This window comes from Agrobacterium sp. LAD9, assembly GCF_003031125.1.
Classification (GTDB): domain Bacteria; phylum Pseudomonadota; class Alphaproteobacteria; order Rhizobiales; family Rhizobiaceae; genus Agrobacterium; species Agrobacterium radiobacter.
Genome location: NZ_PHGS01000016.1, coordinates 230686 through 287336 on the forward strand (window position 1 = coordinate 230686; position 56651 = coordinate 287336).

General features: G+C 61.3%; 54 protein-coding genes (2 of these 54 only partly in view). 39 read left to right on the forward strand and 15 right to left on the reverse strand.

Features of this window, described 5'->3' with window-relative positions; all coding sequences use genetic code 11:
• The 6 genes in view from DA915_RS18365 to DA915_RS18390 are tightly spaced (at most 13 nt apart) and all read left to right on the forward strand, a layout consistent with a single transcriptional unit that may run on beyond the window.
• On the forward strand, positions 1 to 2415 hold the 3' portion of the coding sequence (locus tag DA915_RS18365) for a hypothetical protein (protein ID WP_107676853.1). 108 nt of this gene lie to the left of the window's left edge; only the last 2415 of its 2523 coding nucleotides appear in the window; the start codon falls outside the window, past its left edge; it ends in the stop codon at positions 2413 to 2415.
• A gap of 13 nt (positions 2416 to 2428) precedes the next feature.
• Positions 2429 to 3523 carry a glycoside hydrolase family 88 protein gene (locus DA915_RS18370; RefSeq protein WP_003505535.1) on the forward strand — a complete coding sequence of 365 codons (1095 nt, stop codon included), beginning with the start codon at positions 2429 to 2431 and terminating at the stop codon, positions 3521 to 3523.
• Entirely contained in the window at positions 3520 to 4872 is a 1353-nt protein-coding gene (locus DA915_RS18375) for a glycoside hydrolase family 28 protein (RefSeq protein WP_107676854.1), read from the forward strand. The genes DA915_RS18370 and DA915_RS18375 overlap by 4 nt, the downstream gene beginning before the upstream one ends.
• Positions 4872 to 5975, forward strand: coding sequence for an ABC transporter ATP-binding protein (locus DA915_RS18380; RefSeq protein ID WP_107676855.1), 1104 nt, complete (start codon positions 4872 to 4874; stop codon positions 5973 to 5975). The genes DA915_RS18375 and DA915_RS18380 overlap by 1 nt, the downstream gene beginning before the upstream one ends.
• A gap of 1 nt (position 5976) precedes the next feature.
• Positions 5977 to 6972: a carbohydrate ABC transporter permease gene (locus tag DA915_RS18385; RefSeq protein ID WP_107676856.1), complete on the forward strand. Its 996-nt coding sequence runs from the start codon at positions 5977 to 5979 to the stop codon at positions 6970 to 6972.
• A gap of 2 nt (positions 6973 to 6974) precedes the next feature.
• Positions 6975 to 8024 (forward strand): carbohydrate ABC transporter permease, encoded by a 1050-nt coding sequence (locus tag DA915_RS18390; RefSeq protein ID WP_060727286.1) that lies wholly within the window; start codon positions 6975 to 6977, stop codon positions 8022 to 8024.
• A gap of 9 nt (positions 8025 to 8033) precedes the next feature.
• Here DA915_RS18390 and DA915_RS18395 read toward each other — a convergent pair whose 3' ends face one another.
• The 10 genes from DA915_RS18395 to DA915_RS18445 all read right to left on the reverse strand — a co-directional run bounded on the left by DA915_RS18395 (position 8034) and on the right by DA915_RS18445 (position 18519).
• Positions 8034 to 9080, reverse strand: coding sequence for a LacI family DNA-binding transcriptional regulator (locus tag DA915_RS18395; protein ID WP_192886593.1), 1047 nt, complete (start codon positions 9078 to 9080; stop codon positions 8034 to 8036).
• Between the two features lie 213 nt (positions 9081 to 9293).
• The gene (locus tag DA915_RS18400; RefSeq protein WP_107676858.1) at positions 9294 to 10079 is read right to left on the reverse strand and encodes a TIM barrel protein; all 786 of its coding nucleotides are present in this window, start codon (positions 10077 to 10079) and stop codon (positions 9294 to 9296) included.
• Between the two features lie 8 nt (positions 10080 to 10087).
• The gene (locus tag DA915_RS18405) at positions 10088 to 11098 is read right to left on the reverse strand and encodes a Gfo/Idh/MocA family protein (protein ID WP_107676859.1); all 1011 of its coding nucleotides are present in this window, start codon (positions 11096 to 11098) and stop codon (positions 10088 to 10090) included.
• Positions 11099 to 11108: 10 nt separating this feature from the next.
• Positions 11109 to 12008 (reverse strand): sugar phosphate isomerase/epimerase family protein, encoded by a 900-nt coding sequence (locus DA915_RS18410; RefSeq protein ID WP_060727290.1) that lies wholly within the window; start codon positions 12006 to 12008, stop codon positions 11109 to 11111.
• Between the two features lie 164 nt (positions 12009 to 12172).
• Positions 12173 to 13087 (reverse strand): substrate-binding domain-containing protein, encoded by a 915-nt coding sequence (locus tag DA915_RS18415; protein ID WP_192886605.1) that lies wholly within the window; start codon positions 13085 to 13087, stop codon positions 12173 to 12175.
• Positions 13088 to 13239: 152 nt separating this feature from the next.
• Positions 13240 to 14181, reverse strand: a complete 942-nt coding sequence (locus tag DA915_RS18420) for a sugar ABC transporter substrate-binding protein (RefSeq protein ID WP_107676861.1) — start codon at positions 14179 to 14181, stop codon at positions 13240 to 13242.
• Positions 14182 to 14462: 281 nt separating this feature from the next.
• Entirely contained in the window at positions 14463 to 15491 is a 1029-nt protein-coding gene (locus tag DA915_RS18425; RefSeq protein ID WP_107676862.1) for a LacI family DNA-binding transcriptional regulator, read from the reverse strand.
• 412 nt (positions 15492 to 15903) lie between these two features.
• Positions 15904 to 17109, reverse strand: a complete 1206-nt coding sequence (gene pcaF / locus DA915_RS18435; protein WP_107676864.1) for a 3-oxoadipyl-CoA thiolase — start codon at positions 17107 to 17109, stop codon at positions 15904 to 15906.
• Between the two features lie 10 nt (positions 17110 to 17119).
• On the reverse strand, positions 17120 to 17815 hold the full coding sequence (locus DA915_RS18440) for a CoA transferase subunit B (protein ID WP_003505518.1): 696 nt from the start codon (positions 17813 to 17815) through the stop codon (positions 17120 to 17122).
• Positions 17812 to 18519 (reverse strand): 3-oxoacid CoA-transferase subunit A, encoded by a 708-nt coding sequence (locus DA915_RS18445; RefSeq protein ID WP_003505517.1) that lies wholly within the window; start codon positions 18517 to 18519, stop codon positions 17812 to 17814. Before DA915_RS18445 ends, DA915_RS18440 begins: the two co-directional genes overlap by 4 nt.
• Positions 18520 to 18655: 136 nt before the next feature.
• Between DA915_RS18445 and DA915_RS18450 the strand changes: the two genes are divergently transcribed.
• Positions 18656 to 19417, forward strand: a complete 762-nt coding sequence (locus tag DA915_RS18450) for an IclR family transcriptional regulator (RefSeq protein WP_003505516.1) — start codon at positions 18656 to 18658, stop codon at positions 19415 to 19417.
• On the opposite strand, the gene DA915_RS18455 is transcribed toward DA915_RS18450, so the two are convergent.
• Positions 19387 to 20310, reverse strand: coding sequence for a helix-turn-helix domain-containing protein (locus tag DA915_RS18455; protein ID WP_107676865.1), 924 nt, complete (start codon positions 20308 to 20310; stop codon positions 19387 to 19389). The two genes, DA915_RS18450 and DA915_RS18455, sit on opposite strands and share 31 nt — an antisense overlap.
• Positions 20311 to 20427: 117 nt before the next feature.
• Here DA915_RS18455 and pobA point away from each other — a divergent pair, with 117 nt between their 5' ends.
• Entirely contained in the window at positions 20428 to 21600 is a 1173-nt protein-coding gene (pobA, locus tag DA915_RS18460) for a 4-hydroxybenzoate 3-monooxygenase (protein ID WP_107676866.1), read from the forward strand.
• Positions 21601 to 21728: 128 nt separating this feature from the next.
• On the opposite strand, the gene pcaQ is transcribed toward pobA, so the two are convergent.
• On the reverse strand, positions 21729 to 22670 hold the full coding sequence (gene pcaQ / locus DA915_RS18465; RefSeq protein WP_107676867.1) for a pca operon transcription factor PcaQ: 942 nt from the start codon (positions 22668 to 22670) through the stop codon (positions 21729 to 21731).
• A 94-nt stretch (positions 22671 to 22764) separates the two neighbouring features.
• Here pcaQ and pcaD point away from each other — a divergent pair, with 94 nt between their 5' ends.
• From pcaD to aroQ, 12 genes are all read left to right on the forward strand, one after another.
• Positions 22765 to 23562: a 3-oxoadipate enol-lactonase gene (pcaD, locus tag DA915_RS18470; protein WP_107676868.1), complete on the forward strand. Its 798-nt coding sequence runs from the start codon at positions 22765 to 22767 to the stop codon at positions 23560 to 23562.
• A gap of 3 nt (positions 23563 to 23565) precedes the next feature.
• Positions 23566 to 23985: a 4-carboxymuconolactone decarboxylase gene (pcaC, locus tag DA915_RS18475; RefSeq protein WP_020009036.1), complete on the forward strand. Its 420-nt coding sequence runs from the start codon at positions 23566 to 23568 to the stop codon at positions 23983 to 23985.
• Positions 23982 to 24722 (forward strand): protocatechuate 3,4-dioxygenase subunit beta, encoded by a 741-nt coding sequence (pcaH, locus tag DA915_RS18480; protein ID WP_003505508.1) that lies wholly within the window; start codon positions 23982 to 23984, stop codon positions 24720 to 24722. The genes pcaC and pcaH overlap by 4 nt, the downstream gene beginning before the upstream one ends.
• 2 nt (positions 24723 to 24724) lie before the next feature.
• Positions 24725 to 25345, forward strand: a complete 621-nt coding sequence (gene pcaG / locus DA915_RS18485) for a protocatechuate 3,4-dioxygenase subunit alpha (RefSeq protein WP_107676869.1) — start codon at positions 24725 to 24727, stop codon at positions 25343 to 25345.
• A gap of 12 nt (positions 25346 to 25357) precedes the next feature.
• Complete coding sequence (locus tag DA915_RS18490) at positions 25358 to 26419, forward strand: 3-carboxy-cis,cis-muconate cycloisomerase (RefSeq protein ID WP_107676870.1); 1062 nt, start codon at positions 25358 to 25360, stop codon at positions 26417 to 26419.
• 368 nt (positions 26420 to 26787) lie between these two features.
• Positions 26788 to 27456, forward strand: coding sequence for an amino acid ABC transporter permease (locus DA915_RS18495; RefSeq protein WP_060724457.1), 669 nt, complete (start codon positions 26788 to 26790; stop codon positions 27454 to 27456).
• Between the two features lie 10 nt (positions 27457 to 27466).
• Positions 27467 to 28117, forward strand: a complete 651-nt coding sequence (locus tag DA915_RS18500) for an amino acid ABC transporter permease (protein ID WP_020009039.1) — start codon at positions 27467 to 27469, stop codon at positions 28115 to 28117.
• A gap of 39 nt (positions 28118 to 28156) precedes the next feature.
• Positions 28157 to 28996: a transporter substrate-binding domain-containing protein gene (locus DA915_RS18505; RefSeq protein WP_107676871.1), complete on the forward strand. Its 840-nt coding sequence runs from the start codon at positions 28157 to 28159 to the stop codon at positions 28994 to 28996.
• A 30-nt stretch (positions 28997 to 29026) separates the two neighbouring features.
• A complete protein-coding gene (locus DA915_RS18510) occupies positions 29027 to 29866 on the forward strand; it encodes a transporter substrate-binding domain-containing protein (RefSeq protein ID WP_003505502.1) in 840 nt (279 codons plus the stop codon).
• Between the two features lie 29 nt (positions 29867 to 29895).
• Positions 29896 to 30654 (forward strand): amino acid ABC transporter ATP-binding protein, encoded by a 759-nt coding sequence (locus DA915_RS18515; protein WP_107676872.1) that lies wholly within the window; start codon positions 29896 to 29898, stop codon positions 30652 to 30654.
• Positions 30655 to 30725: 71 nt separating this feature from the next.
• Positions 30726 to 31595 carry a shikimate dehydrogenase gene (locus DA915_RS18520; RefSeq protein WP_107676918.1) on the forward strand — a complete coding sequence of 290 codons (870 nt, stop codon included), beginning with the start codon at positions 30726 to 30728 and terminating at the stop codon, positions 31593 to 31595.
• Entirely contained in the window at positions 31592 to 32035 is a 444-nt protein-coding gene (aroQ, locus tag DA915_RS18525) for a type II 3-dehydroquinate dehydratase (RefSeq protein WP_080864508.1), read from the forward strand. The genes DA915_RS18520 and aroQ overlap by 4 nt, the downstream gene beginning before the upstream one ends.
• On the opposite strand, the gene DA915_RS18530 is transcribed toward aroQ, so the two are convergent.
• Positions 32007 to 32702 carry a TetR/AcrR family transcriptional regulator gene (locus DA915_RS18530; protein ID WP_060724461.1) on the reverse strand — a complete coding sequence of 232 codons (696 nt, stop codon included), beginning with the start codon at positions 32700 to 32702 and terminating at the stop codon, positions 32007 to 32009. The two genes, aroQ and DA915_RS18530, sit on opposite strands and share 29 nt — an antisense overlap.
• A gap of 119 nt (positions 32703 to 32821) precedes the next feature.
• Here DA915_RS18530 and DA915_RS18535 point away from each other — a divergent pair, with 119 nt between their 5' ends.
• Positions 32822 to 34723, forward strand: a complete 1902-nt coding sequence (locus tag DA915_RS18535; protein ID WP_107676919.1) for a bifunctional sugar phosphate isomerase/epimerase/4-hydroxyphenylpyruvate dioxygenase family protein — start codon at positions 32822 to 32824, stop codon at positions 34721 to 34723.
• Positions 34724 to 34785: 62 nt separating this feature from the next.
• Here the strand turns inward: DA915_RS18535 and DA915_RS18540 are convergent, their stop codons facing one another.
• Positions 34786 to 35088 carry a putative quinol monooxygenase gene (locus tag DA915_RS18540; protein ID WP_107676873.1) on the reverse strand — a complete coding sequence of 101 codons (303 nt, stop codon included), beginning with the start codon at positions 35086 to 35088 and terminating at the stop codon, positions 34786 to 34788.
• Positions 35089 to 35416: 328 nt separating this feature from the next.
• Between DA915_RS18540 and DA915_RS28975 the strand changes: the two genes are divergently transcribed.
• The 7 genes from DA915_RS28975 (at position 35417) to DA915_RS18575 (ending at position 43723) form a co-directional block, all read left to right on the forward strand.
• Positions 35417 to 35554 carry a hypothetical protein gene (locus DA915_RS28975; protein ID WP_192886595.1) on the forward strand — a complete coding sequence of 46 codons (138 nt, stop codon included), beginning with the start codon at positions 35417 to 35419 and terminating at the stop codon, positions 35552 to 35554.
• Positions 35555 to 35695: 141 nt separating this feature from the next.
• Positions 35696 to 37516, forward strand: a complete 1821-nt coding sequence (locus DA915_RS18550) for an ABC transporter ATP-binding protein (RefSeq protein WP_107676874.1) — start codon at positions 35696 to 35698, stop codon at positions 37514 to 37516.
• Between the two features lie 44 nt (positions 37517 to 37560).
• Complete coding sequence (locus tag DA915_RS18555; RefSeq protein ID WP_003505488.1) at positions 37561 to 39096, forward strand: ABC transporter substrate-binding protein; 1536 nt, start codon at positions 37561 to 37563, stop codon at positions 39094 to 39096.
• Between the two features lie 89 nt (positions 39097 to 39185).
• Positions 39186 to 40109, forward strand: coding sequence for an ABC transporter permease (locus DA915_RS18560; RefSeq protein WP_192886597.1), 924 nt, complete (start codon positions 39186 to 39188; stop codon positions 40107 to 40109).
• A gap of 6 nt (positions 40110 to 40115) precedes the next feature.
• Positions 40116 to 40964 (forward strand): ABC transporter permease, encoded by an 849-nt coding sequence (locus tag DA915_RS18565; RefSeq protein WP_003505486.1) that lies wholly within the window; start codon positions 40116 to 40118, stop codon positions 40962 to 40964.
• Positions 40965 to 40969: 5 nt separating this feature from the next.
• A complete protein-coding gene (locus DA915_RS18570) occupies positions 40970 to 42703 on the forward strand; it encodes a M14 family metallopeptidase (protein ID WP_107676875.1) in 1734 nt (577 codons plus the stop codon).
• Positions 42704 to 42898: 195 nt separating this feature from the next.
• A complete protein-coding gene (locus DA915_RS18575; protein ID WP_107676876.1) occupies positions 42899 to 43723 on the forward strand; it encodes an AraC family transcriptional regulator in 825 nt (274 codons plus the stop codon).
• Positions 43724 to 43799: 76 nt separating this feature from the next.
• Here the strand turns inward: DA915_RS18575 and DA915_RS18580 are convergent, their stop codons facing one another.
• The gene (locus DA915_RS18580) at positions 43800 to 44174 is read right to left on the reverse strand and encodes a hypothetical protein (RefSeq protein ID WP_080867288.1); all 375 of its coding nucleotides are present in this window, start codon (positions 44172 to 44174) and stop codon (positions 43800 to 43802) included.
• A gap of 396 nt (positions 44175 to 44570) precedes the next feature.
• On the opposite strand from DA915_RS18580, the gene DA915_RS18585 reads away from it, so the two are divergent.
• From DA915_RS18585 to DA915_RS18635, 11 genes are all read left to right on the forward strand, one after another.
• Positions 44571 to 45743, forward strand: coding sequence for an ABC transporter substrate-binding protein (locus DA915_RS18585; RefSeq protein WP_060727298.1), 1173 nt, complete (start codon positions 44571 to 44573; stop codon positions 45741 to 45743).
• 89 nt (positions 45744 to 45832) lie between these two features.
• Positions 45833 to 46696 carry a branched-chain amino acid ABC transporter permease gene (locus DA915_RS18590; RefSeq protein WP_087746786.1) on the forward strand — a complete coding sequence of 288 codons (864 nt, stop codon included), beginning with the start codon at positions 45833 to 45835 and terminating at the stop codon, positions 46694 to 46696.
• Between the two features lies 1 nt (position 46697).
• Complete coding sequence (locus DA915_RS18595) at positions 46698 to 47705, forward strand: branched-chain amino acid ABC transporter permease (protein WP_107676877.1); 1008 nt, start codon at positions 46698 to 46700, stop codon at positions 47703 to 47705.
• The gene (locus DA915_RS18600) at positions 47702 to 48466 is read left to right on the forward strand and encodes an ABC transporter ATP-binding protein (protein ID WP_107676878.1); all 765 of its coding nucleotides are present in this window, start codon (positions 47702 to 47704) and stop codon (positions 48464 to 48466) included. Before DA915_RS18595 ends, DA915_RS18600 begins: the two co-directional genes overlap by 4 nt.
• Entirely contained in the window at positions 48447 to 49163 is a 717-nt protein-coding gene (locus tag DA915_RS18605; RefSeq protein ID WP_107676879.1) for an ABC transporter ATP-binding protein, read from the forward strand. Before DA915_RS18600 ends, DA915_RS18605 begins: the two co-directional genes overlap by 20 nt.
• 274 nt (positions 49164 to 49437) lie before the next feature.
• Positions 49438 to 50253 carry a MurR/RpiR family transcriptional regulator gene (locus tag DA915_RS18610; RefSeq protein ID WP_003505477.1) on the forward strand — a complete coding sequence of 272 codons (816 nt, stop codon included), beginning with the start codon at positions 49438 to 49440 and terminating at the stop codon, positions 50251 to 50253.
• Positions 50254 to 50456: 203 nt separating this feature from the next.
• Positions 50457 to 52373 carry a 5-dehydro-2-deoxygluconokinase gene (gene iolC, locus DA915_RS18615; protein ID WP_107676880.1) on the forward strand — a complete coding sequence of 639 codons (1917 nt, stop codon included), beginning with the start codon at positions 50457 to 50459 and terminating at the stop codon, positions 52371 to 52373.
• Positions 52370 to 54196 (forward strand): 3D-(3,5/4)-trihydroxycyclohexane-1,2-dione acylhydrolase (decyclizing), encoded by a 1827-nt coding sequence (gene iolD / locus DA915_RS18620; protein WP_107676881.1) that lies wholly within the window; start codon positions 52370 to 52372, stop codon positions 54194 to 54196. Before iolC ends, iolD begins: the two co-directional genes overlap by 4 nt.
• A gap of 1 nt (position 54197) precedes the next feature.
• Positions 54198 to 55106, forward strand: coding sequence for a myo-inosose-2 dehydratase (gene iolE / locus DA915_RS18625; protein ID WP_099087101.1), 909 nt, complete (start codon positions 54198 to 54200; stop codon positions 55104 to 55106).
• Between the two features lie 202 nt (positions 55107 to 55308).
• A complete protein-coding gene (iolB, locus tag DA915_RS18630) occupies positions 55309 to 56121 on the forward strand; it encodes a 5-deoxy-glucuronate isomerase (protein ID WP_107676882.1) in 813 nt (270 codons plus the stop codon).
• A 232-nt stretch (positions 56122 to 56353) separates the two neighbouring features.
• Positions 56354 to 56651 carry the beginning of a Gfo/Idh/MocA family protein gene (locus tag DA915_RS18635; protein WP_107676883.1) on the forward strand. It continues 830 nt past the right edge of the window, so only the first 298 of its 1128 coding nucleotides appear in the window; the start codon lies at positions 56354 to 56356; the stop codon falls past the right edge of the window.

Sequence of the window (56651 nt, forward strand, 5' to 3'; positions counted from 1 at the left end):
CCCGGCATCGCAGCCCCCGCCGAAGATCGCGTGAACTATCGCTTCATCAATGGTTTCGTGGATGTGGGCGACCTGCCCTGCCGCAAGGCTTTCCAGGAAATCATGATCGGCCGCGATATCTTGCCCGCTGCCGGCTGGCCGGTGTCGCACCTCAACCTGCCAGGCTCCAACCGCCGCGTCGAATTCACCGGCTTCTGGCATGTTCCGACCCACGTACAGTGCTGGCTGAAGGGCACCTTCCGCAGCGAGACCGCAAGAAAGGCGCATTTCCGGCTGCGCACCTGCGGCGGCGTGCGCATCTGGGTGGGCGGCGTCGAACAGGTCCGTTTCGAACCCTTTATCCGCAATGTCGAAAGCAGCCGTGACATCACGCTCGATCTTGCGGTGGGCGATAATGAGGTGCTGCTGCTCTGCGAAGATCTGGCGGAGCGCGACATCATCTGGTTTTTCGAGCTTGAGGTCATCGATCCGGTGCCGCTCACCGTCGTGCTGCCGGTGCCGCTCGACCGGGAGGAGACGAAGCGTCTGGCCGCACTGGTGCGCGACGTTCACCCGGCGCGGGATGTATTTTCCGGCACGCCTCTCGAACTGGTCTTCGGCGCGGCCCCGGCAAACGACCTGCCGGTGCATATTGCCGTCAAAAGCCATGGCCACGAGCGCGCCGCGCTTGCGGAAGTGGACACCGTGCTGAAGGCCGGGCAATCCGCGCTGACGATCCCCGGAACGTCGGGCATTCCGGACGGGTATCACGGTGTCAGGATCACCATGGGTTCGGGAGCGGGGACGGTCACCCGCCTCATCGACGCCGCCTTCATGCATGATATCGCGCCGGAAGCATCCAATGCCGATATCAACGAGCGCAAAAAGGCGGCCCTCTCCTTCAGCGCCCGTTTCGGCGCCTGGCGCATCGGCCGCGCGCTGGCGATGGTCGCCACCGGCAGCGATGACATCGAGACGATTGGCGGCATCGTTGATGCGACGCTGCATTCCATCGACAGGCGCGAAGACTGCTCCGATTTCGTGATGATCCCGCTGCTCTGGCTGGTGCGCGCCTATGGCGACCGGCTGCCGGCCGACATGCGGGCGCGGATCGATGCAACGATCCTCGGCTATCGCTACTGGGTGGACGAACCGGGCAATGACGTCATGTGGTTCTGGAGTGAGAACCATGTTCTTTGTTTCCACACCAGCCAGCTGCTGGCCGGCGACTATTTGCCGGATGCCCTTTTCACCGCGTCGGGCCGCTCCGGCCGGCAGCAGGTGGCGCTGGCCGCCGACCGTCTGGAGCGCTGGTTCGACAGCGTCGAGGCGCATGGCCTCGCCGAATGGAACTCCGCCGCCTACTACCCGGTGGATTTCATCGGCCTTCTTGCCATCGAACATTGGGCGGGGCCGGAACTTGCCGCCCGTGCCCGCCATCAGCTCGATCTCATTTTCGAGATGATCGCGCTGCACACGCTGGGTGGCGTTCCCTCCGGTTCGCAAGGGCGGGCTTATGACAAGGAACTGCGCGCCGGGCCGCTGACGGAACTGGCGCCCTTTGCTGAGGTCGCCTTTGGCAAAGGCTGGCTCAATAATGGCGTCGCCTCGCTACCGATGTTCTGCTGCGGCGACTACCTGCCGCCGGCGCATCTTGCCGCCCTCTCCCAGCTGGAAACCGGCCGCATGGTCGAGGCGCGGTATGCGCAGGGGCTGGAGCCCGGCAAGCTTGTGCTGTTCAAGAACGAGGCCGCCCAGCTTTCCACCGTTGTCGACCACAAGACCGGCCGCAAGGGCCACCAGCAGCATGTCATGGACATCAAGCTTGCCGGCCATCCGATGGCGCGGCTCTGGGTCAATCATCCCGGTGAAGACGATCCATGGGGCACGCAGCGCCCTTCCTATTGGGCGGGAAGCGGCATCCTGCCGCGTGTGGCGCAGCATCGCGATCTGGCCATGCTGATCTTCGACACGGACGATCACCGCAACGACTGGACCCATGCCTATCTCGGCCGCGACGGGCTGGACGAGGTGCTGATGGAGGGCAACTGGCTCATCACCCGTTCGGGCCGTGGCTTTGCCGCGCTTTATGCAACAAACGGGCTTCAGCCCATCACTGCCGGCGCCACCGCCAATCGCGAGATCAGATCACCCGGCCGCCGCGCCGGCTGGGTGGGCGTCATCGGCTGCGGCGACGGGCAAGCCTTCGCCCGTTTCCGCGAGAAAATTCTCGCCACGCAGGTCACCTTCAATGCCGAAAGGCGGCTGCTCTCGGTCACGCCGCCGGGCGGACCTGAGCTTACCCTGACCTGGGAAGGCGCATTCACCATCGGTGGTCAGGCCATGGCCTTCGACCACGACCAGCCCCAACCCAAAATTACCTTCGAAAGTGCCGATCCCGCCTCGGGCGGCGCGACACGACCCTTCTACTCCTAAGCGGAATTGACAGATGAACCAGCCAAGCATGGAAAAAGACACTCTCAGGACGACGATCGACAATGTCGCCGCCGCCTTCAGCCGCCTCAAGGGCATTCAGGAAGGTCTGGTCAGCGGCAGTTCCGACGGCAAGATCCAGTTCGATGAATGGGACTGGGAAGTGGGTGTGGGCCTGTACGGTTTCCTGCGCCGGGCGCTGGCCGCCAACGACCAGAAGGCATTGGACGACCTCGTGACATGGTATGGCTGGCAGATCGAGCGTGGCCTGCCGCCGCGCCAGATCAACAGTTCCGCGCCGATGCTGCCGCTTGTCATCCTGACCGAACATGTCGACCGGCCGGATTTCCGCGCTCTGGTGGAAGACTGGGCCGACTGGCTGGTGCATGAATTGCCGAAAACCGAAGATGGCGGTTTCCAGCACGTCGTCAAGGAACGGCTGAATGAAGGCGAATTATGGGACGACACGCTGTTCATGGCATGTCTGTTCCTCGCCCGCGCCGGCGTCGTCTGCAAACGCCAGGACTGGGTAGACGAGGCGGTCTACCAGTTCATGATCCATACGCGTTATCTGTCGGACCCCGTCACCGGCCTCTGGTATCACGGCTGGACCTTCAACGGCCGCCATAATTTCGCTGACGCCTTCTGGGCGCGCGGCAATTCCTGGATCACCGTCGCCATTCCCGAACTCTTCGAACTGGTGCCGACGCTTGCCGGAAAGGACAAACGTTTCCTCGCCAATGTACTGGCGAGCCAGGTGCGGTCGCTCAGGCAATACCAGCGTGAGGACGGCATGTTCCACACGCTGCTCGACGATCCCACATCGCCGGTCGAGACATCGGCGACGGCAGGCATCGCCTATGGCATTCTGCGCGGCATTGAGGCCGGCATCCTCGGCGAAGAGAACCGGCCGCATGCGGAACGCGCGCTGAAGGCGGTGCTTGGCAATATCGACGATGAGGGCGTCGTCCACGGCGTTTCCGACGGTACGCCGATGGGTCATGATCTCGACTTCTACCGCCGCATTCCCAATCTGCCCACACCCTACGGGCAGGCGCTGACGATGCTGCTTTTGATCGACGTTTTTCTGAAAAGGCCGCAGGCATCATGAGCATGAACCAAGAAATCACAGCCGCAGCCGATGGCCGCGACGCCACTACCGCCATCCAGCAGGCAATCGACACCGTCTCGGCCGCAGGCGGCGGGCGTGTATCGCTCGCAGCCGGGCGCCATGTCAGCGGCGGCCTTGTTCTTAAGAGCGGCGTGGAACTGCACCTTGCCGAAGACGCGGTACTTGCACCCGTTTCCGATTACGAGGCCTATGCGGATACGACGGTTTCGGTCATCGCCGAGGATTCCAACCGCGGCATGCTCATCGCGAGCGGCGCGCACGACATCGCCGTCACCGGTCCCGGCCGCATCGAGGCTGGCGGTGAGAACTTCATCATCGGCGACGACAAGGCCATGGGCACCTATGTTCCAGCCAAAAAACGCCCGCGCGTGATGGTGCTGGAAGCCTGCCGCAACGTGCGCCTTGAAAACCTCCACGTCAGCGCTTCACCCATGTGGACGCTGCATATGGTCGATTGCGAAGACCTCCATTTCCGCAATCTCCGCATCGAAAACGACCGCCGCCTGCCGAATACCGATGGCATCGTGCTGGATGCCTGCCGCCGCGCATTGATTGAGGACTGCTTTATCTCGACTGCCGATGACGGCATCTGCCTGAAGACCAGCGCCGGACCGGATGGCAAGGCGGTGGGGGTCTGCGCCGATATCACCGTTCGCCGTTGCACCGTTTCCAGCATGAGCTGCGCGCTGAAACTCGGCACGGAATCCTTCGGTGACTTCACCAATGTCGTGTTCGAGGATTGCAGCATCGTCCAGTCCAATCGCGGCGTCGGCCTTTTCTCCCGCGATGGCGGCGCGATGCGCAACATCCGCTTTTCACGGATTAAGGCCGAGTGCCACGAAACCCCGGGCGGCTTCTGGGGTTCGGGTGAAGCGGTCACCGTCACCGTTGTCGACCGTCGCCCCGAACGGCAGGCCGGCAGTGTGGACAATCTGGTCGTGGAAGACCTGAGCGGCTCGATGGAAGGCGCGATCAACCTCGTCGCCACCTCGAAGGCCGGCATTCACAATGTCCGGCTGGAACGCATCACGCTTGCGCAGCAACCCGGCAAGCTCGGCACCGGCCTGCAATATGATCTGCGCCCCACCAATGCCGATATTGCGCCAAGCGCCGATGCGGCTGGCCGCGCCAATGCCTGGACGCAGGATGCGCAGGGCCGGATCGTCGGCATGGAGGATTATCCGGGCGGCATGCCCGCGATCTACCTTTCGGGCGTTCACGGGTTTTCGGCGCATGATGTCGCCATCAAGAGAGCGATACCCTTGCCCGAGGGCTGGAACAGGCAGGAGATCGTCGCGACGGCGGACTCGAATGAAGGGAGCAGGTGATGGGAAGTCTAAAACTCGAAAACCTCAACAAGGCGTTCGGCGCCGTTCATGTGCTGCACGACATCGATCTTCAGATCGAAAACGGCGAATTCGTCGTTTTCGTCGGCCCCTCGGGCTGCGGAAAATCGACGCTGCTGCGCATCATCGCCGGTCTCGAGGACGTCACATCTGGCACCATCGCCATCGGCAATCGCGATGTCAGCGCGCTTTCTCCCGCCGAGCGCAAGATCGCCATGGTGTTCCAGTCCTATGCGCTTTATCCGCATATGAGCGTGCGCAAGAACCTTGCCTTCGGTCTGGAAAACCTGCGCTTCAAGCGGGCGGAAATCGAAAGCCGCATCAACGAGGCGGCGCGCATGCTCGCCATCGAGCCCTATCTCGACCGCAAGCCGAAACAGCTTTCCGGCGGCCAGCGCCAGCGCGTCGCCATCGGCCGCGCCATCGTGCGCGAGCCTGATATCTTCCTGTTCGACGAGCCGCTTTCCAACCTCGATGCGGCGCTGCGCGTGCAGACCCGCGCCGAAATCACCCGGCTGCATCGCGATATCAAGACGACGATGATCTATGTCACCCATGATCAGGTGGAAGCCATGACCATGGCTGACAAGATCGTCGTGCTGCGCGCCGGGCGCATCGAGCAGGTGGGCAGCCCGCTCGAGCTTTTCGACAATCCGCGCAACCTATTCGTCGCCGGTTTCCTCGGTTCGCCGCGCATGAACATGCTCAAGGGCACCATCACCAAGGGCAGCGACGGCGGCATCGCCATCGACGCCGGCTACGGCGTGTCCCTGCCCTGCCTCGTGGATCCGGCAACCGTCAGCCCCGGACAGGCGGTTCTGGCGGGCATACGCCCCTCGCATTTCACCATCGCGGATGCCGGTCTGCCCTTCGAGGTGCAGTACCACGAAAGCCTCGGCACCGAGACCTATCTCTACGGCAATATCAAGGGTGAGAAGGAGCAGATCATCGTGCATCAGGCGGGCCATTTCGCACCTGCTTCCGGCTCGGTCCTGAAGATCACGCCTGCGCGTGAGAAGGTGCACGTCTTCGATCCCGCCACCGAACTGGCGCTGCCGCGCCTTGCGAGCGAAGGGAGAGGTTAGCATGGCCAATCCGACGCTTGCCAGACTGTCTGACCGCGTGCTCGATGCCGTGATGGCGATTGCCGAAGTACCGCTCAACTTCATCGAGCGGCTGATCGGCAAAAGGCGCATGCCCTATATTTTCCTGATGCCGAACCTCGTTCTCTTCGGCATCTTCACCTTCCTGCCGATTGCCATTGCCGTCGGTTACGCCTTCACCGGCGGCACCGAACTTTTGATCACCGACCGCCCCTTCGTCGGTTTCGAAAATTTCGGCAAGCTGCTGGATTGCCAGAGCTATATGGACCCCGGAAGCTGCCGGGAATCCCTGTTCTGGACGGCGATCTGGAACACTTTGTGGTTCGTCGGCTTCAACGTCATCGCCACGCTGCTGGTCGCGCTCATCACCGCGCTCATCCTCAACCGGGCGATCGCCGCGCGCGGGTTCTTCCGCGCCATGTTCTTTTACCCGGTGCTGCTGTCGCCCGTCGTCATCGGCCTCATCTGGAAATGGTTCCTCGACCGCAACGGCCTGCTCAACGCCTTTTTCCAGATGCTCGGCGTACCGCCGGAAATCTTCCTGCTGGATGTCGGCTGGTCGCGTTTCTTCGTCGTAGTGGTCTCGGTCTGGTTCCACATGGGCTTTTATACGCTGATCCTGCTGGCCGGCCTTCAGGCCATCCCGAAGGACCTCTATGAAGCAGCCGCAATCGATGCCGCCTCGCCCCGGCGCACGCTTTTCCGCATCACCCTGCCATTGCTTGGTCCCAACCTGCTCGTCGTGCTCATCCTGTTGATGATCCGCTCGGTGCAAATATTTGATGAAGCATGGGTTCTCACCAATGGCGGCGGGCCGGGCACGGCCAATACATTCGTGGTGCAATATATCTACCAGATGGCCTTCGGCAGCGATCTGAGGCTGTTCGGTCTTGCCTCCGCCGCATCGGTTCTCATGGGCCTTGTGCTCCTAGCGCTGACGCTCGTGCAATTGCGCCTTGGCAAAAAGATGGAGTCCTGACCATGTCCAACGCCGTCTCTTTCCTCACGCGCACCCGCCGCCCCGGCCGGATCGGCCTCACCGATATCCTGTCATGGGTCTGGCTCATCGGCGGCACGCTCGCCGTCCTCATCCCGGTCGTCTGGGCCGCCATGTCTTCGCTGAAACCGGAAGCCGAGATCACCCGGTTTCCGCCGAGCCTTCTGCCGCGCGCCGCCGTGCAGGTGGAGGTGCAGGGTTACGACAAGCCGCTCAGCCTGTGGAAAGCCAGCATCGATGGCGTGGAGCGGGAAATGGCCATGATCCGCCGCGTCGGCCTGAAAGCCCAGATGGTCGACCCGGCCAATCCCGGCCCGCCCGTCAGCGTCGACACGCGCGGAATAACGCCGGTTCAGAAACTGACCATTGCGACGGAGAACTTCACCGATCCGCTGACCCGGTTCAGCTTCCTGACCTTCCTCAAGAACTCGGTCTTCGTCACCTTTGTCGCAACGGTCCTGACCTTGATCGTCAACGCCATGGCGGCATTTGCACTGTCCAAATACCGTTTCCGTGGCGAGAAGGCGATCTTCGTGCTGATCATCTCGACACTGATGATCCCGCTCACCGTCGTCATGGTGCCGGCCTATCTTGTCATCGTCGGTGTCGGCCTCGTTGACAATCTCTGGGGTGTCATCATCCCCACCGTCGCAACGCCGACGGGCGTGTTCCTGCTCCGGCAATATATGCTGACCATCCCCGACGAGCTGATCGAGGCGGCGCGCGTCGATGCCGCCAGTGAATTCCGCATCTTCTGGCGCATCATCTTGCCGCTGACGGCCCCGGCGCTTGCGGTTCTCGCCATCTTTTCGGTGCTCTGGCGCTGGAACGACTTCCTCTGGCCGCTGATCGTTCTCAGCAGCCGCGAAAACTTCACGCTGCAGGTGGGCCTCAATGCCTTCCAGGGCGAGTTCTCGGTGCAATGGCACTATATTCTCGCCATGACCTTCCTCAGCCTGGCGCCCGTCACCGTCGTGTTCCTGTTCCTGCAGCGCTACATCACGACGGGCATTGCCGGCACGGGAATGAAATAAACCCTGACATCACTTGGGGGGCGGTGCGATGCTGCCCCTCAACACCAGCCGACAACCGAGCTCGAGCCGGTGCGCCGGACGTGTCGGATCGGCCGCCATAAGCCGCTGCTCCAGCAGCGCAAGCGCCGCACCGCCCAGCCTGTCAGCGGGCAACTGGATGGTGCTGAGCGGTGGCGCACTGAAGGCTGCCGGCATGATATCGTCAAACCCCAGCACCGAGATATCGTCCGGCACCTGGATTCCAGCCTCCGTCAGTGCCTTCAGACAGCCGAGCGCCAGATTGTCGGCTGCGCAGAAAATGGCGGTGGCGTTTCTGAGCGGCTTGTCTTCGGCCAGCAGACGGCGGATGGCAGCCTCGCCCCACTCCGGCTCATAGCTCTCCACCTCGATGACCATATCGGAGGGAACTGTCAGGCCGGCAGCAAGGAAGGCGTCACTATATCCGTCATATCGACGGCGAATCGTCGTGCGGCCCTTCCAGGTGATGTGCAGAATATTGCGATGCCCGAGCGACAGCAGATGCTCGATACCAAGCCGCGCGCCAAAACGATTCTCGGCCGTCACCGTATCGACGATCATGGCCGGATCCTCGCCATTGATCAGAACCACCGGCCGCGCAAGCGCCGACAGCGCCTCGACCAGCTGCGGCCTGTCATCGTTCAGGATCACGATGCCATCGACATTGTCGGCATCCGCCGCCGCTGCCACCAAGGCGGGATCGAGCCGGCTCGTCGCGCTCACATAGGGAACGATACGAATGCCGCGCCGCTCGCATTCGCGCCGGAAGCCGTTCAGCATCGTCCAGCTGACCATGTTGAGATCGCTCTGCGGGGCCGCATCATTGGTCATGGCGAGCAACACGACGCGCAGGGTGGCGATCGTCGCCTTCTGCCTGCGGTTTTCGAGGTAGCCGAGCGTGCGGGCCGCCTCCAGCACCCGGTCGCGAACCTGCGTGGTCAAGGGTGCGGTGCCATTGATGGCGTGCGAAGCCGTGCTCAGCGAAACATTCGCCTCCCGCGCCACGTCCTTAAGCGTCGTTTTCCTATCCGCTTTCATATAGGGAAAATTCAACCACTCTTCTTCAGACGGTGCGGGCAGAAAGCCTGCCTCGCGCAGTCGATCTGAAGAATACCCGTGCCTGTTTACTGTTCTCTAGTCAGCGGAAGACTACAGCATCATCCGTAAATGCGGAATTGATTTCTCTGGGTTTTTACCGATCGTTTATCCCCCGGGAACGCCGCCCGCAGCAAACCGCGGGCGGCAAGGCGGTCAAAGCGCCCGGGAGATATGGTAGATGCTATCCTTCAAGGCAGCGGCCGGATTCTTGAACGCATGCACTTCCGACGCAAAGGGTTCGAAGCTGTAAGGACCGTTATAACCGGCCGCCTCAAGCGCCCTGATCTGGGCAATATTTTCGAGCCGGTCGCCGCCATCCACCAGCACACGGTGGGCGTCCAGCATATCGGCAACGGAGACGGCGGGGTCGGTTACGCCGGAAATATGCACGAGGCCGGTACGTTCGGGGAAGAACTCTGTCTCGCCCGCAAGATGATGGTGGAAGGTGTCGTGCACCAGCCTGTAGACATCACCGCCGCCTGCCGCGTCGATGGCCTTGATGGCCTCGACCTTGGTGCGCAACGACGAGACAGGAAAACCGAGCGGCTCGACAAGGCCGGTCAGTCCACGTTCCTCAAGGATCGGCTTCATGGCCTTCAGCGCCGTGACGAGATCGTCAAAAGACACCGCCGTGCCGTCGTTGAGCGGGCACATGACCAGCGCCTTCGCACCGCTTGCCGCTGCATAGTCCGCCATGGCAACAGCCCGTGCAGGTAGGTCGCCCGACCAGACGTTGAAGGGATAAAGCGCGTTGATCGAGATGATCGTCACGCCGGCCTTTTCGGCCGCCGCCTTCACGGCAGCCGGCTCCACCGTGCCGACGATGTCGGGCAGGTCGTTGCGGATTTCAACTTCGGTGAGGCCGAGTTCGCGGGCTGTCGCGAAGAATTCCTCAAGGGAGAGCTTCGGCGCGGTGATGTGATTGATGGCAAAACGCATGAAAAACCTCACTGATAAAGGGCGGGACGCGTGGGAAGCTTAATTGCGACGGCTGCTCCGTCGGTCTCCTGCGCAGCGACACAGGCGTCGGCGGTGATGGCGGCCACATAGCCATCCCAGGAGCTGGGCCCCGATGCCGTGCCCTTTACCGCCGCATGGATGAAGTCCTGCAATTCGACATCGTAACTGGCGATGAAGCGATCCTTCCAGTCGGTCAGGATGTCGTTCTGCAGCTTGGCGCCAAGCCGTGTCTGCACCGACATCGGCTCCGGCAGGCTGGCAATACCGTCCTCACCCACCACCTGGCACTGGATATCGTAGCCGTAATGGCAATTGACGAAGATTTCGACGTCGATGATCGTGCCCTTCGCCGTCTCCAGAATGACGATCTGCGGGTCTTTCAGCCGCGCATGGCTTCTGGCCGCCGAGCGGGGAAAGAGGACCCGCGCCGAAACATAGTCATCATCAAGCAGCCAGCGCAGCACGTCGATCTCATGGATCATCGTGTCGTGGATCGCCATCGGGGTCACATATTGCTCCGGAACCGCCGGGTTGCGGTGGGCGGCATGCACCATGATCGGCGCGCCGATCCTGTTGTCGACGGCCTGTTTCAGCGCGACATAACCGGCGTCATAACGGCGCATGAAGCCCACCTGAACCAGCCGTCTGCCATGGGCCACCTCGGCATCGACGATGCGTCTTGCACCTTCCGCCGTTGTCGCCAGCGGCTTTTCGCAAAAGCACGGCTTGCCGGCGGCGATTGCCGCCAGAACATATTGCTCATGCGTCGCGCCCCAGGAGGTGACGAGCACGGCATCCACATCGGGTGAGGCGATCAGTTCCTCGCCGGTGGCGAAGATTTCCGCATCCGGGGCGATGTCATTGCGCACCGCTTCTGCCGATCCATGATTGACATCGCTCAGCGCGACGACCTTTGCGCCGCCGAGGACCTTGTTGATGCGGCGGGCATGGTCGCGGCCGATGGCGCCGGTGCCGATGACACCAATTCTCACAGTCATTTTCAAAACCTCACTTCCGGTATTTTTCGATGTAATTGTTGATCTCAGCACACATGAACCGGCCCGATTCATCCGCCCTGTCCTCCCAGGCGAAGACGCAGGAGGTCATGATGCCGTCGAAACCGATTTCGGAAAGCGTGCCGAAGAAGTCGTCCCACGGCACTTCGCCCTGGCCGATATTCAGATGCTGATGCACTCGCGCCTGCGTGCCGGGCGGGTTGAGAATGTAGCGAAGCCCGGAACTGGCCTTGTGGTTGAAGGTATCGCCCACATGCACATGCGCCAGCACATCCTTGGCTTCCCGCAGCATCGCCTTGGTGTCGTCGCCGAAATAGAAGGTATGCGGCGCGCAATAGAGGAATTTGACGTTCTTCGAATTGACGGTGCGGATGATGTCGAGCGCCGGCTGCAGCGTCTCGCACCAGTCTTCCGGATGCGGCTCGACATGCAGGCTGATGCCTTCGCGTTCGAAGATCGGCACCAGTTCTTCCATCGAGCGCCACCAGGCATCCTCGCAGGCCTCGATCATCGAGCCGGTATGGCAGCAATAACAGGAGCCCTTGTCGGGATGCGGACCGCGGCCGAATTCGGAGTTCATCGTGTCGACCTCCAGTTCGATGGCGATCTCGATGGCGCGTTTCCAGTGTTTGACCGCCGCCTGCCGTTCGGTCTCGTCATTGGAGGCCCAGCGATACATTGGCAGCAGCGAGGCGATGCCGACATCGGCCTCCTTCAAAGCCCTCTTGAAGGACCGGATGCGCTCGGGAAACACACGCGGCGCCTTGAACCATTCGAGGAAATCGGCGCGCGGGCTGAGTTCGATCCAGTCGAAGCCGAGTTCCTTCACTTTGGCCGGGAGGGCTTCGAGGCTGAGATGCCGGTGCATGAAAGGGTCGATGGCGATGCGCATATACGCTTCCTTCTCTTATTGTCTGTCGAAAGGCCCTTGCGGGCCGGTTATGCGAGGCCGCGGTCCGGGAGAGGAGACCGCGGCCTTTGGCCGGCTTTTTCGTGGGCGGCCATGTTTGTGCTCTGCTGACGGCATTCGGTCAGCATTCCGGCCAAAACTCCGGTTCAGTTCCGGGCCTGATAGTCCCCGAGGTTTTCGGGCATCACCAGTTCGAAGGGCACCCAGAGGGTCTTTTCGACTTTTTCACCGGCAGCGGCTTTCACCGCCGTCTGAACGGATACTTCGCCCTGCTTCGTCGCGTTCTGGTAGACGGTGATATCGAGATCGCCCGCCTGCATGGCGGCAAGACCGTCAGGCGTGGCGTCGATGCCGGAGATGACGACATCCTTCATGGAAACGCCCGCCGCCTTCAGCGCCTGCGCGGCCCCGATCGCCATTTCATCATTGTTGGCGATGACGGCATCAAACTGCACACCCGCCGTCAGCCAGGAGGAGACGAGATCCTGCGCCTGCGTGCGGCTCCAGTTCGCCGTCTGCTTTTCGAGGATTTCGATCTTGCAGTCCGGCCGGGAAAACACCGTTTCCACGTCCTTGGTGCGCACCAGCGCCGCATGGTTTTCCAATGGCCCCATCAGGATGACGGCATTCCCCTTGCCGCCCATCAGCTTGCAGGCCGCTTCCGCCTCCATGGTGCCGGAATCGAGTTCGTTGGAGCCGACAAAGGCAGTACCATCAGGCAGGCCGGTTTCCAGTTCGGCCGGAGGATGATTGACATAAACGAGAGGGATTTTTGCGGCGGACGCGGCTTTGGTGATCGCCGCCGTGGCGTCACCGTCAACGGCATTGACGATGATCGCGTCGACGCCATTGGCGATAAAATTCTGCACCTGATTGAGCTGCTTCGAGGGATCGAGCTGGGCGTCTTCCACCAGAAGCTCGATATTTTTATCGCGCCCGGCCTCGGCCCTGATGCCGTTGAGCAGGATCGTCAGAAACGGGTTGTCGAAAGACGTCATCGAGACTGCGATGCGGGTCTCGGCAAGGGCCGGCGTCGCGAAGATGCAGAGTGCCGTTGCCATCAGTATTTTTTTCAAGGTTTCCTCCCGCGGAAATCGCCGCTGGTTGCATCATTCTGTGTCGCCGGAGCCGGCCATTCCGCCGGCTCCGGCGCGTTCGGCCCGCCCGGCGGCGCTCCCCGGGAGCGGAGAAGCCGCCTGGGCGAGGCCATGGCTCAGTTCTTGGCCTGATAGTTCTTGAGGTTCGCCGGCGTCACCAGCTCGAAGGGAACGAAGACCTTCTTGTCCACCGCATCGCCCTTGGCGAGTTTCAGCGCCGCATCCAGGGCACCCTTGCCCTGCCCGGCGGCATTCTGGAAAACGCTCACATCCAGATCACCCGTCGCCATGGCGGCAAGCGCGTCCTGCGTGGCGTCGATGCCGGCGATGATGACACTGTCCATCGACCGGCCGGCCGCCTTCAGAGATTGAATAGCGCCGATGGCCATTTCGTCATTGTTGGAAATGACAGCATCGAACTGCACCCCGGCAGAGAGCCAGTTGGTCATCAGATCCGACCCTTGAGTGCGCGACCAGTTGGCGGATTGTTCCTCGACAAGCTTGATGAAGCTGCAATCGGGGGTGGCCACCACATCCTTGATATCCTGCGTGCGCATGCGGGCCGCCTGGTTGGAAAGCTCGCCCATCATCACCACCGCCTTCGCTTCCGTCTTGCCGGCCGCCTTCAGCAAACGGCAGACTTCCTGCGTCTGCAGGGTGCCCGACTGTTTTTCATCGGAGGCAACGAAGGCCTGTTTTTCCGGCAGGCTGTCGAGATTGACCGGCTGGCGGTTGACATAGACGAGCGGAATGCCGGCGGCCGCGGCGGCCTGCGAAAGGGCCACGGTCGCATCCGTATCCACCGGGTTGACGATGATGGCGTCGACGCCGGCGGCGACGAAGTTCTGCACCTGGCTCAGCTGTTTGCCGACATCGTTCTGCGCATCCTCGATCTGCAGCGAAACGCCGCTCATGCCCTTGGAATAATCGACCATGCCATTGCGCAGCACGGTCAGGAAATTGTCATCGAACAGGGCCATCGAAACGCCGATGGTCTCAGCCGACGCGGTGGTCGCCAGCATGGTGGCAAGCGTTGCAATCGCTAAATGTCTTTTCATGTCGTTCTCCTCCAAAACCCTTGAAAAGAAGCCGGCCACGCAACCTTCGTCACATCGTGCTGCAACCGCGCACCGGCAAAGGAATACCGGTCACCGGAGACGGTCATCTGCGGCGTGCGGCAATCCTGAAACATCGTTGGTGTCGTGGACCAGCCTCCTGCCCGTTCCACATGCGGGCAAGATTTCCCAGTACGCGCTCGGCGTCAACGGGTCAGCGGCAGCCGAAACCATCAAGGCTGATAGAAAGAGACACGGAATTTATGATAGAATCTATCAAACCATCAAAGGCTTTCAGGAACCCACAGATGGGCGGGCACAAACCGCTGCCCCGGCGTTTCCGCCATGCCATGTTCTATGGTGTGCACCATGGTGGCGACAAGGTCAGTGCATAATTCGCGAAGCGGCGTCTGGAATATGCCGCTGATACGCTTTTCCAGCAGCGCCTGACGTGACTCGGGCGTCAGTTCGTTGACAAGACAGACAATGCTCTCCTGCCGGTTTTCCTGCTGCAGCGCCTCGATCACGCCTTCCATGCCGCCGCCGACGCAATAGATGCCGACCAGATCCTTGTGTTTGGCGATGGTGTCCATGACAAGCTCATAGGTCAGCCGCCGGGTTTCCAGCGTGATCAGCGCGTCCATCACCTCGAATTCCGGCGCATATTCGCGCATATAGCTGCGAAAGCCGGTTTCGCGCAGCGAATGGCCGTGAAAACGGTGGCCGCCAAGTAGCAGAAGCACCTTGCCCCTGCTGCGCGCCAGCCGCGAGATCATCCAGGCCGCCGTGCGCCCCACTTTCATGTTGTTGGCGCCGAGATAGGCTTCCCGCACCCCCTGGGCGAAATCCGAAAGCAGCGAAAATGTAGGAATGCCCTTCGCCTTCAGGGTCTCGACGGCGGCAGTGACATCGTGATGGTCCGGCCCGGTGGCGGCGACGGCCTGCACGCGGCCCTTCATCCCCGTCAAAAGGGCTGCAAGCTCGCTCGGCTCGCCCGACTGGGCAAATTCGATGCGCAGATTGAGATGGCGATCCCGGACGTTGCGCGCCGCAAGCTCCAGCTCGTCGGCAAAGGTCTGGTAGAAGGCGTGCCGTTCCTTGCGCAGGATGATGCCGAGACTATAGGAGGGCAGATCGGCCAGCATGCGCTGGCGAATGATGTTGGTTGCGTGAAAACCGATCTTCTCCGCCGCGTCGAACACCCGCCGGGAGGTTTCCTCACGCACCGGCAGCCGGCCGTTCAGCACCCGGTCAACGGTGGCGACGCTGACGCCTGCGGCCTTTGCCACATCTGTGATGGTCGGACGTTTCATGCGGGCACCCCATAGACGGAAAGATTCCTGTCATGTCTTGCAAAACATGTCACGGATGGTGATGGAATCCAACATGTGCGAAGGGATATCGGTAGGGAGTGTCATGGCACGTGAATGCTGGGCCGGCATGTCCGGCCCAGCGCCTGCTTTTTAGTCCATCACGCCTCTTCCCCTCATCCCTGTGCTTGTCACAGGGATCCAGCCAGCCCAAGTCCTTGGGCTGAAAGGAGTCCTTCCTGCCGCGCAGACGCGCGCCAACTGGATTCCTGTGACAAGCACAGGAATGAGGAGGGTCGGGTGCGCCAAGGTGAGAAAATCGTCTGCCGACTGGTCTGAATGGCCACAGTCACTCGAGAGGAAACGAGGCAGCGACATTCGCACCGTTATCACGATGCCGAATGCCGCTATCCCGTCAGACCCGCTCCAGCGCCACGGCAATACCCTGCCCGACACCGATACACATGGTGGCAAGCGCAAGACGCTTGCCGGTCAGCGAAAGTTCGAGCGCCGCGGTGCCGGCAATACGGGCACCGGACATGCCGAGCGGATGGCCGAGCGCGATGGCGCCGCCATTCGCATTCACCCGTGCATCGTCATCCGCAATGCCGAGTTGCCTCAGCGTCGCAAGGCCCTGGCTGGCGAAAGCCTCGTTCAGCTCGATCACGTCGAGCTGATCCTGCTTCAGCCCGAGCCGCGCCAAAAGCTTGGCCGATGCCGGGGCCGGGCCGATGCCCATCACGCGCGGGGACACACCAGCGGCTGCACCGCCGAGAATGCGGGCAATCGGCGTCAGCCCGTATTTCTTCGCGGCTTCCGCCGATGCGACGATGAGTGCGGCCGCACCGTCATTGACGCCTGATGCATTGCCCGCCGTCACCGTCGCGCCCTCGCGCCTGTTGACCGGCTTCAGCTTCGCCAGCGATTCGAGGCTTGTGGCGCGCGGATGCTCATCCTTCGAAACCACCAGCGGATCGCCCTTGCGCTGCGGGATCGTCACGGGCACGATTTCCCTGTCAAGGCGGCCATTGGCCTGTGCGTCGGCCGCCTTCTGCTGGCTGCGAACGGCGAAGGCGTCCTGATCCTCGCGGGAGACCTGATAATCAATGGCGACGTTATCCCCGGTTTCCGGCATGGAATCGACGCCATATTGCGCCTTCATCAGCGGATTGACGAAGCGCCAGCCGATGGTGGTGTCATAGATTTCGGCATTTCGCGAAAAGGCGCTCTCCGCCTTCGGCAAAACGAAGGGCGCGCGGCTCATGCTTTCGACGCCGCCGGCGATCATCAGTTCCGCCTCGCCTGATTTCACGGCGCGGGCGGCCGCGATGAGGGCGTCCATGCCCGAACCGCAAAGGCGATTGATGGTGGTTCCGGTAACCGAAACAGGCAGACCGGCGAGCAGCAGCGACATGCGTGCGACGTTGCGGTTATCCTCACCCGCCTGGTTGGCGCAGCCGAAGATCACGTCTTCGACGGCTTCCCAGTCAACGGACGGGTTGCGCTCGACAAGCGCCTTCAGGGGAATTGCACCGAGATCGTCGGCCCGCACCGGGGAAAGCGCGCCGCCGAAGCGGCCGATCGGCGTGCGGATATAGTCGCAGATGAATGCATCGGTCATCGGTTTTTCCTCACAGTTCCGGGGCGACGAGATCAACGACCTCGCCATCGACCGCCAAAGGCGCGCCGGTCATGGCCTGCAATTCCTCAAACGTCATAGACGGCAGTTTTTCACGCAGCACGAAACGGCCATCCACCACGTCGATGACGGCATGGCTGGTATAGATGCGGGTGATGCAGCCGACGCCGGTCAGCGGGAAGGCGCATTTTTCAACGAGCTTCGGCTCGCCGTTCTTGGTCACATGTTCCGTAATGACGAAGACCTGCTTGGCGCCATGCACCAGATCCATCGCCCCGCCGACGGCCGGCACACCCTTGGAGCCGACGCGCCAATTGGCGAGATCACCATTCTGCGCCACCTGGTAGGCGCCGAGGATCGCCACATCCAGATGCCCGCCGCGCACCATGGCGAAGCTGTCGGCATGGTGGAAGAAGGCGGCACCGGGCTTCAGCGTCACGGCCTTCTTGCCGGCATTGATGAGGTTCCAGTCCTCTTCGCCTTCCGGCGGCGCTTCGCCGAAATTCAGGATGCCGTTTTCAGTGTGGAAAATCGCCTGACGGCCGGGCGGCTGGTAACGCGCCACCATTTCCGGAAAGCCTATGCCGAGATTGACGTAAGCACCGTCCTCGATGTCCTGCGCCGCACGCCAGGCGATCTGGGCGTTGGAAAGCTTGATGTCTTCGCGGGTGTCGATGGTCGTGGTCATGCGTAGGCTACTCCCGCGCGAATGAGGACTTCTTCCTGTTGCGGATCGGGGATTTCCACGACGCCGTTCACGAAAATGCCGGGCGTGACGACCTGCTCCGGATCGATCTCGCCGGCGGCGACAATCTTCGAGACCTGGGCGATGGTGGTCTTCGCGGCCATGCACATCAGCGGGTTAAAATTGCGGCCAGCCTTGTTGTAGGTGAGGTTGCCATAGGTATCGCCAAGCTCGGCCTTCACAATCGCGAAATCCGCCTTCAGCCAGCGCTCCTGCACGTAGGATCGCCCGTCGAACTCCGCGATGACCTTGCCTTCAGCCAGTTCCGTGCCAAAGCCGGTGGGGGTGTAGAAGGCCGGAATGCCGGCACCGCCGGCGCGGATGCGCTCGGCAAGCGTGCCCTGCGGCACCAGTTCCAGCTCGATTTCGCCGGCCAGATAACGGTCGGTGAAGGCGCGCGGATCGGACGAGCGCGGGAAGGAGCAGATCATCTTCCTGACCATGCCCGCGTCGATCATCGCGGCGATGCCGATACGACCGTTGCCGGCATTGTTGTTGATGACCGTCAGGTTCTTCGGGCCCTTGTCGATCAGCGCATGGATCAGCTCGATGGGCGCGCCGGAGCCGCCGAAACCGCCGATCATGATCGTCGCACCATCACCGATGCCGGAAAGCGCCTCTTCAGCGCTCTTGATTGTCTTGTCCATTAAAACCTCCATCCAGCCGGACGGATGGAACCCGCAAGGCTGCCTGACCGTGAGGTAAATCCGAAACCACCTCGACGGCAAGGATTTTGTGCGTTATATGATTTTTGTTCGTATATCGCACAAATGGAGCCGCGACATGGCCGTCAACGAAAGAGACATGATGGGCGGTCTCGCCAAGGGATTGCGGGTTATCGAGGCCTTCAGCGCCGAGCGGCCGCGCCTGTCGATTTCCGATGCCGCAGAGATTGCCGGACTGGACCGCGCCACGACGCGGCGCTGCCTGCTCACGCTTTCGGAACTCGGCTACGCGGCTTATGACGGTAAGTTCTTTACCGTGACCCCGAAGGTGCTGCGGCTCGGCACCGGCTGTCTTGCCACCATGCCGCTGCCGCGCATCGTGCAGCCGCTGCTCGACCGACTGTCGGAAGAGATCGGCCAGAGCACCTCCGTCTCCATTCTGGACGAGACCGAAATCGTTTATGTGGCTCGCGCCGCGCAGCAGCGGGTGATGTCGATTGCGCTGATGCCGGGTTCGCGCCTGCCCGCCTATTGCACCTCCATGGGCCGCGTTCTGCTTTCGGCGCAGACAGCCGAGCGGCAGCGCGACATTCTCGAAGCCTCCCGGCTGGTGGCGCGCACGGAAAAGACCATTACCGGCATGGACGCCCTGCTCGCCGAAATCGAGGCCACCGGCCATCGCGGTTATGCGCTGATCGATCAGGAGGTAGAGATCGGCCTTCGCTCCATCGCCGTGCCGCTGAAAAGCGTGCGCGGCCAGACGGTTGCCGCGCTCAATGTCGGGCTTGCCGCCTCGGTCGCCTCGATGGAGGATCTGGTGGAGCGATACCTGCCCGCCCTTCTTGCCGTTCAGCGCGAACTGGCAAGAATGCTGGTCTGAGACGGCACCTGCCGAACGCCGGAATCCCCCATTTTCCGCTGCTCCGCCAGCCGCCAGGCACGCGGCGTCATGCCGGTCTCGCGCTTGAAGAACCGGTTGAAATAGGCCGGATCGGCAAAGCCCAGTCCCTCCGCAATCATCTGCACGCTCGAGACCGTGAAGATCAGTTCCTGCTGGGCAATCTCGATCTGGCGTCTGGCGATCAGCCGCTGCAGGCTGAGGCCGGAAACGGAACGGACGAGGCGATTGAGATGCGTCTCGGAAAGACCGAGCTTTTTCGCATAAAACTCCGCTTTTTGCGGCTCGCGAATATGGCGCGCAATCAGTGACAGCAGCAATTCGAAACGCTGTTCCGCAAGACCTTCGCCGGTTCCCTCAAGCAGAGGCCGCGCCGCCCGCGCCAGAAGCGCCGTCACGATGGCCAGCTGACCTTCGATGATGGCATCCCGGCCTGTTTCGCGGGTTTCATATTCGGCGGAAATCTGTTCGAAACCGCTGCGCAGGCGTTCACCATCGGTAAAATCCCGCAGGGGCAACAGGACCGGCCGCTGGAAATTCCGCAGCAACAGCGCCTGCACCGATGCCGGCAGGGCGCCCGGCAGCACGGTGACGATCACCCCGCCAATATCACGAGAAAACCGGAAGCCGTGTTCGAAACCCGGCGGGACGACAATGGCGACCGGCGGGTGGATCGCCTCGATGCGGCCATCCAGCAGGGCATCGCCCTCACCGCCCCAAATGTACAAGATTTGTTGAAAGGCAGCGTGACGGTGCAGGCCGATTTCAAAGCGGTACAGGCTGCTTCTGGAAAAAAGCGTCTCGCAATGAAAGCGGAAATCAGTGCCGTGCACCGCTTCCTCGCCATACAAACCTTCGCTTGCAGCAAGCCGCATGTTCCTTCGCTCCTCCTCACAATGGTCGGATTGTGCAATTTGCGGATCAGAAAGTCCATTGAGCTTTCCGCATCCCCTCGGCAATTTCTTGATAGGAGACAAGTTCGGGAGGAAACAATGCGCACCCAGGTCGTCATCATCGGCTCCGGCCCATCAGGGCTTCTGCTTGGCCAGCTTCTGGCCAGAGAAGGCGTCGAGACCGTCATTCTCGACCGGGTCAGCAAGGAGTACATCCTCGGCCGTGTCCGCGCCGGCGTGCTGGAAGAAGGCACGGTGCAGCTCATGGAAAAGGTCGGTGCGGATAAGCGCCTGCGCCGCGAAGGCCTGCCGCATGACGGTTTTTCGCTGACCTTCGACGGCCGCGATCACCGTATCGATCTCTTCGACCTGACCGGCGGCAAGCGTGTGATGGTCTATGGCCAGACCGAGGTGACCCATGATCTGATGGATGTGCGCGAAGCGACCGGCCTCGTGACCATTTACGATGCATCTGATGTCGAGCCGCATGATTTCGATGGCGAAAGCCCCTATGTCACCTATCAGAAAGATGGCGTAACCCACCGGATCGATTGCGATTTCATCGCCGGCTGCGACGGTTTTCACGGGGTCAGCCGCAAATCGGTGCCTCAGGGCGCGATCAAGGAATTCGAGAAGGTCTATCCCTTCGGCTGGCTCGGCATTCTGGCTGACGTGCCGCCCGTCAACCACGAACTCATCTATGCCAACCATCCGCGTGGTTTTGCGCTCTGTTCCATGCGGTCGCACACGCGCAGCCGTTATTACATCCAATGCTCGCTGGACGACCGGCCGGAGGATTGGAGCGACGAGCGTTTCTGGGACGAAATCCGCCGTCGTCTTCCGGAAAACCATGCGGACGCCATGGTGACGGGCCCGTCCTTTGAAAAGTCCATCGCGCCGCTCAGGTCCTTCGTCTGCGAACCGATGCGGTTCGGCCGTCTGTTCCTGGCCGGAGACGCGGCCCATATCGTGCCGCCGACCGGCGCCAAGGGCCTCAACCTCGCCGCAAGCGACGTGCATTATCTGAGCGAGGCCTTGATCGAATTTTACCGCGACCGGTCAGAGGCCGGCATCGATTCCTATTCGCAGAAGGCGCTGTCCCGCGTCTGGAAGGCCGTGCGTTTCTCGTGGTGGATGACGACGATGATGCATCGTTTCCCCGATACGGGAGATTTCGGCCAGCGCATCCAGGAAGCGGAACTGGATTACCTCGTGCAATCGCGCGCGGCATCGACCGCACTTGCGGAGAATTATGTCGGGCTTCCCTATTAGGAGCTCCACCAGACACGCGGCTTTTTATCTGCACCGTTTCCACACCCGTCACGCCGGGGCTGGATGCCGGATCAAGTCCGGCATGACGCAGGAAAGCTTCTCAGACTTTTCCACCCCCGCCCCTCGTATCAGGAACCAGCCTCCGGCCTCCCATCCAGCAACTCGCCCGCCGCCTCGCGGATGGCCTGCATCAGCAGCGAGAGCGGTAGCGTGGGCTGCGTGTCGGCCCTCACCGTCAGCCCCACCGGGCCGCTGGTATCGCCGGTCTCAACAGGCAGGATTGCGAGAATACCATCCGCCACATCCGCCGCCACCACACCCTCCGAGATGATCCAGATCGCATCGCTGGTGCGCAGGAAGGCGCGGCCGAAGGCGTCCGACACGGTTTCGATACGGATGGGCAGGGCCGGAACGCCGTTGGCGATGAGGAACTGCTCGACGACGGGACCGATGACGGATTGCCGTGTCGGCATCAGCACCGGATATTCATGCAGGTGATCGAACACCGAAAGACCGGGTGACAACAGCGGGTGGCCGGCGCGCACCACGAAGCGCACCTTTTCCGAATAGAGATGCTCGAAGGAAAAGCCGGCCATTTTCTGCGGCGCGGCCAGACGGCCGACAACAAGATCGAGATCGCCGACCCGCAACTGTTCCAGCAGCACGGCGTTTTCACCCGTGACGATTTTCACCGGGCTGCCGGTTTTCTCGGCCAGAAACCCGGCCATCGCCTTCGGCATGATTCTCACCGAAACCGTAGGCAGAGCGCCGACCCGCACCGGTGGACCGGCGCGCGCCGCCTCCTGCGATACCGAATCGACCGCTTGCCGCAGCGCCGTCATTGTCGCACCGGCATGGCGCAGGAAGACCTCGCCATAACGGCTGATGCGGATGCCGCGCCCCTCACGGTCGAACAGCGAGACACCGAGAATGTCTTCCAGCTCACGGATCGTCTTCGTCACCGCCGGCTGGCTGACATGCAGGATTTCCGCAGCGCGGATGACGCTTTTCTGCCGCGCCACCTCCACGAAAGTCTGCAGGTGGCGGAACTTGATACGCTGATCGACCATCGCTCATATAATCCACAGGTTATGATTTTCATCGATAATGTCATTTTACTTAACCGGAACCCGCTTGCAATATCCTTGGCAGGAGGAGCACATCATGCATTTTCTGCGCTGCGGCGAGACCGTGATCCATTATCGCGTCAAGGGATTGGACACAGGCAAGCCGGTCATCGCCTTCATCAATTCGCTCGGCACCGATTTCCGCATCTGGGATGCGGTGATCGAAGCGCTCGGTGATGATTATGCCTGTGTGCTGCATGACAAGCGCGGCCACGGGCTTTCCGATGTCGGGCACGCTCCTTATTCAATCGACGATCATGCCGGTGACCTGATTGCGCTGCTCGATCATCTCGGTGTGAAAAACACCGTCATCTGGGGCCTGTCCGTCGGCGGCCTGATTGCGCAGGGGCTTTATGCCCGCCGTCCCGATCTCGTCCGCGCGCTTGTACTCAGCAACACCGCTCACAAGATCGGCACGGCCGAGATGTGGAATGCCCGCATCGAGAAGATCGCCGCAGACGGCCTTGCTTCGCTTATCGATCCTGTCATGGAACGCTGGTTCACACCCGCCTTCCGCCAGCCTGAGAATGCCGCCTATGCCGGCGCGCGTAACATGCTTTCGCAACAGCCGGAGGCCGGTTACAGCAGCACCTGCGCCGCCATCCGCGATGCGGATTTTACCGAAGAGGCCGGGCGCATCGCCGTGCCGACGCTCTGTGTGGCGGGCGATCAGGATGGCTCGACACCGCCGGAACTGGTGCAATCGCTGGCGGGCCTCATTCCCGCAAGCCGCTTCGTTACCATCGCCGGCTGCGGCCACATTCCCTGCCTTGAACAGCCGCTGGCCTACGCGCAGGCGGCCTGCATTTTTCTCAAGACCTTGCCGGAGCACTGACCGATGGCGGACCATATCGACAAGAACGAACGTTTCGAACAGGGCATGAAAACCCGCCGCTCCGTGCTCGGCGACGCCCATGTCGACCGGGCGCAGACCATGACGTCCGGCTTCGATCAGCCTTTCCAGCAGCTCATCACCGAAGCCGCCTGGGGAACGGTGTGGTCCGGCAACCACTGGACGAAGCGGGAGCGCTCGATGGTCACCATCGCCCTGCTCGCTGCGCTCGGGCAGGATGAGGAGCTGGCCATGCATGTGCGAGCCACTGCCAATACCGGCGCCACCGAGGCGGATATTCGCGAGGCGCTGCTGCATGTGGCGATCTATGCCGGCGTGCCCGCCGCCAACCACGCTTTCAAGATCGCCAAGCTTGCCCTGGCCGGTATGAAAGCCGATAGTTCCAGCGAGGAGGAGACGAAATGAGCAACCAGCCGCCCGAAACCGGGCCGTTCTTCGCACGCAACCGCGATATTCACCCGCTGGCCTATGCGCCCGGATACAAGACCTCCATCCTGCGTTCGCCGCAACGCGCGCTGATTTCGCTCGAGGGCACCAAGAGCGAAATCACCGGACCCGTTTTCGGCCATGGCATGCTGAACCCGCTGGATAACGATCTCATCCTCAACTATGCCCGCCCCGGCGAGATGCCCGTTGGCCCGCGCATTCTGGTTCACGGCCGGGTGCTGGACGAGCGCGGCCGCGGCGTGGATGGCGCGCTGGTGGAATTCTGGCAGGCCAATGCCGGCGGTCGCTACCGCCACAAGAAGGAAAGCTATCTCGCCGCCATCGATCCGAATTTCGGCGGCGTCGGCCGCACGATCACGGACGAGAACGGTTATTATTGGTTCAAGACCATCCAGCCGGGCGCTTATCCCTGGCCGAACGGCGTCAATGACTGGCGGCCGGCCCATATTCACTTCTCGGTCTTCGGCCACGGTTTCGCCCAGCGCCTCATCACCCAGATGTATTTCGAAGGCGATCCGCTGATCTGGAAATGTCCGATCGTCAAGACCATTCCGGATGAGGATGCGATCAGAAGACTGATCGCGCCGCTGGACATGAATGCGACGCTGCCGATGGATATGCTGGCCTACAAGTTCGATATCGTCCTGCGCGGCCGCCGCTCGACCCTTTTCGAAAACCGCATGGAGGGCAACTGACCATGGTTCAGCCGCTCAACTATTTCAAGGAAACCGCCTCGCAGACGGCGGGCCCCTATGTGCATATCGGCTGCACGCCCAATTTCGTCGGCATCGAAGGCGTGTTCGAAAAAGATCTCGGTTCCGGCCCGCTTTATAACGACAAGGCACGCGGCGAACGCATCAGCGTGCGCGGCACGGTCTATGATGGCGCGGGAATGCCGCTGAAGGACGCGCTGATCGAAATCTGGCAGGCCGATACCGACGGTTATTATAACAGCCCCAGCGAAACGCGCGGCAAGGCCGACCCGCATTTCATCGGCTGGGGCCGTTCGCCCGGCGACATGGATACCGGCGAATTCGTTTTCGAGACGATCAAGCCGGGCACGGTGCCGTTCCGCGATGGCCGGCCGATGGCGCCGCACATCACCTTCTGGATCGTCGCACGCGGCATCAATATCGGCCTGCAGACACGTATGTATTTCCCGGAAGAACAGGAGGCTAACGCCGCCGATCCGGTTCTTGCCCGTGTCGAGCAGAAGAGCCGGATCGCCACGCTTGTTGCCCAAAAGGAGGAAGGCAACATCTATCGTTTCGATATCCGCCTTCAGGGCGAAGGCGAAACCGTGTTTTTCGATATCTGAGTGAGACGGAAGATGAGCCTTTCCCCCTTCGAGCATCCGTTCCTGTCAGGCCTTTTCGGCGATAGCGAAATCGTCGAGCTGTTTTCGGCAAGAGCGGATATCGACGCCATGGTCCGTTTCGAGACGGGGCTGGCGCAGGCGGAAGCGGAGGCCGGCATCATCTCCCAGGATGTGGCGGAAGCGATCGTCTCGGGGCTTTCGGACTTTGCCGCCGATATGACCGGGCTTCGCAACGGCGTCGCAAAGGACGGCGTTGTGGTTCCCGAACTCATCCGGCAGATGCGAGCCGCGGTCGCCGGTCAGGCGGCGGACAAGGTGCATTTCGGTGCAACGAGCCAGGATGTCATCGATACCAGCCTGATGCTGCGGCTGAAAATGGCAGCGGAAATCATTACTGCCCGGCTCGGTCACCTCATCGATACGCTGGGAGATCTCGCCTCCCGCGATGGCCATAACCCGTTGACTGGCTATACCCGCATGCAGGCCGCCATCGGCATCACTGTCGCCGACCGGGCGGCAAGCTGGATCGCGCCGCTGGAACGTCACCTGCTGCGTCTGGAAACCTTCACGCAGAGCGGTTTTTCCCTGCAGTTCGGCGGGGCTGCCGGCACGCTGGAAAAGCTCGGCGACAGTGCCGCAGCCGTGCGCGCCGATCTTGCAAAACGGCTCGGCCTTGCCGACAGACAGCAATGGCAAAGCCAGCGCGACGGCATCGCCGAATTCGGCAATCTGCTTTCGCTCATGACAGGCACACTCGGCAAGTTCGGGCAGGATATCGCGCTGATGGCCGAACTCGGTGGGGAAATCCGTCTCTCCGGCGGCGGTGGTTCCTCGGCAATGCCGCACAAACAAAACCCGGTCAATGCCGAGACGCTGGTGACGCTCGCGCGCTTTAATGCAGTGCAGATATCGGCGTTACACCAGTCGCTGGTGCACGAACAGGAAAGGTCGGGCGCAGGCTGGATGCTGGAATGGCTGTCGCTTCCGCAAATGGTGACGGCAACGGGCGCCTCGCTGCTGATCGCCGAGCGATTGGCGGGGCAGATAGACAGGCTGGGCGCAGGCGAAAACTAGCCGCAAGGCGGTCCATTTCGTGTGCCAACAGGGCTTCCGGACATTGCCGAACGGCAGGCCGGAGGCAGTACGACGACGCGTGGAAAGCGCTTGCGCTTCTTCGCATTAGTCATTGATAAAACAGACTTTATTCAGAAACACAGGAAATGAAAAAACAGCACGGAAGCTGCTTTTTAACCGGACATACCGCTTGACACAAAAATGAACTAACTGGTACAAACATTAAGATTAACGGGACGCTGCCGACAAGGGTTTGAAGCCCGCAGCGGCAGAAACCGACAAATGGAGGGCTTTGGCGCCGTAAGGTTTCCAAGGCGATGCGGACAAGGCGAAACGCCTGTCCGGACCCGAACGGGTTGGGAGGAAGAATGTCTTACAGTCTCGATTTTTCGGCGGTCATAGACCGCCTGCCGGAGCTGCTTTTGGCGTGTCTGGCGACGATCGGCCTTGCGATTGCGGGCATGTCACTCGCCACCGTCATCGGCGTTCTGGGCGTCGTCGCCCGCCGCTCGCGGTTCAAGCTGCTGCGCGGGCTCGTCATCGGCTTTGTGGAAGCCATCCGCAACACGCCGTTTCTGGTGCAGATATTCTTCATTTTCTTCGCCCTGCCGCAGATCGGCATCAAGCTCAACCCGACGGTAACAGCCATCATTGCGCTGGCTCTCAACGGCGGCGCCTATGCGATTGAAATCATTCGCGGTGGCGTCGATTCCGTTCCCAAAGGCCAGGTCGAGGCGGGACTGGCGCTCGGTCTTCACCGCACCCAAATCTTCCGCCATATCATCCTGAAGCCGGCGCTGCGGGCAGTCTACCCGTCGCTCACCAGCCAGTTCATCATGCTGACGCTGACCACCTCGGTCTGCACCTCGATCGCGGCTTACGAGCTGACCTCCGTGGCGCAGAAGATCGAAGCGGATACGTTCCGGTCCTTCGAGGTCTATTTCTCGATCACGCTGCTTTATCTGGTCATTTCCTCGCTGATGATGGGCATTTTCTCGCTCATCTCCCGCGCATCCTTCAGCTATCCGGTCAAGTGAGGAAAAGACAATGGCATCCATCGGTCCCAACGAACTCTTCTTCCTGCTGCAAGGCCTGAAATGGACGCTTGCGCTGACCATCATCGGCTTTATCGGCGGCGGCGTTTTCGGCCTTTGCGTGGCGCTTGCCCGCGTCGCCGACAGCCCGGCAATCCAGCGCGCCAGCACCGGTTACATCGCCGTTTTCCAGGGCACGCCGCTCCTGATGCAGCTTTTCGTGGTTTATTACGGCGTGGCGCTTGCGGGCTTTAATGTCGATGCCTGGATTGCGGTCGCCATCGCATTCACGCTGCATGCCAGCGCCTTTCTTGGCGAAATCTGGCGCGGCGGCATCCAGGCGGTGCCGAAGGGCCAGACGGAAGCCGCCAATGCGCTTGGCCTGCATTATATATCGCGCATGAAGGACGTGGTCCTGCCGCAGGCCTTCAAGATTTCGCTGCCGGCCACCATCGGTTTCCTCGTGCAGCTGATCAAGGGCACCTCGCTTGCGGCCATTGTCGGCTTCGTCGAGCTGTCCCGTGCCGGCCAGATCGTCTCCAACCAGACGTTCCGCCCGCTCACCGTCTTCGCCCTCGTCGGCATCATCTATTTCCTGATCTGCTGGCCGCTTTCCCTGTGGGGCGCCAGCGTTGAAAAGCGGCTGCAGACCGCAACCCGCTAAGTCATGCAAACTCATCAGCTTTGTAAGGAGGAGCAAAAGATGAAAACCACCAGCATGAAATTCTCTCGCCGCGCCCTGCTCGCGCTTGCCGCGGCAACGGTTGCCCTGCCCTTCGTCGCACCGGTCGATGCTTTCGCCGGCACGGTGGAAGAGGCCAAGGCCAAGGGCAAGGTCGTCATCGGCATTCAGGGCGATAATTCGCCGTGGGGCTTCGTCAATTCCAGCGGCGTGCAGGACGGTCTTGATGCCGATATCGGCAAGGCCTTTGCCGACTATCTCGGCGTCAAGGTGGAATTCGTGCCGCTCGCCGTGGCCAACCGCATTCCCGCACTTCTGACCGGCAAGGTCGACCTCTTGTTTGCGACCATGGGCATGACGGCCGAACGCGCCAAGACCATTCAATATTCCAAGCCCTATGCCGGCAACGTGCTCTCCGTCTACGGCCCCAAGGACAAGAAAATCGGCGGCTATGACGATCTGACCGGTATCGACGTCGGCGTGCCGAAGTCCAGCGCCATGGATACGGCCATCACCGCCGGCGCCGGCTCCAAGGCCAATATCCTGCGCTTCGATGATGACGCCGCCAATATTCAGGCGCTGGTCTCAGGCCAGGTCGAGGTCGTCGGCGGCAACCAGTTCTACGGCGACCGCCTGAACAAGGCTGCCGAAGGCAAATACGAACCGAAGTTCGACCTGACGACGCTTTACAACGGCGCGGGCACCCGCCCGGGTGAAAAGGACTGGAACGAAACCGTCAACACCTTCCTCGACAAGATCAAGTCGGATGGCCAGCTCGCCAAGATCTACGACAAGTGGATGAAACGCGAAGTTCCGGCCTTCCCGGACAGCCTGCCCGACATCCCTTTCACCGTGAAGTAACGGCTGTCTGGATTTGGGAGGAGAAAAGCAATGAGGATCTTGAAAACCCTCACGGGTTGGCGAGCAACCGTTGCGGCGGGACTGGCGGCAGCTTTGCTGCCGGTTCTGACGCCCGCGGCGGCAGATGCCAGAACCCTTGACGAGGCAAAAGCCAGCGGCAAGGTCGTGATCGGCATCCAGGGCGATAATGCGCCCTGGGGTTTCATCAATTCCACCGGCGTTCAGGAAGGCTATGATGCCGATCTGGCGAGGGGGTTTGCGGATTATCTGGGGCTGAAGGTGGAATTCGTGCCGCTTGCGGTTGCCAACCGTATTCCTTCGCTTCGCACCGGCAAGGTCGACGCCCTGTTCGCATCGATGGGGATGACGCCGGAGCGCGCGAAGAACGTGCAATATGCGCAGCCTTACGCGCATAATGTCATGTCGGTCTATGCCACCAAGGACAAGAAGATCGCCAGTTTCGACGACCTGACGGGAATGACCGTCGGTGCGCCGAAATCCAGCCCGATGGACACGGCCTTGACCGCCGGCGCGGGTTCGAAAGCGAATATCCTTCGTTTCGATGACGACGCCGCCACCATTCAGGCGATCCTGTCGGGCCAGATCGAGGCGATCGGCGGCAACCAGTTCTATGGCGACCGGCTTTCGGCCGCCGGCGGCAAGGATTACGAGGTGAAGTTCGACCTCGTGACCCTCTATAACAGCGCCGCCACGCGCCCCGGCGAAAAGGACTGGAACGAAGCGCTGAACGCCTATCTGGACAAGATCAAGGCCAATGGCGACCTCGCGAAAGTCTACGCCAAATGGATGAAGCGCCCGGTGCCGCAGTTTCCGGCCTCGCTTCCCGACATTCCCTACACCGTCAACTAAAACTGCTGCCAAGCATGAAGGAAAGTTCCATGCCGCAATCCGCCGCTCAGGCTCCGCTGATCGCCCTTGAAGGGGTAGGAAAGTGGTATGGAGCCTTCCACGCGCTTAAAAACGTCAACATGACGGTTCGCAAGGGCGAAAAAATCGTTCTTTGCGGCCCGTCCGGTTCGGGTAAATCCACGCTCATCCGCTGTATCAACCATCTGGAGGAGATCCAGGAGGGCAAGATCACGGTCGAGGGCACCACACTATCGGATTCCAGCCGCGCCATCGATGCGGTTCGCCGCGAAGTGGGTATGGTGTTCCAGAGCTTCAATCTCTTCCCGCACAAGACCATCATGGAAAACTGCACGCTCGCCCCCATGCGGGTGAAGAGCCTGTCGAAAGCCGATGCGGAGGCGACGGCGCGCAAATATCTGGAGCGCGTGCGCATTCTCAACCAGGCCGACAAGTACCCGGCCCAGCTTTCCGGCGGCCAGCAGCAGCGTGCGGCAATCGCCCGGGCGCTGTGCATGGAACCGAAGGCGATGCTGTTCGATGAACCGACCTCGGCGCTCGACCCGGAAATGGTGAAAGAAGTGCTCGACACCATGATCGGCCTTGCCCGCGACGGCATGACGATGATCTGCGTGACCCATGAAATGGGCTTCGCACGGCAGGTGGCCGACCGCGTGATCTTCATGTCGGAAGGCGAGATCATCGAGGAAGGCCCGCCGGACGAATTCTTCCGCGATCCCAAGCACCAGCGCACGCGCACGTTCCTCGGCGAAATTCTCGCCCACCACTGAGGTTCGCGCGCTCTCAGACAGGCGGGAATAATCCCGCCTCTCCCACACCGTCCGATGAGCGACACGTGATCATGACAGAGAAAAAATCCTTCAAGGTCGGCCTGATAGGCGCCGATATACAGCTTTCCAAATCGCCCGCGCTGCACATGCGCGAAGGGGCGGCCCATGGTCTCGACTATTTCTACGAGCTTGTCGATGTCACCGCCCGCAAGCTGCCGACCAGCGCGCTTCCCGACCTGCTGGACGAGCTGGAGGCGCGCGGTTTTGCCGGCACCAACATTACCCATCCCTTCAAGCAGGCCGTCATTCCGCATCTGCACGAACTGTCGGACGATGCCCGTATGCTGGGCGCGGTCAACACCGTCGTCTTTAAGGACGGACGCCGCATCGGCCACAATACCGACTGGTACGGCTTTTATGAAAGCTTCGTTCGCGGACTGCCGGATGCGAAGCGTGACCGGGCGCTTCTGGTCGGCGCCGGTGGCGCGGGTGTCGCGGTCGCCCATGCCGCATTGAAGCTCGATATTATCAGTCTCGACATTTTCGACCGGGATTTCCCGCGAGCGGAACAACTGGCCCGGGAACTCAATGCCCGCTTCGGCGAGGGCCGCGCGCATGCCGTGAACGACCCCGCCGCCTCGCTGCTCTTTGCCGATGGCCTGATCCATGCCACGCCGATGGGCATGCCCGCCCATCCCGGCATGCCGGTTGCGGCCGATCTTATCGAACAGCGGCACTGGGTGGCCGATATCGTCTATATGCCGCTCGTCACCGAACTGCTGGCGGCGGCGGCGAAAAAGGGCTGTCGCACCCTGCCCGGCGGCGGCATGACGGTGTTTCAGGCCGTCGGTGCGTTCCGTCTCTTCTGCGGCCGCGAACCGGATGCCGGGCGCATGACCGCGCATTTCACCGAGCTTTGCATGGCGGAGGGGGTTGCGTGAGCCTTTTCACCATCCTCAATGGCCCAAACCTCAATCTGCTCGGCCAGCGCCAGCCGGAAATCTACGGCTACGAGACGCTCGCGGATATCGAGGCCAACTGCCGCAGTATCGCCGAAGCCGCCGGTCACACGCTGTTTTTTGCCCAGAGCAATCGGGAATATGAGCTGATCGACTGGATTCATGAAGCCCGCGGCAAGTCCGCGGGCATTGTCATCAATCCCGGGGCCTTCACCCACACTTCGGTGGCCATCCTCGATGCGCTCAATGCCTTTGAGGGGCCGGTGATCGAGGTTCACATTTCCAACATCCACAAACGCGAGGTCTTCCGGCACCATTCCTATATCTCGACCCGCGCCGAAGGCGTGATCGCCGGTCTCGGCATCGAAGGTTATGACGTGGCGCTGCGCCACCTCATCGGCCGTCTTTCGCATCCGTCGTGATATGGCCGGGCGTCAGCACATAACGCAACACCATGTCGCTGACATGCCGCGACAATGTCTCCTGACCCTTGTCCGTATAAAGGCTGTCGCCGAAGATGAACGAGAAGGTCGCGACGTTCGACACGTTGAAAAAGGACAGCGCGCTGATCTGCCAGTGCAGTTCCAGCGCATCGATTCCCTCACGAAAGATGCCGCGCTTCTGGCCGCGCAGCAGCACGCCTTCCAGCGCAACGATGGCCGGGCGGTTCAACTGGCGGATCGTTTCAGAAGACTGCATATGCCGGCCGTGATGGATGTTCTCGATCATCACCATGCGGATGAAGGCCGGATTACGCCTGTGGTGATCGAAGGTGAACCGACAGAGCTTGTCGAGCGCCGCCGCCGGTTCCAGATCGTCCAGCTCCAGATCGCTTTCGCCGCCGCGCACCTTGGCATAAGCCTCCTCCAGCACGCGCTGGTAAAGGCTCTCCTTGTCGCTGAAATAATAATAGATCATGCGCTTGGAGGTTCGCGTGCGGGCCGCAATCTCGTCAATGCGCGCGCCCGACAGGCCGTTTTGCGAAAACTCTTCCATCGCGACCGAAAGAATGTCCCGGCGCACCCCTTCCGGGTCACGCTTCGCCTGCCGGGTATCGCGGGCGCCGCTCAAGGTCGTGCTTTTGCTCATGCTTCATTCCCTGGACGGGGCTGCCATCCGGCGGCGTCCCCTTTATTAACCAATTAGTACATAAGGCTGAAAAGGAAGGCAATATGGCGAGCTATGACACAACAGGACACGGCATGCCAATGCGCACATCCATCGCGACCGTGTCGATCAGCGGAGAGTTCCCGGAAAAACTGGCGGCCATCGCCAAGGCCGGCTTTTCCGGCGTGGAGATTTTCGAGAATGATTTCCTGACCTATGACGCCTCGCCGCGCGAGGTGAAGGCGCTGGCCGCCGATCACGGGCTGGATATCACCCTTTTCCAGCCATTCCGCGATTTCGAGGGCATGCCGGAACCACACCGCGCCCGCGCCTTCGAGAGAGCACAGCGCAAGTTCGATATCATGGGCGAACTCGGCACCGATCTGATGCTGATCTGCTCGAATGTCTCGCCGGTCTCGCTCGGCGGCATCGACCGCGCCGCCGCCGATTTCCATGAGCTTGGTGAACTGGCCGCAAAACACGGCGTGCGCGTCGGTTACGAGGCGCTGGCCTGGGGCCGCCATATCAGCGATCACCGTGATGCCTGGGAAGTGGTGCGCCGCGCCGACCACGCCAATGTCGGCATTATCCTCGACAGTTTCCACACGCTGTCGCGCAAGATCGACCCCAATTCGATCCGCTCCATTCCCGGCGACAAGATCTTCATCGTGCAGCTGGCCGATGCGCCGCTGATCGACATGGACCTGCTCTATTGGAGCCGCCATTTCCGCAACATGCCGGGCGAAGGCGATCTGCCGGTCGTGGACTTCATGCGCGCCGTCGCCGCAACCGGTTATAGCGGCCCGCTGTCGCTCGAAATCTTCAACGACCAGTTCCGCGGCGGCTCGGCCCGCCTGCTCGCCGAAGACGGTCACCGCTCGCTCATCAACCTCATGGATCAGGTGCGGCGTCTCGAACCGGATATCCGCATCGATGTGCCCGCCATGCCGGAACGGGTTGAGACGCAGGGCGTGGAGTTCGTGGAATTCACCACCGCGCCGGAAGAAAAGGCCAATCTGGAGGCCCTGCTTGCCACGCTTGGTTTTGAGAAAACCGCAAGGCACCGCAACCGCAATGTCGATCTTTATACGCAGGGTGACATCCGCATCGTCATCAATACCAGCGATGACGGCGACAGTTTCGCCGGGGCGTCCTATTCCATCCACGGCACCAATGCCTATGCCTTCGGACTGAAGGTGGATGATGCCGGGGCGGCGCTTGTCCGGGCTGAAGCGCTCGGCGCGCCCACCTTCGCCGAGCCGCGCAAATCAGGCGAAGTCGCCGTTCCCGCCATTCAGGGTGTGGGCAACGGCGTCATCTATTTCCTTGATGCTTCGCCGGCGCTCGCCTCCATCTGGGACAAGGAATTCGTCTCCACGGGCGCCCCGGAAGGGGAAGGCGATGCCGGGTTAAAGCGCATCGATCATCTCGCGCAAACAACGCATTATGATGAAATGCTGACCTGGCTTCTGTTTTACACCTCGCTGTTTTCCACCCGCCGCACGCCGATGGTCGATGTGGTCGATCCGGGCGGGCTGGTACGCAGCCAGGCCATCGAAAGCGTTCCCTCGCCGCATTTCCGCCTGACCATGAACGGCGCGGACAATCGCAAGACCTTCGCCGGCAAATTTCTGGCCGAAGGTTTCGGCACCAGTATCCAGCACATCGCCTTCGCCACCGACGATATTTTCGCGACGGCAAAGGCGATGCAGGCACGCGGTTTCCACGCCCTGCCGATCTCGCGCAATTATTACGACGATCTGGAAGCCCGTTTCGGGCTGGAGCCGGAGTTTTCCGATGCGCTGCGGGCCGCGAGCATTCTTTATGACCGCGACGACAATGGCGAATATTTCCAGATTTACAGCCGCACCTTCGGCGAGGGTTTCTTCTTCGAAATCATCGAAAGGCGTGGGGCCTATGGCGGTTATGGCGCGATGAACGCACCCTTCCGCATCGCCGCGCAACGGCGGCTTGCGCCTCCGGTCGGCATGCCGAAGGAATAAGCTCGGCACCGAAATCCGATCAGGCCGCAGCCGGCAGGAACGCCGCTGCGGCCTGATCTCATTCACGCCAGTGTCATTATCTCGTAGTCGCGTGGAATGGCGGAAGTCACTGTGAACCACTCCGACGCCCGCGTCCGCTGCTGATGAAAATCAAAGGCGGCACGATCGGCAAAAAGCTCCTCCACCTCCCAGATCAGGGGATCGTCTGTCTCGGACACCTCAAAGGAAATACAGCCGGGTTCCGCTCTAGTCAGGCGAAGATGTTCGGGAAGATGACGCCGGACGAGTTCAACATCATCCGTGGACAAGCACCGTAGAAAACCCCTCAGCCTGACTGCGCCTGCCTTATTGTTCATGCCCGGCATTCCATTCTCCGTTGCTCTTCATCCATTTTATCAGCAGCGCCCCGCCTGTCACGACCGGCCAGGACAGCGCGCGAATACCGCCACGCGTCCCCAGCTTTGCAAGCTCACTATAAATTTATCCGCCTGACTGCGCCTGGCCAGACGGTTTTTAGCGACAATAATCGTGGAATACACGCATCATTGCGAAGCATTCTTCAGGAACCCGCGCTCAAAATCGGTGCAGCTGCGCATTTGTAGAGCAGTACACAAAAATTGTTCAACACTCTGGACATGATTGTTCGGTTTTGTTAGCTTTTTCGGCAAAACAAGGGTGGGGAATTAGAGTTACATGCACATCGTCGAATCTGCGGCCGACGCAAATCATCCGGCCGGCACCGATGAGGTTGCCTGCGGCGCTTCGGTGACATCGAATGTGCCGCGTCTGCGGGCGACGGCGAATGCGCATTCCGCCGACAAAACGGCCTGAAGACATGCAGTTCTTCGCGACCTCCCCGTCCTTGCCCATGGCGTCGCCCAGCACGCGCCTGCCCGAGACATTTTCCCCTTCCCCATTTTCAGATGGCCGCGCCCGCTTTGCCGCGTCGTGCACCACACCGGAGACGCTGACATGACTGCCGCACACGCAAACGCCCTCCTCTCGGTCGAAGGCCTGAGCGTCGAGTTCGGCAATAGCCGCGTCGTGGACGATATCTCCTTCAACGTGAAGCCCGGCCGGACGGTCGCGGTCGTCGGCGAATCCGGATCGGGAAAATCGGTCACTTCGCTTTCCACCATGCGCCTTGCGGACATGATGGGCGCGACCTACCCCACCGGCAAAATCCTGTTTGAAGGCAGGGACTTGCTGAAGGCTTCGCAGAAAGAGATGCGCTCGATCCGCGGCAAGGAGATCGCCATGATCTTCCAGGAGCCGATGACCTCGCTCAACCCCGTCTTCACCATCGGCGACCAGATCTGCGAAGTGCTTGTCCTGCACGAAAAGATGGGTAAACAGGCGGCGCTGGCGGAAGCACAGAAGCTGCTCGAAATGGTGCGCCTGCCCGATGCGGCCGAGCTTCTGAAACGGTATCCGCACCAGCTTTCCGGCGGCATGCGCCAGCGCGTGATGATCGCCATGGCGCTCGCCTGCCGGCCGAAGCTTCTGATCGCCGACGAGCCGACCACGGCGCTCGACGTCACCATTCAGGCGCAGATCCTCAACATCATGCGCGACCTGCAGAAGAAGCTCGGCATGGGCATGGTCTTCATCACCCATGATATGGGCGTGGTGGCGGAAATGGCCGATGACGTCGTCGTCATGTGGAAGGGCAAGAAGGTCGAGGAAGGCCCGGTCAAGGATATCTTCGCCAATCCGCAGCATCCCTATACGCGCGCCCTGCTTTCCGCCGTTCCGCGCCTCGGCAGCATGGAAGGCGAAGAGTTTCCGAAGCGCCTGCCGCTTACCGTGCTGCAGGATGGCCAGCCGGTCGTGATCGGCGAGGAGCGCGTGCAAAACACCGCGAAATATGACGCCAAGCCGCTGCTGTCGGTGAAGGACCTGTTCGTGCGTTTCGATATCCGCAAGAACCTGTTCGGCAAGGCGACCCACCGTTGCAGCGCCGTGCAGAAGGTGAGCTTTGATATTCATGCCGGCGAAACGCTGGCGCTGGTCGGCGAATCCGGTTCCGGCAAATCCACCATCGGCCGCACCATCCAGCAGCTGCAGACGGCCATATCAGGCGAAATTGCCTTCAATGGCCGCAGCTATTCGCAGATGTCGGCGGCGGAGCGCTTCCGCATGCGCCAGGAAGTGCAATATATCTTCCAGGATCCCTTCGCCTCGCTCGATCCGCGCAAGACGGTCGGTTTTTCGATTGCCGAGCCGATCAACACCCACGGTTTGATCAACGATCAGAAGGCCGTACGGCGGCGGGTGGATGAGTTGCTGGAACGCGTGGGGCTCAGCTCCGAACATGCCGCCCGGTATCCGCACGAGTTTTCCGGCGGCCAGCGCCAGCGTGTCTGCATTGCCCGTGCGCTGGCTTCCGATCCGAAGCTCATCATCGCAGACGAGGCGCTGTCGGCGCTCGACGTCTCCATCCAGGCGCAGATCATCAATCTGTTCATGGACCTTCAGGCCGAACGGGGCCTCGCCTATCTCTTCATCAGCCACGACATGGCTGTCGTGGAAAAGATGAGCCACCGTGTCGCCGTGCTTTATCTCGGCCAGATCATGGAAATGGGCAGCCGTCGGCAGGTCTTCGAAACGCCGACGCATGATTATACCCGCCGCCTGCTTTCGGCCGTGCCGGTCGCCGATCCGACCATCGAGCGTCGCATCGCCATGATCGAGGGCGAAATACCCAATCCCGTGCGCCGTGTCGGCGACGAGCCGGCCATTCTCGCCCATGAGGAAATCAATCCGGGCCACTTCATCGCGAAGAGCGCCTGAATAACAACTAGAACCGCAACAACCATCTGAAGAGGAACAGGTAGATGACAATAATCAAGAAGGGGATGACGACAACGTTCGTCGCACTTGCCATGGCCGCCACGGCCTTTACCGCCGCACCGGCTCTTGCCGCCGGCAAGATGACCATTTCCAGCCCGCAGGATCCGGGCAGCTGGGATCCAATCGACACCTTCCTCGTGCAATGGGCGGCTGTCGCCACCAACATCTTCGACGGCCTGACCTATCGCGGCCCGGACCTGAAGGTTGTGCCCGGCCTTGCCGAATCCTGGGAAGAGCTGGATGAAGGCAAGCGCATCCGCTTCAAGCTGCGCCAGAACGTCAAGTTCCACAATGGCGAGCCCTTCAACGCCGCCGCCGTCAAGTTCACCTTCGAGCGCCTTCTCGGCGAACAGGGTGCCAAGGGCCCGCAGCGCTCCAACTATGTCGCCATCGAAAGTGTCGATGTCATCGACGACTACACCGTCGACATGAAGCTGAAGGCGCCCGATCCGGTGCTGCTGACCAAGCTTGCCGGTTATGGCGGCATGATCGTTCCGCCTGCCTATATCAAGGAAAAGGGCGAGGACAATTTCAACCTCAACCCTGTCGGCACCGGTGCGTTCAAATTCGTTTCCTACGCGCCGAAGACCAACATCAAGCTGGAAGCCAACCCGGATTACTGGGGCGGTGCGCCAAAGCTTTCCGAACTGGAATACCGCTTCATCGCCGAGCCGGCGACCGCCGTTGCCGAACTGCAGGCCGGCCGCGTCGATCTCGTCATTCCGCCCACCATCCCGATCGGCATGATCCCGGTTATCGAGGGCGATTCCAAGCTTGAAATCGTCAGCGTGCCCGGCCCGACGGTCGATGCGCTGCGTTTCAACACCCGTGACGGCATCACCGCCGATCCGAAGGTGCGCAAGGCCATCATCATGGCCGTCGACCGCGGCACCATCGTCAAGTCGATCCTTGCCGGCCAGGCATCGGAGATCGCGAGCTTCCAGAGCGCGCTGTCCTTCGGTTACGATCCGGAGCTGAAGCCGCTGCCTTACGATCCCGAAGGTGCGAAAAAGCTGCTCGCGGAAGCCGGCGTCAAGCCGGGTGCTGCGCTGCAGATCGATATCCGCGGCAATGACGCGACGATGAACGAGGTGGCGCAGGTCATTTCCAGCTACCTCTCCATGGTCGGCGTCACCGCCACCATCAAGCCCTATGAAACCAACGTGCTGCTGAACGACATCATCCCGCAGGGCAAGACCGGCGCGATGTTCCAGCAGAAATGGGGCGGCTGGACCTTCGATTACGATAACACGGCCTATTCCATGTACCACTCGGGTGAAAAGTGGAACCCCTATGACAAGGACGAGAAGCTGGACAAGCTGCTGGAATCCCAGCGTCCGCTGACCGACCGTGCCGAGCGCGAAAAAATCCTCAAGGAAATCGGCAGCTATACCGCCGAACGCGCGCTGGAAATCCCGCTTTACAACACCAATGCCATTTACGGCATCAACAAGCGGGTCAAGGGTTTCGTCGCGCCGCCGGATAACCGCCTGAAGCTTACCGACGTGACCGTCGAATAAGCGGGTTGATCCTCTGACACGCCGCCTTGTCCGCCTCTCGCGGGCAAGGCGGGATTTCTCTTCCCCCGTTTCCTCGCAAGGTAAAAAACGTGGCCGGTTTCCTCATCAAGCGATTGCTACAGGCGATTTTTGTCGTCATAGCCATCACCCTTCTCGTTTCTTTCGCCATTCGCCTTACCGGCGATCCGGCTGTCACCATGTTCCAGGGCGGCGGTAGCATGACGGAAGACGATCTGGCGCGCATCCGCGCGGCGCTGGGCACCGACCGGCCGTTCTTCGTGCAATATTTCAGCTTCCTGAAGGGTCTCGTGACGCTCGATTTCGGCCGCAGCTTCACCGGCAGCACACCGGTCTCGCGCCTGATTGCCGATGCCCTGCCCGCCACGCTTTTGCTCGCCTTCATCTCCATGGCGGTGTCCATCGCGCTTTCCATCCCGCTCGGCATCAAAGCGGCGATCTCGCGCGGCAAGACGGCCGATCAGGTGATCCGCATCTTCTCGCTCGTCGGCCTGTCCTTCCCGAATTTCTGGCTGGCCACCATGCTGGTGCTGCTGTTCTCCATCACGCTCGGCTGGCTGCCGCCAAGCGGCATGGGCGGCTTTGCAAGCTACATCATGCCATCAGTCACCATGGGCGTGATCCTGACAGCCACCAATGTGCGTCTGGTGCGCACGGCCATGCTCGATACGCTGCGCTCGCAATATGTCATGGTGGCGCGCGCCAAGGGTCTGAGCGAAAGCAAGGTTCTCTACAAACACGCGCTGCGCAACTGCGCCATTCCGCTCATCACCTATTTCGGCCTGCAATTCGGCGGGCTTCTCGGCGGTATCGTCGTCATTGAGCGTGTCTTCAACTGGCCGGGCCTCGGCACGCTTGCCTTCGATGCGGTGGGCGCGCGCGATTATCCCGTGCTTCAGGCCGTCATCACCGTGCTGTCGCTGATGATCGTCGGCATCAACCTTCTGGTCGATATCGCCTATGGGCTTGTCGATCCGCGCATCCGCACGGAGTAAGTGACGATGGCTGCCAAAACCTCGCGCCTGTCGCGCTTCACCAATCTCGAATTCATCCTCGGTGCGTCGCTCACGGCAGTCATCTGCCTTGCGGTCGTGTTTTCCGACGTGCTGTTTCCCGGCGGCGCGGACAAGATCGACCTGATGGCGCGCCTTGCGAAACCCTTTGCCAACGCCGCCCATCCGCTCGGCACCGATCCGCTCGGCCGTGACGTGCTTGCCCGTGTCGTCGCCGGCGGCAAGATCTCGCTGCTGGTCGGCTTCACCTCGGTCATCGGCGCGGTCATCTTCGGCGTCGCGGTCGGGCTGGTCGCCGGTTATTATCGCGGTTTCTGGGATATGCTGGTCATGCGCTTTGCCGATATCCAGCTCGCCATGCCCTTCATTCTGCTTGCCATCACCTTCATCGCCATTGTCGGCGGCAGCCTCACCAACACCATCATCCTCCTGATCGTCTCGCAATGGGTGCAATATGCCCGTCTCGTGCGCGGCTCGGTGCTGACGCTGCGGGAGCGGGAATTCATTCTCTCCGCCCGCGCCATCGGCGTGAAGGACTGGCGCATCATTCTCCAGCACCTGCTGCCGAACCTTATCGGCCCTGTCATCGTGCTGATGACGCTCAATGTCGCCAACAATATCCTCTTGGAAAGCAGCCTCACCTTCCTCGGCCTCGGCGTCGATCCGACAATTCCGAGTTGGGGCGGCATGCTGGCGGATGGCCGCACCTATCTGCAGACGGCATGGTGGGTCAGCGTTTTCCCCGGCCTCGCCATTCTGCTCACCGTGCTTGGCCTCAACCTTCTCGGCGACTGGCTGCGCGACAGCCTCGATCCCACCGGCAGAACCTCGAGGTAACAACGATGAGCCAGATTTTCGACCAGACCTTCGAGCGCACTCTGGATGCTCTCGTCGCCACTGCCGAGCCCGGCCAGTCCTTCGAAGCATGGACCTTCGATGACGCCAAAAGCCGTCGCGATGCCGAAAACAGGCTGAAGAAAAAAGGCGTCAGCGCCCGCATCCGAAGCGCCTACAAGCCGCTCCTCTTCACCTTTCTGGAAGAGATCAATCTGGATGGCGTCGACACCATCGAGGTGCGTTACCCGGTGCATGCCAATGCACCGGCCAACCGCTTCCGACTGGAAGCCTATCCGCTGGCGGCTCTGGTGGGCGATACGAAGATCGACTTCATCGCCCGCGAGGACGACGGGTTCCATTATGATGTTACGCTGAGCCGCAACGGCAAGAAGGAAACCCTGAAGGTTCTGGCCCCAAACCGGGTTCACACCGATATCGTCGGCGAAACCAATGTCTCGCCAACCGGCTGGTTCCGGCTTGCGGGCGACACGGCCGGCAAGCGGCTGGAAACGGATTACGAGCGGCTTTTCGAAGCGGCGATCAATGCCGTCGCCAACCACGGCTGGGGCGATGAAGAACCCTATTTCGAAGAGCTGAACATCCGTGTCGCGCATCCGGCCGAAGATCTGGCGCTTTCCGTCGGCGATGAGGTCATCAGCCTGCGTGAAGCGCTGCATGAGGATTTCTATTTCTCGCTGCTGGAATTCTTCCAGAAAAAGTCCGGCCGGCCGCTGGGTGACCGGGGCCTGAAGCCCGGCCAGATCGTACCGGAAATCGTGAAAAGCCCGGGCGAAATCTCCCTCCGTATCGAGACCCGCGCGCTCACCACCGCCTTCCTCGATGACGGCGAGCAGCGGATCGATGAAGCCCGCGAACCGGTCGCCGCAGGCCAGCTCGCGACGCTACTGACAGAGATCGGCGGCGAGGCCTTCGAGGCCCGCTCCCGCTCCGGTCGCATTCTTGCCGCCCGTTACGTGGCAGGCAGCGATGCCGCCGTCATGATCAGCGGCGGTCAGCACCCCAACGAGACGACAGGCATCGTTGGCGCCATCCGCGCCGCCCGTAGGCTCGCGGAGCGCAAGGGCGCGCATTTCACCATTTCGCCGCTGGAAAACCCCGACGGTTACGCCCTGCACCAGCGCCTGCGCGTCGATAATCCGCGCCACATGCACCACGCCGCACGCTACACGGCGCTTGGCGATGATCTCGAATATCGCACGCTGGAAAATTCCGGCAGGCATATCAACGAGAAGGAAATCCGCTTCAAGGCGCAGGAGATGAGCGGCGCCAGCCTGCATGTGAACCTGCACGGTTATCCCTCGCATGAATGGACCCGGCCACTATCAGGTTATGTGCCGCGCAATTTCGCCATGTGGACGCTGCCGAAGGGCTTCTTCCTCATCATCCGCCACCATGCGGACTGGGAAAGCCAGGCGGAGGCCCTGCTCGACCGGGTGACCCGCCATCTTGGCGCCATTCCCGGCCTGCTCGATTACAACAACCGCCAGATCGCACTTTACGAGACCCATGCCGGCGAAACCGGTTTCCGCATCATCAACGGCTTTCCGTGCCTGTCCTCCATCGACGACCGCCACACCGTGCCGATGACGCTGATCACCGAATATCCCGATGAAACGATCTATGGCGACGATTTCATCACCGGCCACACGGCACAGATGGAAACGGTTCTCTCCGCCTATGAGGCGTGGCAGGAGATTCTGTCGCCGCAAGTCGCCTGATATCGCGCTCGGAAACGACCAGGCTGGCGCGCCCGCCTTTGGGCGCGCTGTCAGCCCGGCGAATCTGTGAAAAGACGCAACATTCGACAAACCGTCTCCTGTAAGATCGGGCTCACACGCGACAACAAGTCAAACCCGATCAAGCGTTGAGCGGAGCGGTTTTGCATGATGCGGGCGTGAACCACAGGAGACCCCATGCCCGCTCTGGACAAGCTTATCTGGCAGATCGAAAGCGACCTGCATAAAAACCTGACATTGACGGTCCTGTCTGACCGCTGCGCGATCAGCACACATCACATGTGCCGGTTGTTCCAGCTTTCCACCGGCCTGTCGATCATGTCCTATGTCCGGGCGCGCCGGCTTTCCGAGGCGGCCAGAACCATCGCGCAGTGCGATGCTGACATCCTCACCGTCGCGCTTGGTGCGGGATACGGGTCCCATGAGGCGTTCACACGAGCCTTTGCGAATTATTTCAACACATTACCGAGCATTGTTCGCAAGGCCCGATCAACCTCATCCCTTGATCTCATGGAGCCAATCACAATGAAGAAAGACATGTTCATCGACCTCCAGCCGCCGGAAATTCGCCGCGCCGACGCCTTTATGGTGGTCGGCCTCAGCACCGCCTGCTCACTGGAGAACAACGGCGCCATTCCAGCGCTGTGGCAGGCCTTCAACCTTCGCGAAAGCGAAGTCGAGGCAGCCGTGGCCGGAGCCGCTTACGGCGTCTGCAGCGTTGCCGACGCCGCCGGCAACTGCAAATATCTTGCCGGCGTGAAGGCGCTCAGGAAAACACCGGGCATGGACCATATCGAGGTGCCCGCGCAATCCTATACGGTTTTTGTCCATAACGGCCACGTCTCGGATCTTCCGAGAACAGCCTATACGATCTGGAACAAGGCGCTGCCCGATGCCGGGCTGAAGACCGCGCCCTCTCCCGATTTCGAGCTTTATGACCGGCGCTTCGATCCGCAGACCGGGCGGGGAATCGTCGAAATCTGGGTTCCAGTCATCGCCTGAAGCACGGACACATGAAAGCGTATGCTCCAGCCGGGCGCTGGGGCATACGTTCAACAAAAAACAGAATGAGGCTGCCCTATTTCGCCGTCATGGCGGCGGCAGGCTTCTGGTCCCGCTGCTTCTTCAACAGCTTTTTGCCCCTGTCGAGAATATGCAGGTTCGCGGCATCCAGCTTGTTATAGGCCGCCTGAATGATATCGATATCGGCGACGTGCCCGATCGCGGCAAGCTTGTACATGACGTCTCCGACGGCGACGTCGATGGTCGGCGCGGATGTGGACGCGGCGCCCTTTACGGCGGCCTGCATGTCGTCCACGCTTCCGCCCATGGCCTGATAGAGCGTGAGCGCCTTGCGCAGGAACGCCTCACGACGCTCGATCCTGTTGTTGAGCATCTTATCTCCAGCGCGATTCCGCATCAGCTCAACAGCTTTATTTTGATATTCGCCCATCAAGACACCAAATAAAGATCCAAAATATGCTTCGCGAGACTACGAACAATCCCCTTAGAACTGGTTAAGGCATTGGTTTCGTCTTCACATTCTCACTATCCCGTGTTGAGTTTGCGCGAAACTGTTCTCACCCCAAAATACGGCCTTCGGGCTGTTGCAGTGCCTGCCGTCATTCAGGCCCCGAGCCAGCATGACGGCAGCAGCGGATGCGAAGGCAAGGAACCCTCAAATCGCGTTACATGGCGACGCATCCGCAGACGGAACGATAAACTGCGCCATTGATAACCGTCAGGTTATCTATTACCCCCCTTATTTCATTTTACTTTGGCCATCTCAGTCATCAATCTGACAGCTTGGATCGGTGGATGGGAGCCACGGATCAATTGGGAGGAAGTTATGAAACTACGGATCACCGCCGCCATCGCGGCCATTTGTTTTAGTTCCGTTGCCTATGCCGATACGATCAAGGTGGGCGTGGTCGGTCCGTTCTCCGGCCCCTTCGCGCTGCAGGGCAAGAACTTCAAGGCCGGCATAGACGCCTGGTTTGCGCTTCACGGCAACAAGATCGGCAACGACACGGTCGAAGTCGTTTATCGCGATGTGCCGCAGGCCGATCCGGCGCAGTCCAAGGCGCTGGCGCAGGAACTGGTGGTCAAGGAAGGCGTGCAATATCTCGCCGGCTTCTATTTCACCCCCGACGCCATGGCCGTTACGCCGCTTCTGAAGCAGGGCAATGTGCCGATGGTCATCATGAATGCCGCGACATCGGCCATCGTGACCAAGAGCCCCTATGTGGTGCGCACTTCATTTACCACCTGGCAGACCTCCACCCCCATCGCCAAAGTGGCGTTTGATGGCGGCGTGAAGAAGGTCATTTCGCTGGTCAGCGATTACGGCCCGGGCGTCGATGCCGAAAATGCCTTCAAGGCCGCCTTTACGGCCGCTGGCGGCGAGGTGGTGGAAACCATCCGCATGCCGCTTTCCACCAATGATTTCAGCCCGATCATGCAGCGCGTGAAGGATTCCGGCGCTCAAGGCGTCTTCGCTTTCCTGCCGTCTGGCCCGACGACGCTCGGTTTCGTCAAGGCCTTCAACGATAACGGCCTGAAATCTTCAGGCGTCAAGCTCTTCGCACCGGGTGATCTGACGCAGGAATCCGACCTGCCGGCGCTTGGCGAAGCCGCACTCGGCATGCAGACGACGTTCCATTACGCCGTCTCGCATGATTCGCCTGAAAACAAGACCTTCGTGGAAGCCGCCACCAAGGCGATCGGCAATCCGAAGGAACTGTCCTTCCCTTCCGTCGGCGCCTTTGACGGCATGTATGTCATCAGCAAGATGATCGAGGCCACCGGCGGCAAACAGGATGCGGAAAAGGCTGTCGATGCGGTGAAAGGTCTTTCCTGGACAAGCCCGCGCGGCCCTGTCAGCATCGATCCGGAAAGCCGCCACATCACGCAGAACATCTATCTGCGCGAAGTGGCGAAGGCCGATGACGGCGCCTATTACAACAAGGAAGTCCAGACCTTCGAAAAACAGGGCGATCCGGGCCTCGCCGCCGCGAAGTAAAGGACAGCTTTGACGACGTTGTCGGGCCGCCAATAGCGGCCCGTCTCCGGCCCGGATGGGCATTGCAGCACCGGGAGGAGTTTTTCAACATGCAGACGGTCTTCAGCATCCTCATCGATGCGCTTGCCTATGGCATGGTCCTGTTCATCATCTCCATCGGCCTCTCGGTCACGATGGGGTTGATGCGGGTGGTCAATCTGGCGCATGGCGCCTTCGCCATGATCGGCGGTTATCTCGCCTCTTATGCCGCCCACGGCCTCGGTCTCGGTTATGCCGTGGCGATCATCGTCGCCATTGTCGGCACCATCGTCATCGCCATTCCGCTCGAACGTTTCCTCTACCGCCGCATCTATGGCGCGCCGGAGCTGACACAGGTGCTGATGACCATAGGCATCACCTTCTGCATCATCGGTATCGCCAATTTCGTTTTCGGCCCGACGCTGAAGACCATCCCGCTGCCGCAGCAGCTGGCCGGCCCCACCGATCTCGGTTTCCGCACCATTGCCACGCACCGTATCTTCGCCATTGCCTGTGGGCTGGCCGTGGCGGGCGCATTGTGGTTCACCTTCGAAAAGACCGCCTTCGGCATCAAGCTGCGCGCGGCCGTCGATAATGCCGCCATGGCGGCCGCACTCGGCGTGCGCACCGAAATCATCTATGCCGTCAGCTTCGCCATCGCCGTCGGCCTTGCCGCCATGGGCGGTGTCATCGGTGCGGAACTGCTGCCGGTCGAACCCTATTATGCGCTGCGCTACATGGTCACCTTCCTGGTGGTGGTCTCGGTCGGCGGTGCGGGCTCCATTCCCGGCGCACTGATCGCCTGTCTGCTGCTCGGCGCGATCGATACGACCGGACGGTATCTTGCCCCCGAATATGGCGAATTCTTCTTTTACCTGGCGGTCATCGTGATCATCACGCTGTTCCCGCGCGGCCTTCTCGGAAGGGCGAAATGAGATGGCGGTGCTCATGAACGACGTGACTGAAACGGCAGAAATCCCGAAGACGCGTTCGCCGCTGCGCGCGCTCGCAGGGCCGCTCCTCATCATTGCCGCCGCTGTCGTCGGTTATTATCTGTTTCCGGATAATCTGGCGCTTCTGACCCGTATCATCGCCATTGCGCTTCTGGTGCTGTCGATCGATCTCGTCACCGGCTATTGCGGTGTCGCGACACTTGGCCATGCCGCGCTCTTCGGCGCGGGCGCCTATGCCGCCGGCATTGCCGCCGCCCATTTCGAGATCACCGATCCGCTGCTGATGACCGCCATCGGCGCGGCGGCGGGCGGTGTGGCCGGGCTGGTCTCCGGCACCGTTCTGCTGCGCGCCCACGGCCTGCCGCAGCTCGTTCTCTCCATCGCCGTCATCCACCTGTTCCACGAGGCCGCCAACAAGGCATCCGGCTGGACCGGCGGCAGCGACGGGCTATCGGGCGTCTCCCCCGACGCCCTGTTCGGCACTTTCGAATTCGATCTTTTCGGCCGCACCGCCTATATCTATGGCGTCTGTCTGCTGCTCCTCGTCTTCCTCGCCCTCAAGGTGGTGGTCAATTCGCCCTTCGGCATGTTGTGCCGCGGCGTCAAGCAGGACAGCATCCGCATCCAGGCCATGGGCGGTTCGGTCAACGGCACTATTTTGAAGATGTTCGTCATATCAGGCATCGTGGCAGGCATTGGCGGCGCGCTGAACGCCATCTCCACCCAGGTCGTCGGTCTCGACAGCCTCAGCTTCACACTCTCTGCCGAAGGGCTGGTCATGCTGGTGCTCGGCGGCGCGGGCTCGCTTTACGGCGCGCTGATCGGCACCGTCACCTTCATGTGGTTCGAGGATGTGGTTTCCGCCGCCAATCCGTTCCACTGGCTCACCATTGTCGGCCTGCTGCTGATCGCCGTCGTGCTTTTTGCGCCGCGCGGGCTTTATGGCGCGGGTGAACAGATCATCACACGCCTGCTGGGAGGTCGCAAATGAGCGCCATTTTCGAAGTCTCCGGCCTGCAGAAGAATTTCGGCGGCCTCGTCGTCACCAATAATGTGTCGCTGTCGCTTTCGCCGGGGGACCGCACGGTGCTGATCGGCCCCAATGGCGCCGGCAAGACAACCTTCGTCAATCTCGTCACCGGCAACCTCAAGCCCTCGGCCGGCACAGTACGCATCGCCGGTGAGGACGTGACCGGCCTCAGTTCCAGCCAGCGGGTGAAGCGCGGCCTCGTCCGTTCCTTCCAGGTCACCCGGCTGTTTCAGGACATGACGCCGGAGGAACATGTGGCCCTCGCTATTCTCCAGCGTGAAGGCAAGACGGGCCGGATCTTCGGCCGATACCGCGCCATGCCCTCGGTGATGAGCGAAGCACGTGACATTCTCGGCACGCTGGGCCTCCTTGGCCTTGCCGAAACCCGGGTTCGCGAAATCGCCTATGGTCAGCAGCGGCTGATCGAGATCGCGCTCGCCATGGCGCTCCGCCCGAAAATCCTGCTGCTGGACGAACCGGCCGCCGGCGTGCCTTCCACGGAAACGGCGCGCATCGAACAGGCGCTCGACCGGCTGCCGGCCGACCTCGCCATCCTGATGATCGAACACGACATGGATCTGGTCTTCCGTTTCGCCAAACGTGTGGTGGTGCTCGCCGCAGGCGCGGTGATCTTCGACGGTTCGCCTGAAGACGTCACCAGCAATGCGGAAGTCCGCCAAGCCTATCTGGGAAGTTACGCCGATGCCCGCAGCGCCGCTTGAAATCACCAACCTCACCGCCGGTTACGGCCCGACAAGGGTCATCGAGGGCCTGTCGCTTTCCGTGCCATCGGGCTCGCGTTTTGCCGTACTGGGCCGCAACGGCGTAGGCAAGACCAGCCTCTTCGCCACGCTGGCCGGCCAGACGAAACGATTTGCAGGCGACATCCGCCTCGGCGGACAGGACATCGCCACCCTGCCGAGCGCTGCCCGCGCCAAAGCCGGTCTCGGTTACGTGCCGCAGACGCGGGATGTCTTCCCCACACTGACCGTTGAGGAAAACCTCTTCGTCGGCCTCAAAGGCAGGTCGAAATCGGCCATCGAGGAAGCCTACACGCTGTTTCCACGCCTGAAGGAGCGCCGCCGCAATCTCGGCTCGCAACTTTCCGGCGGCGAGCAGCAGATGCTCTCCACCGCACGCACCATTCTCGGCCAGCCGCGCGTGCTGCTGCTCGATGAACCACTCGAAGGCCTCGCCCCCGTCATCTGCGAAGAACTGATGGCGGCCTTCTCAAAACTCGCCCAATCCGGCGAAATGACCATTCTTCTTGTCGAACAGCGTATCCAGATGGCCATCGACTTCGCCGACCACGCCATCATCATGGAACGCGGACGCATCGTCTGGGAAGGGCCATCCAGCGAACTGGTGGAGAACCCTGGTATTATCGATACGCATCTTGGGGTTGGCGGGTTGCACTAACCCAACGCATCGCCGTTGCGCGTTCATATATACAATCTCCGTCATACCGGCCTTGAGCCGGTATCCAGCCACCCCAAGTCCTTGGGGTGAAAAGACTCTTCGCGTCGCGCAGACGCGCGCCGGCTGGATTCCGGCTCAAGGCCGGAATGACGGACGCTGACCGATCACACAAAGCGCCCACCGCCCATTTCCCCGCCCCTTAAAAAACCCAATGGAATAAAAATTCCACTGCAGTTAAAGTGCACACGATTTCAGTCTGCACAAAGGAACGACAATGACGGCAATCGAGGCGCCAGACTCCGTAAAGGCTTTTGAGGAGCGGCTGCTCCAGGTCGCGGAGGGTTTGCCGAAACGATTGCGGCAATGCGCCGATTATGTCGCTTCCAATCAGGATCGCATCGCCGTTTCCACCGTCGCCGAAATGGCCGAAGGCGCCGGCGTGCAGCCTTCAGCCTTCATGCGCTTCTGCCAGATCATGGGTTTTTCCGGTTTTTCGGAAATGCAGCGCCTGTTCCGTGATTCCTATGTCGGCGGCTGGCCGGATTATGCCACGCGGCTCGACCATCTGCGTGAGAAAGGCGATGAAAGCGCCTCCGGCCTGCTTGCGGAATTCGTAGAGGCCGGCCGTTCCTCTTTGGAAATGCTGCTGAAATCGGTCGATACGCGGCAGCTTGACGAGGCGGTTGCAGCGCTGGCAAAGGCGCGCACCGTGCATATCATCGGTTTGCGGCGCTCTTTCCCCATCGCCAGCTATCTGGCCTACGCCTTTGAGAAGATGAAGGTGCCGGCGGTTCTGCACAGCGCCGTCGGCGGGCTTGGCAATATCAGCGCCATTTCCCGCGACGACGCCCTGATCGCGATCACCTTTTCCCCCTATTCCGCGGAAACGCTGGAACTGGCGGAGAACGCCCGCGCCAACGGCATTCCGGTCGTGGCGCTTTCGGATTCCGCCGTCAATCCGCTCCGGAAGTCGGGCGCAACGCTGCTGACCGTCACGGAGATCGATTTCGGCGCGTTCCGCTCGCTTTCCGCCACGCTCTGTCTCGCCATCACGCTGGCGGTTGCTGTGGGAACACGCAAGACGGCCTGAATATTTTTATTGAAAACGGGAAAAATAGAATTTATGATCCAAATCCATGAAACGGGCGTTCCATAATCGTCCGTCTCGTGACGGGATATGTGAGCGGAGGAGGCTCACCGAAACGGGATGGAGATAGGTGGCGGCATGATTGCCTGATCCGCCCGACACCATGAGGCACACCGCGCAAAAGCGCGGTGCTAAGGAGGAAGCTTTTGAAAAAACTTGATCTTATCACGATCGGGCGCTCGTCTGTCGATCTGTACGGCTCGCAGGTCGGCGGCCGTCTGGAGGACATGGCCTCCTTTGCCAAATATATCGGCGGCTCTCCCACCAATATCGCCGCTGGCGCTGCGCGCCTGGGGCTCAACAGCGCCGTCATCACCCGTGTCGGCGACGAGCATATGGGCCGCTTCATCCGCGAACAGCTGGTGCGTGAAGGCGTCGACGTGCGCGGCGTGAAGACGGACCCGGAGCGGCTGACCGCGCTGGTGCTGCTCGGCATTCGCGACCAGAACCAGTTTCCGCTGATCTTCTATCGTGAAAACTGTGCCGACATGGCGCTCAGCGAAGACGATATCGATCCCGCTTTCATCGCCGAGGCAGGCTGCATCTGCGCCACCGGCACGCATCTGTCGCATCCGAAAACGGAAGCGGCCGTGCTGAAAGCACTGAAATTCGCCCGCGAAAATGGCGCAAAGACCGCGCTCGATATCGATTACCGCCCCAATCTCTGGGGTGTGGCCGGCCATGGCGATGGCGAAAGCCGTTTCGTGGAATCGCAGAAGGTTACCGCCAAGCTGCAATCCACCCTGCATCTGTTCGACCTGATCGTCGGCACGGAAGAGGAATTCCACATCGCGGGCGGCTCCACCGATACGCTCACGGCACTCAACGCCGTGCGCAAGGTCTCGAATGCGACGCTGGTGTGCAAGCGCGGACCGATGGGCGCCGTCGTCTTCACCGGCGCTATTCCCGATAGCCTCGATGATGGCGAGACGGGCGAAGGTTTCCCGATCGAGGTCTTCAACGTTCTGGGTGCGGGTGACGGTTTCATGGCCGGGCTGTTCCGCGGCTGGCTGCGCGGCGAAGACTGGCCGACGACGTTGAAATACGCCAATGCCTGCGGCGCTTTCGCCGTCTCCCGCCATGGCTGCACCCCGGCCTATCCGAGCTGGGAAGAACTGCAATATTTCTTCAAGGCCGGCATTCGCAACAGGGCGCTGCGCAAGGACGAGGCGCTGGAGCAGGTACACTGGTCCACCAATCGCAAGGGCGACTGGGAGACGATGCGCGTCTTCGCCTTCGACCATCGCATGCAGCTGGAGGCCATCGCCGACGAGCTTGGCGTCAAGCACGAGCAGATCGGCGCCTTCAAGAAGCTCTGCCTTCAGGCAGCGCAGAAAGTTTCCGGTGGCGAGGCGGGTTATGGCATTCTCTGCGATGGCCGCCTTGGCCGCGATGCGCTGTTTGCCGCCAGCGGCTCCGGCCTGTGGATTGGCCGTCCGGTGGAATGGCCGGGCTCGCGCCCGCTGACGCTGGAACCGGATCTCGGCAAGGATTTTGGTGGACTTTCCGAATGGCCGCTTGAAAACGTCGTCAAGGTTCTGTGTTTCTATCACCCCGATGACACCGAGGAGATGCGCAGCGCGCAGGAAGAGACCGTGATGCGCCTGTTCGAGGCGGCGCGTCGCAACCGGCTGGAAATGCTGCTGGAGGTCATCCCCTCCAAGGTTGGCCCGACCGACGATTTGACCGCCGCCAGCATCATCGAGCGCTTTTACGAGATCGGCGTTTACCCCGACTGGTGGAAGCTGGAACCGATGAAGACCCGCGCGGCATGGAAGAACGCCTGCGACGCCGTGCATCGCAACGATCCTTACGTGCGGGGCATCGTCGTTCTCGGTCTCGACGCACCGCAAAGCGAGCTGGAAGAAAGCTTCCGCCTTGCCGCCGGTTTCGATCTGGTCAAAGGTTTCGCCGTTGGCCGCACGATATTTGCCGACGCCGCCCGCGGCTGGCTTTCCGGCAAGATGACCGACGAGGATGCGGTCAGGGATATGGCGCAGCGTTACACCAGCCTGTGCCGTATTTGGGATGAGGCGCGCGCCAAAAAGGGAGAGGCAGCGTGAAGACAATCAGATTGACGGCTGCGCAGGCCATGGTTCGTTACCTGGCAGCGCAGATGAATGAACATGGCGAAACCTATATCGCCGGCATGTGGGCCATTTTCGGCCATGGCAATGTCGCCGGCATCGGCGAAGCGCTTTATGGCATCAGGGACGAACTGCCGACCTATCGCGGCCAGAACGAGCAATCCATGGCGCATGCAGCCATTGCCTACACCAAGCAGCTGCGCCGCCGCCGCGCCATGGCGGTCACCTCCTCCATCGGCCCGGGTGCGGCAAACATGGTGACGGCGGCAGCGCTTGCGCATGTCAACCGCCTGCCGGTTCTCTTGATCCCCGGCGATGTCTTCGCCAATCGCGGCCCCGACCCCGTGCTGCAGCAGCTCGAGGATTTCGGCGACGGCACCATGACGGTGAATGACTGCTTCCGTCCGGTCAGCCGTTATTTCGACCGCATCATGCGGCCGGAACAGTTGCTGACAGCCCTGCCCCGCGCCATGCGCACCATGACGGACCCGGCCGACTGCGGCCCCGTCACGCTGGCCTTCTGCCAGGATGTGCAGGCGGAAGCCTATGATTACCCTGAAAGTTTCTTCGAAAAGCGGGTCTGGCGCCAGCGCCGTCCTGAGCCGGATGTCGTGGAATTCGAAGAGGCAGTCGCCGCCCTGAAGGCGGCGAAAAACCCCATCATCGTTGCCGGCGGCGGCGTGCATTTTGCCGGCGCAACGGAGACCCTGAAACGCTTTGCCGAAACCCACTCCATTCCCGTCGTTGAAACGCAGGCCGGCAAATCGGCGATTGCGTGGGACCATGATCTCAATTTCGGCCCGGTCGGCGTCACCGGTGCGGAAAGCGCCAATATCATCAGCGAGAAGGCCGATCTCGTCTTCGGCGTCGGCACGCGTTTTCAGGATTTCACCACCGGTTCCTGGGCGCTGTTCAAGAACCCCAACCGCAAGATCCTGGCGCTCAACGTTCAGCCCTATGACAGCGCCAAGCACGATGCGATCAGCCTGACGGCGGATGCGAGAATCGGGCTTGAAAAGCTCTCCGCCGCCCTCGGCAGCCACCGTTTTGCAGCGCCGGATGCCCGCCTCAAGGCGGCATGGTTCGAAAAGGCCGATGCCGATACGGCAGCGCCGGGCGAGGACAACGCCAACAGCCTGCCCACCGACATGCAGGTGATCGGCGCGGTACAGCGCCAGTCGCGTGACAACACCGTCGTCATGTGCGCGGCCGGCACCATGCCGGGCGAGCTTCACCAGCTGTGGAAATCCAAGCTGCCGCTCTCCTATCACATGGAATACGGCTTCTCCTGCATGGGTTATGAGGTGGCCGGCGGCCTCGGCATCAAGATGGCGGAACCGGACCGGGACGTGATCGTCATGGTCGGCGACGGCTCCTACATGATGATGAATTCCGAGCTTGCGACATCGGTTGCCATGGGCGTGAAGATCACGCTCGTCATTACCGACAACAGGGGTTACGGCTGCATCAACCGACTGCAGATGGAAACCGGCGGCGCGGAGTTCAACAATCTCTACGCCCACACCAACGTCAACCCGATCGCTATCGATTTCGTGGCCCATGCCGGCTCGATGGGTGCGGATTCGCGCAAGGTCTCCACCATCGCCGAACTGGAAGCGGCGCTTGCCGCCGCCCGCGCCTCCACCCGCACCACCGTCATTGTCATCGATACCGATCCTTACCCGACGCCGCGCGCCGGCGGTCACTGGTGGGATGTCGCGGTGCCTGAAACCTCCGAGCGCACTGAGGTTGCCGATGCGCGCGCCCGTTATGAAAACCATGTCAAGGAAAGACAGTAAGATGATCCGTTACGGAACCAACCCGATTGCCTGGTCCAACGACGACGACCGCACGCTGGGTGCGCATATCAGCCTCGAACAGTGCCTTGATGAAACCGCCAAGATCGGCTTCGACGGCATCGAAAAGGGCCACAAATTTCCGACCGACCCGGAAGGCCTGAAGGGCGTGCTTTCGCCGCGTGGCCTTTCCTTCGTCTCCGGCTGGCATTCGCTGAACCTTCTGACCGACGACATCGAATCCGAAAAGAAGGCGATGCAGCCGGCGCTTGATCTCTTGAAGGCCATGGGCTCGAAGGTCATCATCGTCTGCGAAACCTCCAACGCCATCCACGGCGATGACGGGAAGGCGCTGGTCGACCGTCCGCGCCTTGCGGCCGAGGACTGGGCGTCGTTCGGTGCCGGTGTCGAAGCGCTGGCCGCCTTTGCCGCCGAACAGGGCATCACCCTCGTTTATCACCACCACATGGGAACGGTGGTGGAGAGCGAAGAGGAGATCGACCTGTTGATGAAACACACGGGGCCGAAGACTCACCTGCTGCTCGATACCGGCCATTGCCTGTTCGGCGGCGGCGATCCCGTCCGCGTCGCGCAGAAATACATGGGTCGCGTTGGCCATATCCATGCCAAGAACGTGCGCCCCGCCATTGCCGATCAGGTACGGGGCGAGCGGCTCTCCTTCCTCGAAGGCGTTCGCCGCGGCGTGTTCACGGTGCCCGGCGACAGCGAGGGCGGCGTGAATTTTCCGCCGGTGCTGAAAGTGGCGGCCGAACATAATTACAGCGGCTGGCTGGTGATCGAAGCCGAGCAGGATCCTGATGTGCGTAATCCGTTCGAGTATCAGAGCCTCGGGCTGAAATCGCTGAAGGCTTTTGCGCGTGAGGCGGGGCTGGACAAGGCTCAGGCTGCTTGAACTGAACCGTTAGCGGGCGGCATACCCCGCCCGTCATACCGGCCTTGAGCCGGTATCCAGCCAGCCCAAGTCTTTGGGCTGAAAAGAGTCTTCCCGCCGCGCGGACGCGCGTCGGCTGGATTCCGGCTCAAGGCCGGAATGACGGTGGTACGCGAAACTACCGAATGACATGTTTGTGCTACTCACGAAAAGGAACACCACCATGACCTCACTTCTGCGCAAGCCGGTCGCGACAAGCGGCAAGGTGCACGATATCACGCCCCAAAGCGCGGATTGGGGTTATGTCGGTTTCGGCCTCTACCGCCTGAAGCCGGGCGAGACGGCGGCGGAAAAGACCGGCGATATGGAAGTCATCCTCGTGCTGGTCGAAGGCAAGGCGACGATTTCCGCTGATGGCAAGGACTTCGGCGAACTTGGCGACCGCATGAATGTGTTCGAGCGCAAGCCGCCCCATTGCGTTTATGTTCCCGCCGGCTCCGAATGGTCGCTGACGGCCACGAGTGATTGCACCGTCGGCGTCTGCACCGCACCCGGCGAAAAAGGCAGCCGCGAGGCGCAGCAGATCGGCCCCGCCGGTGTGCAGCTGACCGAACGCGGCAAGGGCGCCAATACGCGTTACATCTTCCCCATCGCCATGGAAGAGCGCGACGTGGCCGACAGCCTGCTGGTAACGGAGGTCTTCACGCCGTCAGGCAACTGGTCGTCCTATCCGCCGCACCGGCATGACGAGGATAACTACCCCGACATGACCTATCTGGAAGAGACCTATTATCACCGGCTGAACCCGGCGCAGGGTTTCGGCTTCCAGCGCGTCTTCACCGAAGACGGCTCGCTGGACGAGACCATGGCGGTTTCGGATGGCGATGTCGTGCTCGTCCCGAAGGGCCATCACCCCTGCGGCGCGCCCTATGGTTACGAGATGTATTATCTGAACGTGATGGCGGGGCCGATGCGCAAATGGCGCTTCAAGAACCACCCGGATCACGACTGGATTTTCAAGCGGGACAATCCGTAAGGCAGGCATATTCCACCGCCGCCTCATCCCTGTGCTTGTCACAGGGATCCAGCCAGCCCAAGTCTTTGGGCTGAAAGGAGTCTTTCCGTCGCGCAGACGCGCGCCGGCTGGATTCCTGTGACAAGCACAGGAATGAGGGCGCGCGCGGAGGTACGTTTCGAGACTGTCTTGGAGCAAAACAAACGCATCCAAAGAATTGATTTCATTATAAAACTCTCGGGAGGAGAATACCATGGCCGCTCTTGGCGTGGGCCTTATCGGCACGGGTTACATGGGCAAATGCCACGCACTCGCGTGGAACAATGTCACCAGCGTCTTCGGCGATGTGGAGCGCCCGCGCCTCGTGACGCTGGCGGAAGTCAATCCCGAACTGGCAGCAAAAAAGGCGGCCGAGTTCGGTTTTGCCCGCTCGACCGGCAACTGGCGCGATCTGCTGTCCGATCCCGAGATCGACGTCATCTCGGTCACCACGCCGAATGCGTTCCATCCGGACATGGCGATTGCCGCCCTTGAGGCCGGCAAGCATGTCT

What these genes read in the sequence shown, in the direction of transcription:
- DA915_RS18375 (WP_107676854.1), top strand. Translation starts at nt 3,520, where the DNA reads ATGAGCATGAACCAAGAAATCACAGCCGCAGCCGATGGCCGCGACGCC.
- DA915_RS18455 (WP_107676865.1), bottom strand. Translation starts at nt 20,310, where the DNA reads ATGCGGCTTGCTGCAAGCGAAGGTTTGTATGGCGAGGAAGCGGTGCAC.
- DA915_RS18520 (WP_107676918.1), top strand. Translation starts at nt 30,726, where the DNA reads ATGACAGAGAAAAAATCCTTCAAGGTCGGCCTGATAGGCGCCGATATA.
- DA915_RS18505 (WP_107676871.1), top strand. Translation starts at nt 28,157, where the DNA reads ATGAAAACCACCAGCATGAAATTCTCTCGCCGCGCCCTGCTCGCGCTT.
- DA915_RS18420 (WP_107676861.1), bottom strand. Translation starts at nt 14,181, where the DNA reads ATGAAAAGACATTTAGCGATTGCAACGCTTGCCACCATGCTGGCGACC.
- DA915_RS18405 (WP_107676859.1), bottom strand. Translation starts at nt 11,098, where the DNA reads ATGACTGTGAGAATTGGTGTCATCGGCACCGGCGCCATCGGCCGCGAC.
- DA915_RS18490 (WP_107676870.1), top strand. Translation starts at nt 25,358, where the DNA reads ATGAGCCTTTCCCCCTTCGAGCATCCGTTCCTGTCAGGCCTTTTCGGC.
- DA915_RS18580 (WP_080867288.1), bottom strand. Translation starts at nt 44,174, where the DNA reads ATGGGCGAATATCAAAATAAAGCTGTTGAGCTGATGCGGAATCGCGCT.
- DA915_RS18370 (WP_003505535.1), top strand. Translation starts at nt 2,429, where the DNA reads ATGAACCAGCCAAGCATGGAAAAAGACACTCTCAGGACGACGATCGAC.
- pcaC (WP_020009036.1), top strand. Translation starts at nt 23,566, where the DNA reads ATGGCGGACCATATCGACAAGAACGAACGTTTCGAACAGGGCATGAAA.
- DA915_RS18415 (WP_192886605.1), bottom strand. Translation starts at nt 13,087, where the DNA reads ATGGCAACGGCACTCTGCATCTTCGCGACGCCGGCCCTTGCCGAGACC.
- DA915_RS18600 (WP_107676878.1), top strand. Translation starts at nt 47,702, where the DNA reads ATGAGCGCCATTTTCGAAGTCTCCGGCCTGCAGAAGAATTTCGGCGGC.
- DA915_RS18510 (WP_003505502.1), top strand. Translation starts at nt 29,027, where the DNA reads ATGAGGATCTTGAAAACCCTCACGGGTTGGCGAGCAACCGTTGCGGCG.
- DA915_RS18440 (WP_003505518.1), bottom strand. Translation starts at nt 17,815, where the DNA reads ATGACCACGACCATCGACACCCGCGAAGACATCAAGCTTTCCAACGCC.
- DA915_RS18380 (WP_107676855.1), top strand. Translation starts at nt 4,872, where the DNA reads ATGGGAAGTCTAAAACTCGAAAACCTCAACAAGGCGTTCGGCGCCGTT.
- DA915_RS18395 (WP_192886593.1), bottom strand. Translation starts at nt 9,080, where the DNA reads ATGAAAGCGGATAGGAAAACGACGCTTAAGGACGTGGCGCGGGAGGCG.
- DA915_RS18400 (WP_107676858.1), bottom strand. Translation starts at nt 10,079, where the DNA reads ATGCGTTTTGCCATCAATCACATCACCGCGCCGAAGCTCTCCCTTGAG.
- DA915_RS18495 (WP_060724457.1), top strand. Translation starts at nt 26,788, where the DNA reads ATGTCTTACAGTCTCGATTTTTCGGCGGTCATAGACCGCCTGCCGGAG.
- DA915_RS18535 (WP_107676919.1), top strand. Translation starts at nt 32,822, where the DNA reads ATGCGCACATCCATCGCGACCGTGTCGATCAGCGGAGAGTTCCCGGAA.
- DA915_RS18610 (WP_003505477.1), top strand. Translation starts at nt 49,438, where the DNA reads ATGACGGCAATCGAGGCGCCAGACTCCGTAAAGGCTTTTGAGGAGCGG.
- DA915_RS18565 (WP_003505486.1), top strand. Translation starts at nt 40,116, where the DNA reads ATGGCTGCCAAAACCTCGCGCCTGTCGCGCTTCACCAATCTCGAATTC.
- iolB (WP_107676882.1), top strand. Translation starts at nt 55,309, where the DNA reads ATGACCTCACTTCTGCGCAAGCCGGTCGCGACAAGCGGCAAGGTGCAC.
- DA915_RS18445 (WP_003505517.1), bottom strand. Translation starts at nt 18,519, where the DNA reads ATGGACAAGACAATCAAGAGCGCTGAAGAGGCGCTTTCCGGCATCGGT.
- DA915_RS18450 (WP_003505516.1), top strand. Translation starts at nt 18,656, where the DNA reads ATGGCCGTCAACGAAAGAGACATGATGGGCGGTCTCGCCAAGGGATTG.
- DA915_RS18575 (WP_107676876.1), top strand. Translation starts at nt 42,899, where the DNA reads ATGCCCGCTCTGGACAAGCTTATCTGGCAGATCGAAAGCGACCTGCAT.
- pcaG (WP_107676869.1), top strand. Translation starts at nt 24,725, where the DNA reads ATGGTTCAGCCGCTCAACTATTTCAAGGAAACCGCCTCGCAGACGGCG.
- DA915_RS18515 (WP_107676872.1), top strand. Translation starts at nt 29,896, where the DNA reads ATGCCGCAATCCGCCGCTCAGGCTCCGCTGATCGCCCTTGAAGGGGTA.
- DA915_RS18385 (WP_107676856.1), top strand. Translation starts at nt 5,977, where the DNA reads ATGGCCAATCCGACGCTTGCCAGACTGTCTGACCGCGTGCTCGATGCC.
- DA915_RS18585 (WP_060727298.1), top strand. Translation starts at nt 44,571, where the DNA reads ATGAAACTACGGATCACCGCCGCCATCGCGGCCATTTGTTTTAGTTCC.
- DA915_RS18540 (WP_107676873.1), bottom strand. Translation starts at nt 35,088, where the DNA reads ATGCCGGGCATGAACAATAAGGCAGGCGCAGTCAGGCTGAGGGGTTTT.
- DA915_RS18605 (WP_107676879.1), top strand. Translation starts at nt 48,447, where the DNA reads ATGCCCGCAGCGCCGCTTGAAATCACCAACCTCACCGCCGGTTACGGC.
- pcaQ (WP_107676867.1), bottom strand. Translation starts at nt 22,670, where the DNA reads ATGGTCGATCAGCGTATCAAGTTCCGCCACCTGCAGACTTTCGTGGAG.
- DA915_RS18590 (WP_087746786.1), top strand. Translation starts at nt 45,833, where the DNA reads ATGCAGACGGTCTTCAGCATCCTCATCGATGCGCTTGCCTATGGCATG.
- DA915_RS18555 (WP_003505488.1), top strand. Translation starts at nt 37,561, where the DNA reads ATGACAATAATCAAGAAGGGGATGACGACAACGTTCGTCGCACTTGCC.
- DA915_RS18410 (WP_060727290.1), bottom strand. Translation starts at nt 12,008, where the DNA reads ATGCGCATCGCCATCGACCCTTTCATGCACCGGCATCTCAGCCTCGAA.
- pcaF (WP_107676864.1), bottom strand. Translation starts at nt 17,109, where the DNA reads ATGACCGATGCATTCATCTGCGACTATATCCGCACGCCGATCGGCCGC.
- DA915_RS18550 (WP_107676874.1), top strand. Translation starts at nt 35,696, where the DNA reads ATGACTGCCGCACACGCAAACGCCCTCCTCTCGGTCGAAGGCCTGAGC.
- DA915_RS18500 (WP_020009039.1), top strand. Translation starts at nt 27,467, where the DNA reads ATGGCATCCATCGGTCCCAACGAACTCTTCTTCCTGCTGCAAGGCCTG.
- pcaD (WP_107676868.1), top strand. Translation starts at nt 22,765, where the DNA reads ATGCATTTTCTGCGCTGCGGCGAGACCGTGATCCATTATCGCGTCAAG.
- DA915_RS18570 (WP_107676875.1), top strand. Translation starts at nt 40,970, where the DNA reads ATGAGCCAGATTTTCGACCAGACCTTCGAGCGCACTCTGGATGCTCTC.
- pobA (WP_107676866.1), top strand. Translation starts at nt 20,428, where the DNA reads ATGCGCACCCAGGTCGTCATCATCGGCTCCGGCCCATCAGGGCTTCTG.
- DA915_RS18530 (WP_060724461.1), bottom strand. Translation starts at nt 32,702, where the DNA reads ATGAGCAAAAGCACGACCTTGAGCGGCGCCCGCGATACCCGGCAGGCG.
- pcaH (WP_003505508.1), top strand. Translation starts at nt 23,982, where the DNA reads ATGAGCAACCAGCCGCCCGAAACCGGGCCGTTCTTCGCACGCAACCGC.
- DA915_RS18390 (WP_060727286.1), top strand. Translation starts at nt 6,975, where the DNA reads ATGTCCAACGCCGTCTCTTTCCTCACGCGCACCCGCCGCCCCGGCCGG.
- DA915_RS28975 (WP_192886595.1), top strand. Translation starts at nt 35,417, where the DNA reads ATGCACATCGTCGAATCTGCGGCCGACGCAAATCATCCGGCCGGCACC.
- DA915_RS18595 (WP_107676877.1), top strand. Translation starts at nt 46,698, where the DNA reads ATGGCGGTGCTCATGAACGACGTGACTGAAACGGCAGAAATCCCGAAG.
- iolE (WP_099087101.1), top strand. Translation starts at nt 54,198, where the DNA reads ATGATCCGTTACGGAACCAACCCGATTGCCTGGTCCAACGACGACGAC.
- DA915_RS18425 (WP_107676862.1), bottom strand. Translation starts at nt 15,491, where the DNA reads ATGAAACGTCCGACCATCACAGATGTGGCAAAGGCCGCAGGCGTCAGC.